The organism is Hahella sp. CR1 (genome assembly GCF_029813005.1).
Taxonomy (GTDB): domain Bacteria; phylum Pseudomonadota; class Gammaproteobacteria; order Pseudomonadales; family Oleiphilaceae; genus Hahella.
In genome coordinates this window covers 1-56887 of record NZ_JAPELK010000015.1, presented here as the reverse complement: position 1 = coordinate 56887, position 56887 = coordinate 1, and the positions used below count along the sequence as shown (strand labels likewise).

The following is a 56887-nucleotide window of genomic DNA, read 5'->3' as shown; positions in this document are numbered from 1 at the left end:
GAGCCTGGATCGCCATGGCCGGCGCCAGCCTTTCCGTCACGCTGGTGTTATTGATCGCCGGCAGCGGAGGCTTGGCCGGTTTGCCTGTCGTGCTGGCGGGCATGGCCGTTAATATTCTGTTGGGCGCAGCGGCTTCCGCTATCGTTTTGCTCAACGATCAGTATGCGCGCAACCTGTTCATCTGGGGTGCGGGGGACTTGACGCAAACAGACTGGAACTGGGTGGTCTGGCTCGCGCCCAAACTAAGCATCGCCCTGCTGATTCTGCTCTTCGCGCACCGCCCCCTGACCTTGCTGCGCCTCGGAGAGGCCGGCGCACGAGGACGCGGCATGGGCGTTTTCGCCACACTGGCGTTACTGCTTCCCGCCGCGCTTTGGCTGGTGGCGTGTTCTATCACTGCCGTAGGAGTTATCAGTTTTATTGGCCTGCTAACGCCTAATCTTGCTCGCGCACTGGGAGCGCGCCGCGCCGGCGATGAGTTGGCGTACAGCCTGCTGCTGGGCGGACTGTTACTGCTGGCGACTGACGCCATCGCCGTGCTGGCCAGCCAATGGACAACCGATCTGGTGCCCAGCGGCGCCGCGGCGGCGTTAATCGGCGCGCCTGGATTAATCTGGTTCACCCGCCGCAAGTTAACCGCCGCCGATCACAGCTCTCTACAGCTGCCCGCCGGCGTGATGAAACTATCCAAAACCGCTCTGATCATGCTGGCGCTGGCCGTACCTGCAACAGCGGCGATAGCGTTGTTGTGGTCTCCAGAAGGGGCCGGTTCCGTCAGTTGGCGCTTTGGCTGGCCGTCCGACCTGGTTTTCTCTCTGCGCTGGCCGCGTATTGTCACCGCGGCGGCGGCGGGAGGCGGTATAGCGCTGGCGGGCGTCATCCTTCAGCGATTGATTCGCAACCCCCTGGCGAGCCCGGATATTCTGGGCATGTCCGCCGGCGCATCGCTGACATTAGTGCTTTCCGTGTTGGCGTTTGGCGGCTCGATCTATCAAGCTGGCCCTTTGATCGCTTTCGCCGGCAGCCTGGGAGTACTTTTGCTGCTATTGCTGCTGGGACGCCGCCATCACTACGCCCCCGGCGTTATGGTGCTGACCGGCATCTCCCTGGCGGCGTTGATCGACGCTCTCGTGCGTTTCGCCCTGGCCAAGGGCAGCGACAGCGCCTATTCGATTCTGAGCTGGATGGCTGGCTCTACTTACCAAACCACCGACGGTAAAGCCTGGCTTCTGCTGACCGGCGTTATCGTCCTCGCCACGTTATGCGCGCTTTGCTCCCGCTGGCTGACACTGATTTCCGCTGGCGATCAGGTCGCACTGGCCCGTGGTCTGAATGTCAAACGCGCCCGCCTGGCACTACTGTTTCTGGCTTCCCTCGCCTGCGCGCTGGTCACAGCGGTGATGGGCCCCGTCGCCTTCGTAGGCCTGCTTGCGCCACACATGGCCGCCATGCTCGGCGCCCGCAAAGCGCCGCAGCAACTGCTTCTCGCCATTCTGTTGGGGGCGTTGCTGATGATTCTCTCCGATTGGCTGGGACGCACGCTTTTATACCCGGCGCAAATGCCCGCTGGCGCAATCGCGTCTTTGCTTGGCGGCGGTTACTTCATTTACCTGCTGACGCGTCGACGCGCAGCGTAAAACGATTTTTGCTTGCCTGTTGGCGAAATACCGGTAGACTAACAAACAAATGTTAGACATACGGACATTTGTTTGTGATAACCGAACGCGAACAGGAGATCCTGGATTTAATCCGCCAGGACCCGCTCATCTCTCAACAGGCCCTGGCCGACCGTCTGGGCGTCAGTCGCTCCGCCGTGGCGGGTCATATTATGAACCTCTCCAACAAGGGCGCGATTCGCGGTAAGGGCTATATCCTCGCGGACAATCCTTACGTGGTGGTGATTGGCGGCGCCAACATGGATATTCTCGGGCAGCCCAGCGACAAACTGCTGCCCCGCGACTCCAATCCGGGGCATGTCAGCTGCTCTCCCGGCGGCGTCGCCCGCAACATTGCGGAAAACCTGGCGCGCCTAGGCGTAGACGTGCGCTTGATCGCCCCCCTAGGCAAAGACGTATACGGACAGACGCTGCTGGAGCAAGGGTTGCAATGCGGCATCGACATGCGCCATTGCCTGCAACTGGACGACGCCGTCACCTCCACCTATCTGTCAGTGCTGGACGCCTGCGGCGACATGTCCGTCGCCATCAATGACATGCAGATTCTGGATCGTCTCAGCGTCGAATACCTGCGCAGCCATGCCGACATGATCCGGCGCGCCAGCCTGCTGATTGTCGACGCCAACCTGTCGGCGGGGGTATTAGAGTACCTGCTCAGCCAGTTCCCTGATCTGCCGATATTCGCCGACCCGGTATCTGGCCCCAAGTCGGACAAGTTACGCGGGCTGCTCGACGCCATCCACACATTCAAGCCCAATCTGGCGGAAGCGAAGCGCCTCTCCGGGCTGGACGCTCAGGATGACGGACAGTTATCCCAGCTGGCCTCCTGGTTTCATCAGAAAGGCGTGCAGCGTGTTTGCATCAGCCTCGGCGCTCAGGGCGTTTACGTCAGCGAAGCCGGCCGTCACCAACTATATCCGCCGCCGCCCATCCAGCCGGTCAACGCCAATGGCGCCGGCGATGCGTTTCTCGCTGGCCTCGCTTATGGCTGGCTGGCGCAATGGCCCACGCCCAAATCCGTTAACTTCGCCATCGCCGCCTCGGCGGTGGCCATGTCGCACCAGGCGACTATCAATCCGAATATGTCCCTGGCGACCGTGAACCGTTTACTAGAGGAAACTTTTTTATGAATACTTATCTGGACGTATCTCCCGAAGTACAAGCCGCTCTGGCGGCCGGCAAACCGGTCGTGGCGCTGGAGTCCACTATCATTTCCCATGGCATGCCCTGGCCGCAAAACGCGGAAACCGCATTGCAGGTGGAACAGATCGTACGCGACAACGGCGCGGTTCCCGCCACTATCGCCATCATCAAAGGCCGTCTGAAAGTCGGTTTGAGCAAGGAAGAGATCGAATACCTGGGTCAGGCCGGTTTGAGCGTCACCAAAGCCAGCCGCCGCGACATTCCCTTTATCGTCGCCCGTGGCGGCGACGGCGCCACCACTGTCGCTTCAACAATGATCCTGGCGGCCATGGCGGGAGTCAAAGTCTTCGCCACCGGCGGTATCGGCGGCGTGCATCGCGGCGCGCAGGAAACCTTTGATATCTCCGCCGACCTGCAGGAACTGGCGCACACCGACGTGGCGGTCATCTGCGCCGGCGCCAAATCCATTCTCGACCTGGGCCTGACCCGGGAATATCTGGAAACTCATGGCGTGCCACTGGTGGGCTATCAGACTTCCACCCTGCCTGCGTTCTACACCCGCGACAGCGATTTCGATGTGGATTATCAATTGGATACGCCAGAGCAGATCGCTTCGGCGCTGCAAGCCAAATGGGCAATGGGTCTGCACGGCGGCGTGGTGATCGCCAATCCGATCCCGGAAGCCTACGCTATGGACCGCGCCAAGATTGACCAGGCCATCAACGTCGCGTTGACGGAAATGGAAGAGAATGGCGTCAGCGGTAAAGACTCCACGCCATTCCTGTTGGCGAAAGTGGCGGAAATTACTGGCGGCGACAGCCTGAAAGCCAATATCCAGCTGGTGTTCAATAACGCAGCCCTGGCGGCGCGCATCGCTGCGTCCTACTACGCTTAAATTCTTTGTCTACTGAGTGGTTTGACGGCGTTCGCCAAACCACTCCGTTCGATCATTTTCAGCCTGCCGAACTAAGCCATTCTGGGTGCGACAATTTGCCGTCTTCCCGACAGTGACCGACTCCTTCTAAACTTCCTCTCACAGCAAGGTACAGAGCGTTCGGCGCAAACTCCCCTTTGCGCAGTTCCGAACGCATTCCTTCCCAGGGTCGTCGTTTGTCCGGCTTCACGGCGGGCATTCAGCGTCCCGAAACTCTGCGGAAACTTTATCGCCCGGCCATCAACGCCGGGCGGGTTTTTTTTGTAGTTTCCGCTGCAAAGTACGGCGATGCATGTTCAGCGCTCTCGCCGTCGCCGAGATATTGCCTTCATTCTCCTGCAACACCCGTTGAATATGCTCCCACTCCAGACGCCGCACGGACAGGGTCGCATCCGTATCCACTTCAGATTCAACCGGCGCTTCTTCGCGGGGCTCGCCAAAAGCCGCCAGCAGCTCCGTCGCCGTCACCGGTTTACAGAGATAATTCAGGGCGCCGCGTTTGATCGCCTCCACCGCAGTGGCGATGCTGGAGTAGCCCGTCAACATCACGACCTGTAATTGCGGCTGGCGTTGCAGCATCTCGCTGAGCAGTTGCAATCCGCTGTCCCCCGCCAGATTCAGATCCAGCACCGCCCGACTCGGACTACTGTCTTCCAAATGAGCCAGCGCCTCGTCGCCGCAACTGGCGGTGATCACAGACTCGCCACGCCGACTTAGAGAGCGGGCGAGAGTTTGCAGAAAAACCTGATTGTCATCGATTAGTAGCAGCGGCGTATTCACCGTTTGGATTTCCTTGTGAAAGGGTCGCATTCTCCCCGTCGCAGCGTGCGCCCTGGGGCATCGGCAACAGGATTTCCGTAATAGTTCCATCAGCGACGTCGAGCAGACTCAAACTGCCGCCCAGGCGTTCAATGGTGGAGTGGGACAAAAACAGCCCCAGGCCATTGCCGCCTTCACGCATTGAAACAAATGATTTGCCCAGATTCTGCCTTACCAGCGACGGCAGTCCCGGTCCTTTGTCATGGATGCGCAACAACAGTTCGCCGTTGCTTAAACGCGCTTCCATTACCGGGTCCTCCGCGCTGGCTTTAGCGGCGTTATCGAGCAGATTCAGGATCGCCATATCGAGCATTTCTTCCGAACGCACTTCCGCCTGCGGATTTTCAATGCTCGCCAAACGCAATGACCCAGCAGGATGCAGCAGGGAGAATTCCTCACGCAGACGCTGCACGAAGCCTTCCAACGACTCACTGCGCACCACGCCAGTACGAATGTCCTCCGCCTGGCGCATCATCGACGACAGGGTCTGCTTGCACAAATCGATCTGTGTCGCCATGGAGCGCAAATCGTCCTGCGCCTGAGCGTCAGCTACATCATGACGCAGATCATCCACCAACAGCGCCAGGGTTCCCAGCGGCGCGCCAAGTTTATGAGCGGCGCCAGCGGCGAAAATAGCGGTCGCCACCAGCCGCTCGTCACGCAGCATCTGTTCCCGTTGCGCGGCGATCTGTTCACGCTGACGCCGGATAGCCAGAGTCAGCGGCGCCACCACAATCAGCAGCAAGGCGACGGACAACAAAAACGTCAGCCACATCCCCGCCAGATGCAAGCGCATGAAGTTCTGCAAACCGTCCGGGCGGCTACTGGTGAGCGCGACGAAATCCTGCGTCAGCGCAAAATAGATGCTCACGCAGACTGTCGCCAGAATCAGGCTGGACTGCCATCCCAACAGCGCAGCGCCCATGGCCACCGGCATAAGCAGTAATGAAATGAATGGGTTTGTATGTCCGCCGGTGTCGTGGAGAAACCAGCCCAGCAACAAAGTGGACGCCAACAGCACCGCCAAATAGCGCCCGGTGGTCAACTCCCTTATCCGTATGGAAGCCAGACAGGTCAACGCAGTAATCGCCAACTGCGCCGGCATGACCGCCCAAGGCAAACGCGACGGCAGCTCCAACCGCCAATGGCCGCTGAACAACGCCAGCAACGCCACCAGGGAGATGGACTGCATAACCAGGTAATAAGCCAGATAACGCAAGCTGTCCCGCTGCAAGGGCGTCGCCAGCCAAGCGAAATATTTTGTAGTGTTCATAACGATCAAACCCCAGAGTTGAGGGCATCATACCACTTGCCAAGCCATCAGCGCCCCATGTGACATTTTGCCGCACTCCGCTTAAATTCACCTCCGTCATTCGCTCCTGCGTTTTTTGGTCGTTTCGATCGATAAGCTACAACATAGCCCTCTCTAAGAAGGGTGCGCGAAGAACGCAAACGAAGAAGGAATTTCGATCATCAATGCAAGTCATCGATACGCCAATACACCTCAGGAGGAGAACATGGACACCTCAAAAGCCCAACTCATGGTGAGCCTCGCCCGGGACGAACTGGATGCGCTGCTGGACTGCGCTGCGGAGAAAGGAGCCCGACGGGCGCTGCTCGATTTAGGTCTGACAGGAGAAGACGCTTTTTCCGATATCCGTGAACTACGAGCGCTGCTGCAAGCGCTGCGACACGCCAAGCAGACCGCCTGGCATACGCTAATCCGGCTCGGCACTACCGGCCTGATTCTAACGCTGATGGGAGGGCTGGCGGTGAAGTTTCAACTGCTGTAGCCCGCCAGCGTTGCAGTAAAGACGTCCCCTAACCGCTAACGGTGCGGGCGACCCATGTCGTTCAGGCCGCCCGCCTCTCAGATTGAACATTGTGAACCCGCTTCCGCTGGGGTATCCTGCCTCCGCTTTTTTAAAGCGCACATTTAATCAACTTATTCTCAGGGCAGGGTGAAATTCCCTACCGGCGGTATGTCTCCAGTGGACGAGCCCGCGAGCGCCTGCTGTCGTTCAGCAGGGTCAGCAGATCCGGTGAGAAGCCGGAGCCGACGGTTACAGTCCGGATGGGAGAGAATAAGGCCAATGTCGCAGCGGGACCGCGGAATTCGCCACGGCCTGTTGCGGTCGTACGCCTGTTGACCGGTGTAAGTCGGTCGTATTCCCACAGCCCTGATTCTGGTAACTCAAATGGAGATCCCATGAATCAGCCACACACTTCTTTATTAACGCCGTTCGGCGATGCGATCACCCGGGTGGAAAAAGCCCTGGAAGCCATTCGCAATGGCCAGGGCGTCCTGCTGGTGGACGATGAAGACCGCGAAAACGAAGGCGATCTGATTTACGCCGCAGAAACATTGACCGAGCAGCAAATGGCGCTGTTGATCCGCGAGTGCAGCGGCATTGTTTGCCTGTGCCTCACTGACGACGTTATCCGTCGCCTGCAGTTGCCGATGATGGTGTCGGAAAACTCCAGTAAAAACGGCACCGCGTTTACGGTCACCATTGAAGCCCGCGAAGGCGTCAGCACCGGCGTCTCCGCCGCGGACCGGGTCACCACCATCCGCACCGCTATTGCTGACGACGCCAAACCGGAAGATCTCGCCCGCCCGGGTCACGTTTTCCCCTTGCGCGCGCAACCCGGCGGCGTACTATCCCGTCGAGGACATACAGAAGGCACCGTTGACCTGATGCGCCTGGCGGGCTTGAAGCCCACCGGCGTGCTCTGTGAACTGACCAATCCCGATGGCACGATGGCGCGGCTGCCGGAAATCGTCGCATTCGCAGAGAAACACGCTATGCCGGTCTTAACCATTGAAGATTTGGTGAAATATCGGACAGAGACGATGGATCAAGCGGTTTAATTACCCGACGCCGCGAACCTGTCTCAGACGGAGCCGAACGGCTCCGTCTACTCCATCTCCCGCTCAGCCAGATACACCACTGGATTATCACAGCAATCCAGCACCTTGCGTACATCCTCAATACTGATCTCCACCGTCTTCTCAGGCGGCCCGGGAGAAAACACCAGCCTTTCACTGGCGAATATGCACTCATCAATTACCAGCGTGATATCAGCAGGATGCCCAAAAGGACAGGCGCACATCGGCTCACACCCGGTCATTTCCTTTAACTCCTCATCACTGCAAAAAGACGCTTTACCGCCTAGCGCATTCTTTAACTGCTTCCAATCCAAACGCTGATGCTGCAGCGTCACCAACATGCAAAAGCGCCCGTCTTTCAGTTTCATGAACAGACTTTTGCTTTCCGCGCCGGTGAAGCCAAAACGCCTGGCCACCTCTTCCGCCTTTTCATAGGTGAACACAGGCTCGTGAGTTTCCTCGCGATAATTCACATTGGCCTTCTGCAACAAAACCATCGTATCCCGATATAAGTCGTCAAGCGTTCTCATTGTCTGCTTGAATCAATTCTTTGGTAAGGAAATGCTTGGCCTGATTGTGCTTGGGGTACGACTCCAATGTAAATTGCAGCGTGTATCCTTTCTTTTCATAAAAAGGCAATGCCTGAAAGCTGAACGTATCCAGGACGGCAAAACGACAACCACGCTTAATCGCCTCCGCCTCAGCACGGGCCAACAACTCCCCGCCAATCCCTTTCCCCCGCAACGATTCGGACACCCACAAATATTTAACCTTAAGCCAATTCCCAAGCGTCTCTCCAACCACCCCCGCCAACTTACCGCCTTGATCATCAGAATAAAAAACCGCCAAATCCTTCATCTCCCGCATATCCATATAGTTCAGATTATAGGCAATCAAACCATTATGAATAACGTCAATATCTTCTTGTGTGGGGGAATCTGTTAATACGAAGTTCATATTTTTCCTTTTAAATAATATTGCATCAGCATTCCATAATTATTGGAATTAAACCTATCTGACAACTACAGGTTTTTCGTCCAGCATATTGCCGTCACCTTTCACTGTAGAGAGTTAAAAACGCACAAAAATAAGACATATATTGGGGTGGTTTTCAGCTAGCTAATACACCCCCCCGAGATTTCCCTAAGTTAGGGACTATCTGAAAATTCGGGCTAAAGTATATAGTTAATTGTGATTAAGGGCATACGGTCATCAAGAAGCCTCCATCACATCTCAATAACGCCAATTCTTGAACCACTGGCCCTTGATCTATACACTCCACAGCGACCTCGGAAACCGTCAGCCTTGCAATACGGGTATCGCTGGTTAAGCTACAGCCCTTCTTTTCACAGTCTCTAAACAGAATGAAAATCCATCAACTGATCATACATTTTATCGCCTTTACTATTAGCATCGGCCAAGCGACTTCACTTTACGCTAAAGAGCACAAAGTAGATAAAAATAACTTTAGCGCCCATCTGTATGAGTTACTAGATCGTGCAGAGAACGGAGATATGATCGTATTACCTCCCGGAAATTTTTTCCTCGACCGAGAGCTTAGAGTATCCACAAAGGGTCTGACGATTACTGGAGCAGGCCCTCGCGAAACAATTCTGGATTTCTCCAATCAGAAGCAAGGAGCGCAGGCCTTGTTTGTAAGAGGCTGGAATATTACGCTTAAAAACTTTGCTATCGCTCATCCTGGTGGTGATGGTGTAGTCATTAGAAATAGCTCAAAAGTACTGATATCAAACCTCAGAATAAATATGGGAGAAGCGCCAGACTCCAGCAATGGGGGGTACGGTATTTATCCCGTAAGCAGTCGACACATAACCATAGAAAACACTGAGGTTTCTGGCGCTTCGGATGCCGGCATTTATATCGGACAGTCTATATACACATCAATCCAAAATAATCATTCGCACCACAATGTCACTGGAATAAATGCCGAAAATAGTCAACATGTTTACATAAAAAACAATAGGCTTCAAAACAATACAGTTGGAGCGTTAATTGTATCTTTGCCAGACATGCTTTACCCCAAGTCAGACAATATTATCTTCGAAGATAATATTATAGATGACAACAATCTAAAAAACTTCGCACTGGAAGGAAATGTTGTTTCTCAGTTTTCTCCCGGCATAGGTATCGCTTTAATTGCAACCAGCAATGTATTTATAGACAGTACTGTCTTATCAAAGAATGACAATGCAGACATTCTGATTGCCGGTTATCATTTCCTAAATCGGCCACCCTATGGAGCAGCATTTACGCCTTGGGTCAAAAGCACTTCAATCAGTAATCCATTTGGGGCAGTAAATATTCTATGGGATGGTGAAACCACAGAAGAAGACCCACTCCCTTTGTGTGTAAGTGGCGAGGCTGTTATAAGCACTCTCGGGCAGGACAAAAAAGTTATAACAAGCAATAAGCTTCACTGCAGCTTGTCTAAACCGGAACAGATTGAGGTAATGTCTCCAGATGTTTGACAAAAACCTCTATCGGCTACTGTTTCAAAGATTAATTATTCTTGTCCTCATTTCCTTGGCTGGGCCAGTAAAGGCTGAACAGGGTGAGTCGTGGCCGCCAGCAAAGCTCTCAAGCTGGGAAATATTTACAATCACAGAAAATAAGCTGTCATTAAACCGGGAGTATCTTCCCTACAACGTCAAGCTGGAGTTATTTGCGGACTATGCAAAAAAATATCGCGCAATAAAAGTTCCTGTCGGTAAAAAAATTCGAGCCGATGCAAGCGGTGTTTTAAGCTATCCGGAAGGCACTGTGCTCGTCAAAACTTTTTACTACCCCTCGGCCGGTACAAGCCCTCCCAACACTTCTCCTGCTCTAGTCCAAACTCTAACGCGGGACATTGCTCGGGACAATTCTCTGATAGAAACCAGAGTTCTGATAAAAAAGGAAAGTGTTTGGCAGCCTCTGGTCTATCGTTGGAATAAGTCGAAAAGCGACGCAGAATTGTTAAACGGCGGAGGCTTGGAAACCATCTCTGTTGACAGTCAATTCGAACTCCAAAACTTTACATATCTTATCCCTTCTCGACACCAATGTATTGACTGCCATGGAGGCTACAATCTATCGGGAGAACTAGCCCCACTAGGGCCGGTAATCGAACAACTCAACATTGAAGTTAAGTATGCATCGAAAGCAGTGAATCAATTAGAGCTCTGGTTTCTGTCGGGATTGTTGGCGCTAGATACCATTCCCCAAAATAACACCGTGTTGGACACCAACAGCGCAAGGGATTATTTGCATGTGCATTGCGGGCATTGCCATAACGCTAATGGCCTCGCGTCCAGTTCCCGCCTTTACCTGACCAAGGACATTCAAGACCTTTATCGCCTGGGGGTATGCAAGCCGCCAATTGCAGCAGGCAATGCTTCCCTGGGCCTGAAATACGATATTGTTCCAGGACAGCCGGAGAAATCACTGCTACTTAGACGCCTTTCGTCGGTGACGCCTGAGGTTATGATGCCTGAGCTAGGGCGTTCACGGATCGATCAAGAGGGAGTTGATTTAGTGTCAGCCTGGATCAGGCAGTTATCTGGAATCTGCGAGAAATAACGTTAAGAATTCGTTGCTAAATAATTAATTCTTGATAAGATTCGCGCCTCGTCACATCGACTCGTTATCACAGGGGAAAGGATAACGCCTCTTTTTCCCTCGCCATTCAGGAATGCTCTGAACATGACAAAAGGATTAAGCGGCTGGACGATCGCCATAGCCATGGCGGCAAGCGTATCTACTTTTTCTTGGGCGGGGAACACCGCTGACACCTGGACCGGAGCCAACAATGGCCCTCCGGGTGGTGGTGGATGCGGTGGAGGCCCTCCCCCTGGTTGTACTGGCGGCCCTGGCAGCTTTGTTGGGAACGAAGGGGTTGGCGATCCTATTCACGTTGGCACCGGAAACGTCTACTTCCCACATGAGGTATACCAAAGTGGCGGCCGCTTCCCACTCACATTTTCGTTCTTCTACAACAGCCGCGTCAGACCCAGCTCCTCATTCACCTATTTCCATGGCGAGTGGACATACTCCTACGGACAACGGCTGAGCTTTGTTAATAGTTCTGTAATGGTGATTACTGCTGAAGGCCAGCAGATTATTTTCGAGGACGCAGGCGCAGGTAAATTCAAACCCACCTTACGCAACCAGTCCGTCGCCAAGTGGGGCTCGCTCAGTCGCGAGGATGGCGTCTATATCTACAAAGCGCCTAACGAGTTGAGCTACTACTTCGACGATTCCGGCGCGCTGGTGAAGGTCCAGAACAAGCAAGGCGAATATCATCAGCTTCGCTGGGAGCTTGTTGGCAACCAAAAGCAAGCCACCGTGACCCATTCCAGCGGGCAAGAGATCGTCATCAAATATTCAGAAGCGAATCTTCCAATACAACTGACGGACCCAGAAGGTAAAACGTACTCCTTTAACTGGCGCAATAGTGCGGAGGTGAATCTGCTTAAAGACATCATCTACCCGAGCTACACTGCCGCCAATGACTCCGTAGTGAACTTCCATTACCTTGACTCCTACGGTAATCCCTCATCGGACTGGCTGTACCAAACCGCACTGGAATCGGTGACGGACGAGGAAAACTGGCAAAAGGCTCACTGGAGCTATAACGAATACGGACACGCGATTCAAAATTATCTGGGCGATGAGTCGGAAAAATCCAAGGTTGTTGACGTGACGCCAGTGGAAATGGAAGGGACCAAACAGCACACTGCATATGTCAAAAACGCCTATGGCTGCAAAATTAAGTACGTCCACCACAGCTATATTCGCGGCAAAAATTATCCGGTAAACCCCTGGCTGAACTACGTCCAGGGCGCAGATGATCGTCCGGGCTGCGACATGATTGGCGTACTCGAACACTATAGCAAGTACCCAGGTCAGGATGACTATAAAGCGGGAGGATTACTGGAAGGCGGCATGCCAAACGAGTTCGTAGACAACATCTACGAGTACCGCGACAACTGGGACAGCGACCTAAAGAAGCATAAAACCCGTCGCCGTTCCTCTCTGAACGCCGATGGAAAGACGGAAAGAACTATTGCACTGGATCAGTATACGTACAACGAACTGGGGAGTGTCACCCACATTGATCGGTACAGCGGACCAATAAACAGCCTCTGGCGCACCGTCGATTATGATTACGCCCTCGCAGGCTCCGGCGCATATCTTCATGGCCGCATACAATCCCAAACCATTACAGACAGGAAACCCTTGCAAGGCTTACCATTTGAAACAACCGGCCGGCAGCGCACCTGGAATCACGAATACAGCTACTATGACGCGGAAGGGCGAGCACTACAGCGACATATCATCACAAACCCGAATGATAGCAGCGAGGCCTATGAGTATACGCCAGAGGGTTTTTTGCGCTCGTTCAAGAATGCAGCGGGACACCAAGTACAATACTTGAGTCATACTCCCCAAGGACTCCCTCAGACGATAATCGACGCTAACGGCGTGACAACGACGCTGACTTACAGTGACCGTGGTTGGTTGTTGAGCACCACGACTGAGGGGCGGATGACAAGTTACGACTATTATAAAAATGGACTAGAGAAACGCGTCACGCTACCTGGAGGGTACTGGACAGAATACGAGTATAACAGCGCCAGAATGCTAACCAGAATCACTCAAAGTAACGGCGACTACCAGACTATTCAGGAAGAAACCGACCGAGAAACGACGCACCAGAAAACAGTCTCCACCGCCTGGTTCAAATCCGGTGAACAGACACCCGTACGCACCGAAATCGCCGTCTATGACGCGTTGGACCGGCTGGTCAAAACCGAGACCGGCGCAGGAACCCAGACGCTTTACTATTACGAAGACGCCCGCTTCAACTACCGCATGACGCGCAAGGTCATTAAAGGCGACTCAACCACGCCAGACCGCGCCTATCGCTACGACTATCACCAAAACGGCTGGATGGAGATAAGCTACGCTGCGGACAATAGCGGCGACGAGCCAAGCGTCTCTTACGAGTATGAAGATCAAGGCAACCTTACTCTGGTGAAGGACGGCAACGGGCTTTCAACTCAGTATCTGTACGACGGCTTTAATCAACTAGTCAAGCAAATAAGTCCGGATACAGGAACCACACTGTATGAATATGACGACAATGGCAACCTGATCCGCCAGACCAACGCACAAGGCGTCACGGCTTATTACGCTTACGATAAACTGGACCGGCTAACGTCCGTCGTTTACCCCTATAGCCTTGAGGAAAATATCACTTACATCTATGACCAGACTGACTATGGCAGCGCCGGAGTTGGTCGCCTGTCCGAGGTTCAGGATCAGTCAGGACAAACCAACTACTACTACGATAACCTGGGACGCGTTACGAACAAGCTAACCCTGATAGGAGATCGGCACTATCTCTGGGAATACGATTACGACTCAGCAGGACGCCTGGAGACGCTACGATATCCAAGCGGTCGTCAAGTCCGCTACGAGTGGGACAACCTTAGCGGCCGCCTGAAAGCCATATACACGCGCGCCTGGAAAGGTGCGAAGGAAGCTGCTGTCGCTTACGATTTCAGCTACCTGCCCTTTGGCGGCGTCACCGCCTATACCTCCGGAAACGGCGTAGTCAACCAGCTGGGGTATGATAAGGGATACCGTATCAGCTCAATCGAAAGCCAGGGCGACTCGTCAATCATGAACCGGAGCTTGGAATGGAACTCCGCCAACAATATTGTGGGCATTGCCGACCATAATCAAAGCTCAGCCAGTCAGTCCTTCAATTATGATCTGGTTGATCGCCTCATTAGCGCCCAGGGCGCCTACGGGGCGTTAAGTTACAGCTATGACAACAACGGCAATCGTCAGACCAGAGAGCTCAGTCTTGATGGAGACCCAACTCCAGAAATCACGGAAAGTTACGGTTACATCAATCCACAGACCTCACAACAAGACAGCAACCGCCTATGGAGTCTGGAGAAAACCGGGGAAGCAGCCCGCTCGTTCCAGTATGACGCCAATGGCAGCATGCTCTCCAGAGGCATTGCTGGCGAGTCCTTCGCCTACAACAAGGCTGGCCGGTTGGAAAGTTACACTCATAATGGCGTAACGGTTAACTACCTGTATAACGCCATGGGGCAACGAGTAGTTAAACACTCCAATTCCGCCGGCTATACCGATACTCACTTCCTCTATGGCGATGACGGCCAGCTGTTGGCTGAACACGACAGCACAGGACGACTCATACGCGAATATATCTACGCCAATGGCGTCCCGATATCCGTGGCTCAGCCCGGCGCAGACGATGATAGCGACGCCGATGGCATGTCCGACGACTGGGAGCGCCAATACTTCGGAAATCTGGACCGGGATGGCAACGGCGACTCCGACTCGGACGGCGTCTTGGACAGAGAAGAGTTTATTCTCGGATTAAACCCGGTGGAAGATAGCCGCCCTGGGGACGCCGCAGAGGACTCCGACAAGGATGGACTGCCAGATGAGTGGGAGCTGAGCCAGTTTGGCAATCTTGATCAAACTGCCACCGACGACTTTGATGGCGACGGCTACAACAACCTGCGTGAATACCTGGACCATAGCAACCCAACTGATAAGCGTAACGCAGGCAAGCTGGGCGAGGATGAAGACGGCGACGGCATGTTGGACCAATGGGAGTTCTATTACTTCGCCACCATGAGCCGCAATGGCGCCGAGGACTTTGATGGCGATGGGTTCACTGACGTTCAGGAGTTCCAACATTGGACAAATCCAACGAATAAGCATAACGGAGGGCGACTTGGGGCTGACGACGACAACGACGGGCTACTTGATCGCTGGGAAGTTCTGTATTTCGCGACTATTGAACGAGATGGTACGGAAGACTTTGATGGCGATAAAGCAACAGACTCGAAAGAATTCCAGGATCATACCGACCCTACTGACCCAGCGGATTACATTCCGGATTTGCAGATCCTGATACCTGCACTCAAAGTTTACCCCATGATTTATTAATGAAAGGAGATAAAAATGAATAAGTTCTGGACCGCATTAGTTTTGCTTTTCTCTTCATATAGCGTTGGAGCTGCAACATTAGAATGCGAAGGAAAGTTAGAGTTAGTTCAAATTGGCTCTTGGCAAGGTGTCTACATAAAGGGAGAGTGGAATGCCAACCCGCAAAGAATTTGCGATCTTAACGGCGCATTTAAAAGCGTCCCTGGCGATGTTTGCAAACTATGGACCTCTACTTTACAAACTGCCTTGTACACTGGAAAACCTGTAAGGCTTTGGTACAAAGATGTAGCGTCGGAGAACTGTGCAAGCCTTCCAGCTCACACCGAGGCTCCAGCGCCAGCAGCCATATATTTGCTGAAGTAAATATCTACAGGAATTAAAAGGAGTAAAACCATGGATAGATGCTTCGCGTGGGCCTCTGCGTTGATTGCACTGCTATTAACCACCGTTGTCTCTGCGGAGAATCTTTATTTCGTCCATAGTGACCATCTAGGTATCCCGCAGGCAGTCACCGATGCACAACAAAAAGTAGTATGGGAGGCTAAAGCCTCTCCCTTTGGCTCAAGAAAGCCAAACACTTACGCACTTGAGTTTCACCTGCGGTTTCCTGGCCAATACTATGATTCGGAAAGCCAGCTCCACTACAACTACTTCAGGGATTATGATCCAGAGATTGGGAGATATATCCAGAGTGACCCGATAGGGATTCTACAACACGGCAAAGACCCAAAACTAAAAGAAATACCGCTTTCAGCCTCACAGTCACTACTTCTAGATGACAATTTAAATCATATATATGCTTACGCAAAATCCTCTCCAGTAGCCCTAATTGATCCATTTGGGCTATCGCCAAGGCACAGGCCCAAAATTACGAAAGATATGTGCAAAATGGACTGCACCACCCTTAATTCAACTTTAGATAAGGTTTGCAAGGCGACAGGCCCATTTTATTTAGCTTGCAAGGCAGAGGTAAACCAGCTCGTAGTTAATTGCATGGAAACTGGTGGGCTCGATATACCAGAGTGTAAAGATAAAGAACCATGCGAGGAAAACGAAAGTGATCAATAAGCAGAAACATCTGATATTAACATTCATATTACTATGTTTTTTATCATTTTTAGCTGGATACTACTTCTCTTCTAGCGAAATAAACAAGAGTGCTTACATTGAATATGGTTCCGACAGCTTTACAAGGGCTTTTATTGAGCACACGACTTTGTACTCTATACAAAAAAAAGATGACATGAAAAAGCTAGACTTAATGCTTTCTAATTTAATTTTAAGCGATGTCATGGCCATAAATTTCACGCAAATTCAGACTACAAGCAATGGCGAAGCGATATGTTCAGCTATCAACGAGATATACAAACTAAATAATATTAGTGACGCTCTCACCACTGAAATAATAAAATCCCTAGAAAGCTGTAAAAAATAGCCATGTCGAAATATGTTCAAGCTAACTATATTCATTCAGGAATCAATAGGGTCAGAGTCATTGATCCTTACATGCTTAAGAGTTAACCTAACAACCTCAATTTCAGAAACGGATTATTCTGATGGCTCGTTTACCTCGCCTTTAACTCTCGGGCTGTGCTCACCACATCATTCAGCGGGGCAACAATCGTGAACCCTGCTTTTACGATGAGGCGGACTACAAGGCTTATCTCTCTTTTCTAAAGGATGCGGCAGACAAATATCAGGTCGACATCCATGCTTTTGTCTTGATGACCAACCATGTTCATATGCTTGCCACCCCTGTAAACGACCAGGGAATAGGTCGAATGATGCAGGCGCAAGGACGCAAGTATGTTCAGTACTTTAACTACACCCATAGCCCTCTGTGGGAAGGACGTTACAAGTCCACCTTAGTTGATTCTGAGACATACCTGTTAACAGTTTATCGCTATATTGAGCTAAACCCTGTCAGAGCGGAGATGGTGGAGCATGCTTCTGAGTATCCATGGTCAAGCTATCGGCACAATGCCCTTGGAAGAATGATTCCGTTGATCAGGCCGCATTCGATTTACCAGCAACTGGGTAAAACGGCGGAAGCATTACCGACTATTATTTCGTGGTCAGATGCCAGAACAAGATTTATCTGCGATCCGGGAAGCGACTAACAGGGCTTGGGTGTTGGGTGATGATCGTTTTAAGGCTGAGATAGAAGCCAAAACTGGAAGACGGGCAAGGCCATTGGGACGAGGAGGAGATAGGAAGTCTGCGAAATTTCACGTGATGAAATATCAATGACTCTGACCCTATTGATATTGACAGGCACTGATCCTATTGATAGGCAGCATTGTTCACTCCGATTTTGTACATATCTAACACTATGATTTAGGTTAAACATGAGTATAGAAAGTGTAGTTTGGTTAGCTGCACCAATTATTTTATTCTCTACGTGCGGCTTTTTTATGCCCAGGTTAATTAACAGACAGCGACTCGGATTTGTTTTTATTGGAGTAATTTTAGGCTTTACCGGATTGCTAATGGGGCCCCGATGCCTATGCATGAAATTAGAGGAAAAAATATATGGGGCGTTAATTTATTCTATTAGCCTTTCCCTAATAATTATATTAGCTTTATATTTCCTTCTAATTTTCAGGAAGAAAGGGGATAAAAAATGACAGTTGGAATACGAGAAAAGCCATTTATCAGCATACATTTAATCGAAGTGATATTTTTATGAATTGGTATGCAGTTAGAAATATATATCATTTTGGAGTAAAAAAGTCAGGCGCCAACGTATTTGAAGAAAGAATCGTTTGCATTTATGCAAAAGACTTTGAAGAAGCTCATAAAAAAGGAAAAGAAGAGTCTGAAGCCTATGCATTAGAAAATGAATTTGAAGCACACAATGAACAGCATGCGTACAAACAAGATGGAAAAAAATTAATTGATGGATATGAGTTATGGTCAGAGTTATACGAATCGGACCTGAGTTTAGATGAGTTCTACAAAGAGCACTATTTAAAGTACATGTATGCGCCAGATGAGTAGAAACGCCCCACACACTACAACTCAAAAGGGGCCTCCTTCATTACCTATTTATCACACTCCACTTCTCCAATAATCAATCAGCAGGAGCTTTATGTCGTGGTACATAGCAGTATGTTCCTAGGCCACCTCAAACAACCCCACTCTCCCCCTCAAAACTCATCTCCACGAAGTTGCGTACGGTGACGCCTTCTGGGAGTTCAGGCACTCTAAGGGTGTCCAGGTCCCAGACTTTTTCTCCGTCGATGGTGACTTTCAGGCTGCTGCCGCACCAGGCGTAAATGGTGTAGGTGTCGTCTTTGATCCGCACTTCGAATTGGCCTGCCGTTTCGCTGTCGGCAGTGAATAAGGCGGTTTTTCCCGGGGGGACTTCCACTTCAAGAGCCCAGGGCTCTATCCATATGGTCATTGATTTGCCTGTGGGATTCAGGATTCGCTTTTCGTCTGTGTATATCATCGGGCGCTGTCAGGATTTCGTCTGAAAACGAGCCGCAATAATACATCATTTTTCGTATTTTGGGACACCCGCTACATTACAGACGGTTTTTTCTCTTTGATTCAATAGGTTGAAGTCAAATAAAGCAGTACTCCCGCCCTCTTCGCTTCTGCCGCAATGTTATAAACGGTCACTCTGTAGGCGCCAAAAAATCTAAAGGCAACCTTTTGAAAAAATGACGTTTTTTCAGCGCGAGCCACCGCCCGGGAAAAACCGGTTACCCCTGGTGTTATACTGATTTGGCTTCCCTAACGGGGGAGCAAGGGGGTGTCACATGACAATTCAAGAAACCTATCGAGAAATCGAGCAAACCTTGGGACTGGTTCCGGAATGGATAAGACAGATGCCCGAAGGCGGTGTGAACGGCTTTTGGACAATGGCCCGGGATTTCTGGCTGTCGGAAACCAAAGTCCCTAATAAATACAAAGAGCTGATTGGTCTTGCGGTGTCCGGCGCGACCCGCTGTAAATACTGCGCGTTATTCCATACCGAAGCCGCCCGGCTTTTTGGAGCCACTGACGATGAGATCGCCGAAGCCAGCCTGATGGGCGCGCTTTCCATGATGGGCAGCACCTTTATCAACGCCCAGCAAATTGACTACGACACATTCAAACAGGAAACGCTTGATATTGTCCGCCATGTTAAAAGCCAGCAAACCTCTCAAGCGGCATGAAGCGTTAAAGGACCCTACGTTATTGCGATTGGAGCAGGATAAATTGATTCAACACACCGCCGGAGGTCCCAAGACCTCCGCCCGGTGGCAGGCCGCTGTGATGCGGGCGACCGGCGAACTGATGCAAAACCCGGAGTACGCACAGCCAACCAGCCAGGATCTGCGCATCGCCTACGCCAAAGCGTTGTTCAGTATTTACGGCGATACCGTGACGGATCTGGAGCTGACTGAAATGCTCCTGGTTTTGTGGCGCATCGAAATGGATAGCCTCTCCCCTGTTCAGCATTCGCAGAGCTAAAGAAATCCGCTGAGAATTAACGCTCTCCCAGCCATTTCTGGGTAATGCGCTGCATGCGCCCGTCCCGCTTCATTTCATCCAGAGCATCCTGCCAAGTCTGAATCACGCTATCTGGAACCTCTTTGGAGAAGGCGATATATTTGGGCTGTTCCTGGATGACATAAACGATTTTCATCAGTCCGGGATCTATGCCCTGCAACCTGGCGGTAAATACGCCCACCACATCCACCGTCACCCAGAGATCGAGATAACCCCGCACCAAATTACCCGGATTAAACTGCTCACTCCCCGGGCTGCTGACCAGATTGGCGAAGCCTTGTCGTTGCAACAGCTTTTCAGCGGAGTACCCCTGTACCGTACCGATGCGAGACACAACACGGGCGTCGTCCATGTTGTTGATCTGAACATTGGAGTCTTTAGCGGCGAAAAACACCAAGTTAGAAATCGCCACCGGCCCCACCCACTTATATAACGACTCTCGTTGTTCTGTGCGAGTGACTGTGAATAACGCCGCGTTGGGTCTGTTGGCAAGATAATACAGACCCCGTTTCCAGGGCGTGGATTGAATCGGATAGGACTCGCCTACCGTTCGCATGATTTCCTCAACGGTTTCAACCGCCATGCCTTTGGCGACGCCATTTTCCGTGTAGCAGAAGGGAGGATATTCAGAGATGTAGACGTCCAACGCCGCTGTCGCGCTTCCCGCCGTTTCAGCATGAGTTGGCAGAGCGCGACATAGCATCAACACGAAGAAACAGCACCAGCGTGAGACCAGCATGACTTCCCGCCGCAAAATTCATGGGGGTGGCTATAAGTCTAGCCCTTGTCATATCACTGTAAAGTCTTCGAGGCGTTCGGAGCCCTTTAAACGAGGCTCTCCACGCGCTGCAAAAACGCGCTCGCCTCCGGTTCAGGGCCGTCTCCCATATTAGCGTGAGAATCGCCGCGCCACTCACACATAACGGTACGCAGTCCACCTTCCGTGCTTACGCCAAGCTCTAAGGTAAAATAGCGGAATGGAGGCGTTCCATCTTCTACGTTCATCTCCGGTCCCGCCGTCAGCACTATCGCCACCAGCATCGCCTCCGCGACAGCTTTGGCCTCAGGCATCTTCATTAGAATCGTCGGATACTCCTTCACCCGCAAGGTGGCGAATTCGATGTCACCGGGATCAAAATCCGCTTTGCCCTCCACATCGCAGTTTTCGCACACTTTGGACCAGAGAAAATCCACCAGGTGCGATCTCTCTTCGGTAGGGATCAAAGCGAATAACTGTAATGGATCGCTTTCGCAAAACTTACGCATGGCGATGTGGGCGAACATGTAATGATGCGGCCTAGGGCCGCTCAACAGTTCGACTTCATTCTGACCCTTGTTTTGCTTTTTCCAGAACATAAACGACTACTCCAGTTTTCGATTTCCGGTCTTTGTTCGCGCGCTGTTGTTGTTGCGAACTATTGTTGTTGCGAACTGTTGCTTGTTGCGAACTACGGTTTGTCGCGCACGACGGCATGCCGCCTTTCCACATGAACGCCCAGCCGCTTGGCCAGCCTGATAAGGTTGGCGCGATCCAGAGACAGAGCGCGGGCGGCGGCGGCCCAATTGCCCTGCTCTTCGGTTAAAGTGCGATGAATCAGTTCGCGCTGAAACCGTTCCGTTTCTTCTTTCAGGTTAACAGGCTTATACGATGAAGCCAGCTCAGAGGAGACAGTGTGATCTGACTGCGACATAGTTGAGGAGGAAAGCGGAACGGAAAGATCACAGTGCTCCGGTAAGATCGTCACAATCCGCTTCCCCGCCTGCTCGCTTCTGGCGCGCAGGGCCGCACGGCTGATGGTGTGCTCCAGCTCGCGCACATTTCCCGGCCAGGAGTAAGCCAGCAACGCCTCATTCACCGCCGGCGCCAGACGAATCTGCTCCATACCCAGCTTGCGCCGCGTCGCAGCGATAAAATAACCCGCCAGCAGCAAGACGTCCTGGTCCCGTTCGCGCAACGGCGGAACCTGAATGGGATAGACGCTCAGACGATGATATAGGTCTGCGCGAAACGTTTCCGCTTTCACTTCTCGCGCAAGATCCCGATTAGTGGCTGCGATCACCCGCACATTCACTTTCTCCGGTTTATCCCGCCCCACTTTTTGCACTTCTCCGCTTTGCAGCGCTCGCAGCAGTTTGCTCTGCACCGCCAATGACAACTCGCCGATTTCATCGAGAAACAGGGTGCCTCCATCCGCCAGCATGAACTTGCCCATACGATCGCTGTTGGCGCCAGTGAAGGCGCCGCGCACATGACCAAACAGCTCGCTTTCCGCCAGGGCGTCCGGCACGGCGGCGCAGTTGACGTATACCAGCGGCTCATTGCAGCGGGACGACTGCATGTGCAAAGTGCGGGCGACCAGCTCTTTCCCCACGCCAGTTTCCCCGGTCACCAACACATTGAAGTCCGAGGACGCCACTAGCCGGATTTCCCGCCGCAACTGCGCCATGGCGGCGCTTTCGCCTATCAGCTCGCCGCCATCGCGGCTCAGTGCCTCCTGGGTCAGCGCCAACGCGACTTCATGAGCGTGACTGGCCTTGTACTCCAGCATGTTCAGCAATTCGGCGGATCGTAGCGTCGCAGCTGCGAGAGCATTAAGAATGAATAGCGTCTTCTGGGAAATATCGTCAAACACGCCAGCGCTCAGGCTGTCCAGCGTCAGCAGGCCGATCAGGCGATGGTCCGAGTACAAGGGAAAGCCCATGCAAGCGTGCACCGGCAGATCTCCTTGCGTCGCCAGCAGTAGGCCGTCATAAGGGTCCGGCAACTGGCAGTCAGCGGCGAAGCGCACCGGTTGGCGCGACTGGGTCAGACGTTCGAAACGCGGGTGTTCATCCGCCTTGAAGCGCCGCCCCAAAATATCCGGAGACAACCCCTGCGCCGCCAATGGGACCAATACATCCTCACGCAAAGCGAGCAGCGCCACCGCATCACAGGGTATGGCGTGGCGCACGGCGCTCAATAAGCGATCAAAGCGGTCTTCATTGGTCAGGCTATTGGCGAGATCCACAGCGATCTCCACTAACACGGAGAGAGGCGCATCGGTCATATCAAATAAACTCTTATATGTCTTTTATACTCGATTTATCAGGGTCATTTTAACCCTCCCGCCGCTTAAATCCAGCGCTTTTCCCTTTAATTTCAGGGCATTCCAAACTGGCAAAGCAATTGCAAATACAGAATCAACATTTCCGGTTAATACGCATCTTGAGGAGGAATGCTATGAATCAGGCCAACGCAACCCTCGACGGTTTCGCCGCCAGACTGATGAAGATTGGCGACAGAACGCTGGTGACGTCCATTTTCGTTATCGTCGCCACCGCGCTGATTTGCTACCCCTACGCGGACAACTTCAGCATCGGACAACAAGTCGCCGCCCATATCACCATGGTGGTGTCAGCCGGCGCTCTGAAACTGGGCTATGTTTTACGTCTGATCGGCAATCGCCGCATCGCTTTGAATAGAGGCTGATTAAAATCTCATGACCTCAATCGCCAGCGACCGCAACCCGCGCACAACCCTGCCATTACTGGGTTTGGCGTTCCGCCCCTTTTTTCTGTTTGGCGCACTGTTCTCCATTGTCGCCATCGCCTACTGGATATTGCTGCTGAATGGATCAGCGCCCTGGCTCACTGCCATGTCGCCGGTTGTCTGGCACGGCCATGAAATGCTGTTTGGGTTCGGCGGAGCGATAGTCGTGGGCTTTCTACTGACGGCGGTGCAGACCTGGACCGGCTTGCCCAGCGTGAAAAACAAAGCGCTGGCGACATTGGTTCTGCTCTGGCTGACAGCCCGCGTCGCCTTCTTTCTCGGCGACGACGCGCTACGCCTGGCGATTGTCGCGGAGATATTGTGGTGGGCCCTGTCGGCGCTGGCGTTCATCAACTTACTGGTTCGCTCAGGCAATCACCGCAATCTGATCATCGCGCCGGTTTTGATATTGATGGCGACACTGGACATCGCTTCCATCGCCGCCAGTGATGCGGGACTGGCTCTGCATCTCCTTAATACCGGCGTCCTGATGATGGGTGTCTTGATCACCCTTTTAGGTGGCCGGGTCATTCCATTTTTCACACAACGGGGACTGGGCGTTGACGCCATCACAACACCCGGCTGGCTGGAAAAAGCCCTGGCGCTGCTGACGCCTCTGACGGCGCTGGCTTTTTTCAGCGAACGCTTTCTCCCTTCACTGACGCCGACCGTCGCAGTGCTGTTGCTGGCGACAGGCGCGCTGCAGCTCTTGCGGATCGCGCACTGGCGCAGCCTGAAAACATTCGGCGCGCCGCTGCTGTGGTCGCTGCATCTCTCTTATCTGACCCTGGCTCTCGGGCAGGCATGCATGGGCCTGAGTCTGTTGTCACAAGGGGCGCACTTCGCGGACGCCCTGCATCTGGTGACCGTCGGCGCCATCGGCGGCATGATTCTGGCGATGATGTCCCGAGTCTCATTGGGACACACCGGCCGACCTTTACAGCCGCCAGCACTGATGTCCTGGGCGTTTGCGTTGATCCTGGCGGCGGCTGTGGTGCGCGCAGGGCTACCGCTGCTTATGTCGGCTCCCGCCGCCTGGCGCATTTCCGCAGCGCTTTGGGCGCTGGCTTATTTACTGTTTGTCATTCATTACGCCGGCATTCTCAATGCCCCGCGCACAGATGGAAAACCCGGTTGAACGCCACTGTCCGCCGCCCACTGTGGACAAACATGAGACGTATTGATTGGCCTGATTTTCACCTAAGCGCGCCGCGGTTTTCTGTAGCGCGCTTAGTTACACCACTGAACGCGTCATGACTCATGACGCAACACTACATCCATAACGCTATTTACCATCCAAGAAGGAGTTAGAGTGTTAGATTCCAACACTATCGCAACCATCAAAGCCACCATCCCGGTATTGGAAAGCGGGGGCGTGGCGATCACTGAGCATTTTTACCGCAGATTGTTCAGCCACAATCCCGAGCTGCTGAATATTTTCAACAGCAGCCACCAACATTCAGGCGGGCAACAGGTCGCCCTGTTCAACGCCATCGCCGCGTACGCCAAGCACATTGAAACGCCGGAAGCGCTGCAAAGCGCCGTCGAGCGCATCGCTCACAAGCACACGAGCTTCAATATCCAACCCGCGCAGTACGACATCGTCGGCCATCACCTGCTGGAAACGCTGCAGGAACTGCTTGGCGACGCATTCACTCCAGAAATCAGAGACGCCTGGACCAAGGCCTATCAGTTTCTCGCCAGCATTTTTATTGCGAAGGAAGGCGAGCTATATCAGACGCGCGCCAGCGCCCAAGGGGGCTGGAAAGGAACCCGGACGTTTATCGTGCAGTCAAAACAAAAGGAATCCGAGCTGGTGACCAGTTTTGTGTTGGCGCCCAAGGATGGCGGCCCCGTCATCGACTTTCAACCGGGTCAGTACATCGGCGTCAAGGTCAAACCCACCACTGAGGGTTATGCGCAGATTCGTCAGTATTCTCTGTCGGCAGCGCCTAACGGCGCCACATATCGCATATCCGTAAAACGGGAGTCCGGAGAGCAGCCCGGCCTGGTGTCCAACCATCTGCATGATCATGTTCAAGAGGGAGACGCGCTGGAACTCATGGCCCCGGCAGGCGACTTTGTATTACATGAGGAGCGTAGCCGCCCCACCGTCCTGATTTCCGCCGGCGTCGGCCTGACGCCTATGATGTCCATGCTGGAGCGTTTGAGCGCTGCAGACGACGATGCGCCGATTCACTATCTGCACGCCTGCGAAAACGGCGCACAGCACAGCTTCAAACATCGCCTGGGCGACTTGTTGAGCATGAAGAAAAACTTGTCCGCGCATGTCTGGTATCGCGAGCCCCGCAGCGAGGATCAACTGGATCACGACTATCAGGCGCAGGGTCTGATGGATATTCCCAGTGTTGCGGCAACGCTTCCATTGGCGCAGGCGCGCTTCTATCTGTGTGGCCCCACGCCATTCATGGCCATGGCGAAAAAGCAGTTACTGTCATGCGGCGTGGATGCGGAACGCATCCACTATGAGGTATTTGGTCCGCATAGCGATCTGTAAGCCAGGAATAGGTAAACCATTAATAGGTAAACCATTAATAGGTAAACCAGTAACAGGCAAACAAGCACAGATCACCAGCGGATCAGGACATCATCCATCTGAATGTTCAAACGGGTGGGGTCAATATTCAGACGGCCAATGGAAAACTCAGGCTGCACCTGATCCACCTGCAAGGCCAGTTTGACATCGCGCAGCTCGGTTCCCTGGAACCGGGTTGCGTCAAACAACTGCCGTGAACGATAGACCTGGAAAGTATCCCCTGGACGGATGCCTGCATTGGCGCCCGCCTCAAACATGATCTGACGCCCTTCCACCCGCGAGATGCGAGTCATAAACGGCTGGCAAGACACATTCTCTTCAATGTCGCCCGCCATGCTCATGAGCGCCCGTTTCACCGCCCGGCCATATTCCATTTCGTTAAACCCGGCGGACAGCAGACCGTAGTGCTCATCCGCTCGCGCCTCCCAATCGGCGCCGGTGCGATAGCGCTTCTGAAACAGAATGGCTCCGCTGAAACCATCGTGGATAAACATCTCCACATCAAATACCCGGTAGGTATCCTTCAAACCCACGAAACGCAGCGTATTGTTGAGAACAGAGCGTTTCAGCCCTTCCGGGTCGCGCAGAGTAATGTTCCTGACCACCCCGGACACCACAAACTGCACGCCAAGATCCCGTGACGCCGACACCGCTTTGGTCAACGTGCGCTGCTCCGTCTCATGGGTCGGCGCATTAGCGAGTTCATCGTACAGATGCAACTGACTGGCTTCATGCACCGCCAGTCGCGGAGAAGACTGCAAAAGCTGATTGAGGTAACTGGGAATATCCCGCTCCACGCCATACAAGCCGCCGACTGACGCTTGTCGTGGGTCTTGCAGAGAGAAAGACAACAGCGCCAGCTTGCGCCGATAGGCATTCACGGAGGCGCCATCACACAACGGCTGCTCGTACATATCCGCATCTACGGTTAGCACTAATGTGTCGTCTTCCACCTCTTCACTAACCGGAACGACTCGCTTGGCTTTAGCGCGGCTGCTCACGCTCACGCTGGATTGGGTTAAACGCCCCAACTCCATCTGATCCGTGCTGGAGACCTCCGCCCCAAACATCAGCGCCGCCTGCCGCAAAGCGTCTTCCTGCGCTGTCTTGCGCGCCTGTTGGTAATCGCCCCCGTATATCAACGCCCGCCCCGTGACTCGCACCCACTCTGCATGCGCCGCTCCAGCGCCTAAAGTGAGCAGCAGCCCGAGCACGCCGGACAACGACAGCATCGACAGTCTTTGGTTGAATAACCGCGTCATGATAGGCCCCCGGGTTTCACTTCTTCACATCGCCATCCAGAAAGTACAGACCGGTTCCGGTGCTGCTCCCCGCTGCGCCCGCCGGAGAGTCCATACTGGCGCGCAAGTCCGGGTCGCTATGGGGCAACGGCATGCGGCATTCTTCGGTATAGCGGAAGTAGTTGACGTTAGTCAGGCAGCGGCGAAATCTTGCCTCCAGCACCACCTCCAGAACCGTCTCAAAACCACCGCCCTGCAATTCCGACACGCTCATCACCCTGGCGCCGCGAATCACGCTGTCTACCATGGTTTTGAAGCCGTCATTCTGCATCACCAGCGCTTCCACCGTGGAAGAGCCATAGATCACCGTTCCGTAGATGCGTTCCGCCAGAGCGCGATAGGCGTCCAGCTTCGAAGCGCGCATCGCCAGCAGGCGGTGACGCTGGGATGTGGCGTGGCGGGGGTCCTCGTAGGTGGCGTACCCTGACACTCTCACCACGATGGGGTCTTTGCCGATGTTATCGTCAATGGGCTCTTGTTTCTGACCATACAGCCCACAGGCCGACAACAGGCTGGCGAGCGCCGCCAATACAACTGCTTGAATCTGCTTACTCACGCTGGAAGCCCTCAGTACCAATACAATTCCTGCGGCGACGTCCGATGACGCCCGCGTTGTATAGAGTCTTATAGAAAAGTTCGTGCCAAGACGGTCTGGGGAGAGGAGAAAGAAATAAAATTGCATTAACAATCAAACTATTAGACAAGCTCATGGTGACTTCTTCTGCGCCCCTGGGTGATCTCATGCGCCCCTATAGCGGAACGATCTTGCCTCACCGGTCTAACGACCTTGTGACCCCTGGTCATTCCAAGTAACCTACCCTTTCAACCATTACCTATTCGAAACCCTATGCAACGATATTTAGTGGGCGGAGCCGTACGTGACGCCTTACTCGGCCTGCCTGTCAAAGACCGCGACTGGGTCATGGTCGGCTCTACCCCTGAGCAGATGCTGGAACAGGGGTATCAGCAGGTCGGCGCGGACTTTCCTGTGTTTCTACACCCCGAAAGCAAAGAAGAACACGCCCTCGCCCGCACGGAACGTAAAAGCGGCAAAGGCTACACAGGCTTTATCTGCGACTTTTCCCCGGATATTTCTCTGGAAGAAGATCTGTTGCGTCGCGATCTGACGATCAACGCCATAGCCATGGACGACGACGGCAATCTGGTGGACCCCTTCAACGGACGCCGGGATCTCGAAGCGCGCATTCTGCGCCACGTTTCTCCCGCCTTTACCGAAGACCCACTGCGCGTGTTGCGGGTCGCCCGTTTCGCCTCCCGTTACGCCGATCTCGGCTTCACTGTCGCGCCTGAAACCCTGCAACTCATGCAGGACATTCAGGCGTCAGGAGAACTGAAAGCGCTGACTGCGGAGCGTGTATGGCAGGAAACCGTGCGCGCCCTGGGACAAAAGCAGCCCCAGGTTTACTTTCAGGTGCTGAAAGACGCCCACGCGTTGCAGGATATTTTCCCCGAATTAAACGCCTTGTTCGGCGTGCCGCAAGCCCCGCAATACCACCCGGAAGTGGATACCGGTCTGCACAGCCTGATGGCGTTGGAGCAAGCCTGCCTGTTGAGCGAACGGGAAGAAGTGCGTTTCGCCGCCTTGATTCATGATCTGGGCAAAGGCGTCACGCCACAGGAAGCATGGCCCAAACATCATAACCATGAAGCGGCCGGGGTCGATTTGGTAAAAGCGCTGACGGAGCGGGTCAAAGCGCCCAAGCTGTTCAAAGAACTGCCGCTGATGGCCTGCCAGTACCACACCCATTGCCATCGCGCTCTGGAGTTGCGCGCCAACACCTTGGTGAAGCTGCTGCAATCCTGCGACGCCTGGCGCCGGCCGGATCGTTTCGAACTGTTCTTGCTCGCCTGCGAGGCGGACGCCCGCGGCCGTACAGGATGGGAGCAAAAGCCTTATCCTCAGGCGGACTATCTGCGCGGCGTCCTGGAGGCGTGTCAGCAGATCCAGCCGCAGGAGCTGGTGGCCCAGGGTTATACCGGCGCCAGGCTGGGAGAGGAAATTCAGCGTCGCCGCATCAGCGCGGTTAAACGCTTCAAGCGCGACTATGCGCCAGAGACCTACGAGGATGACGACGAAGACGACAGCTTGACCTGACTCAAGCCGGCGGACGATTGCCTGCATCTTCGACCAAAGCGTTATTATAAAAAACAACATCAATAAGTATGCTCATCCTCCAGGCCCGGAAACGTCAACGCCTTGAGGATGACAAAGCATCAGTTCACACACTGACGGATTGAAAGGAGATTTCATATGAAGAAGGTCGTCATTGTCGCCGCCACCCGCACCCCAGTGGGCGCATTCGGCGGTTCTCTCGCCACGCTCAGCGCCGACCAACTGGGATCGGCGGTGATTAAAAAGTTACTGGAGCAAACCGGCGTCGATCCCGCTAAAGTCGATGAAGTGCTGCTCGGCCAGGTGCTTACCGCAGGCTGCGGTCAAAACCCCGCACGTCAGGCTTCCATTAATGCCGGCCTGCCCAATTCCACCCCCGCCATGACGATCAATAAGGTCTGCGGCTCAGGTTTGAAAGCCATACATCTGGCGGCTCAATCCATCATGCTCGGCGACGCCGATATCGTGATCGCCGGCGGACAGGAAAATATGAGTCAGGCGCCGCATGTGCTGCCAAAATCCCGTGACGGCCAGCGCATGGGTAACTGGACGCTGGAAGACTCCATGATCAAAGACGGTCTGTGGGACGCCTTCAACGACTACCACATGGGCGTCACCGCAGAAAACATCGTCGAGAAATACGGCATCGCCCGCGAAGAGCAAGACGTTTTTGCCGCGCAGTCGCAGCAGAAAGCGGAAGCTGCGCAGAAAACAGATCGCTTCAAAGAGGAAATCTGCGCCATCAGCGTACCGCAACGCAAAGGCGACGCTATTGTCGTCGACAAAGATGAAAATCCAAGACATGGAACCACCGCAGAGTCACTGGGCAAATTGAGAGCCGCCTTCAAAAAAGACGGAAGCGTTACGGCAGGCAACGCCTCTTCCCTGAACGACGGCGCCGCGGCCGTCATGCTGTGCAGTGAAGAAAAAGCCAAAGAGCTTGGCCTGACGCCTATCGCCACTATCGCCGCTTACGCTAACGCGGGGGTTGATCCCAGCATCATGGGCGTCGGCCCGGTCACCGCCACCCGTCGCTGCTTGAATAAAGCCGGCTGGAGTGTGGACGATCTGGATCTGGTCGAAGCCAACGAAGCCTTCGCCGCCCAGGCCATTGCAGTGAATCGCGATATGGAATGGGACACCGCCAAGGTGAACGTTAACGGCGGCGCCATCGCCCTGGGCCATCCCATTGGCGCATCCGGCTGCCGCATTCTGGTCACCCTGCTGCACGAAATGATCAAACGTGACGCCAAGAAAGGCCTGGCGACGCTTTGTATCGGCGGCGGCATGGGCGTAGCGCTGGCGGTAGAGAGATAATCATCTCATCTCGCACTCACTATAAACCTCCTCTTTCATAGGGGAGGTTTCACCTCAGCCTTTACGGCCAAGACATCCAATATAGACACTGCTAAATAGGGACAAACGGCAAGCGCGCTCGCCAGCTTATGAGCGGAATAAGTGCGGAATAAAAGAAAGAGAAAAGAGAAAAGAGAAGAAAAATAAAGCCTGTGGTCGAGAAGCCCGCATGACTACGCAGCTTCTCCGTCTGACCACAGACGCCGGTTCAGAACTTACTTGGCCGCAGCGCGAGCCTGCTCCAACCAGCCGTCAAACTTCTTCTGATTAGCCTTGATCCAACCATCCGCATGACGCTCGATTTCCGCAGCGCTGTCTTCACCATCGCGCATACGCAGGTTTTGCGCACTGATATCGTTGGCGCTGATTTTCATAATGGAGAACAGCTTGGCCGCCGCAGGATTGCTCTTAGCGAACTCCAGGTTGGCGACGATGCGCTGATTGTTCGCCTGGAAGCCATAGTTGCTGCCATCTGGCAGGCTGGTGTCGATGTCTTTGCGCTCTCCTGGCAGAGAAGAGAACGGCACTTGCAACCAGACTACGTCTTTACCGGGAACCATCACGCCGCTGACCCAGTATGGCGTCCAAGTGTAGTACAACACCGGCTGCCCCTGCTTGTAGCGAGCAATGGTGTCCGCAATGATGGCGGAATAGCTGCCTTGATTATGGGCGACGGTTTTACGCAGGCCGTATGCGTCCAGGTGATGCTCGATGACCTTTTCGCAGCCCCATCCAGGGTTACAGCCAGCCAGATCCGCCTTGCCGTCGCCATCTGCGTCAAACAACTTGGCGAGCTTTGGATCTTGCAGCTGCTTGATGTTCTTGATGCCGTATTTGTCCGCCGTGGCCTTGTCGATCAGATAACCCTGCAACGCGCCAGAGGAATAGACGCCTTCACGGTACAGCTTTTCGTCGCCGCCGGCTTTAGTGAAGAAATCCACGTGCAGCGGGTCCCAGTGGTCCGCCATAAATGTACCGTCGCCGTTGGCCAGTGCGACATGGCCGGTCGCGTATTCCACTTCTTTAATAGGTTTGACGTCATAGCCCAGTTTTTCCAGGGCTTTCATGACCAACAAGGTCTGAAACGTCTCTTCCGCAATGGAGCTTTTCAGAGGCTGCACCTCTACGCCCTTGCCCGGCATGCTCTCCGCATGCGCTGTGAATGAAACCGCGCCCATAACCAGCGCAGCGAAACAGCTCTTAATACTCTTCAAGCTCATCAATTTCTCCTGTTTGTTATCAGTAATTTCGATGACTTATTTATCGAGGGATGAATCAAGGCGACGCCAGTCAATAGGCGCCGCCCGATATAGGTTGCGACGTCAGGAGGCCTCTACGGTTTTCCCCATCCAGCGACGCACCAGCCCAACCGGGCCGGCGTCATACCAGTGACGGGTCGGACGACTACGGGCGTCTCGACCCAATGCCTGTGTCATACGGTCCAGCATGATGGCGAGCAGAACAATGCCAACGCCGCCGACCGTCGCCAGCCCCATATCGAGCCGGCCGATTCCGCGTAATACCATTTGTCCCAGACCGCCTACCGCGATCATGGACGCGATAACCACCATGGACAGCGCCAGCATCAGCGTCTGATTGACTCCCGCCATAATCGTCGGGGTCGCCAATGGCAGTTGCACCTTGAACAGAAGCTGCCGTGGACTGGCGCCAAAAGAGCGCGCCGCTTCCACCAGATCCTCCGGCACTTGTCGAATACCAAGGCTGGTCAAACGAATTAACGGCGGCAAGGCGAAAATAATCGTCACCGCTACGCCCGGCACATTACCAATGCCAAATAGCATAACGATGGGCACCAGATAGACGAACGCAGGGGTGGTCTGCATGGCGTCGAGCAATGGCCTCACTGCAGAGGCGGCGCGCTCGCTGCGCGCCAGCCAGATGCCCGTGGGCAAGCCTATAAGCAAGCAGAACAGAACGGAAGTGAGTACTAACGCCAGGGTCACCATCGCCTCATTCCAGGCGCCTATCAGCCCCACCAGCGTCAAACTGATCAATGACCCGATCGCCAATTTACGACCGGATAACTGCCACGCCAAGAGCGCGAAAAACAGAATCACAAATGTGGCCGGGATTGCCTGCAACCCCGCTTCAATAGAACTGAGAGTAATGTCGATAGGCCAGCGAACGGCCTGAAAGACCGGACGAAAATGGTTGACCACCCAGTCGAGCCCCTGCTCGACCCAGCTGTCGAGAGGAATCAACGCATCCTGAAAAGGATCGAAAATATCAAATGGGGTATCTTGTTGCGGCGCATCCGCCGGCGTGTCCAGCCATCCCGCCGCCGTATCTGGGGCCGGTTCATTCGCCGTCGCGCCATCGCCCGCCGAAGCGCCCCATGGATTGGCGGAAGGTTCCGGCGCATCTTCCGCCGGAGTGGACCAGGGATTGGAAGCTTGTTTATCGTCAGCCATGAATACCTCTAAATAACTATTTCCGGCTTATGCCCGGCTATGACCGTTTGCATTGCTGCGATCCAACGCTTCAAGCAGCGTGGCTTTATTAATGACGCCGGCGTAGCGGCCATCGGTGTCCACCACAGGGAGTGCGCAAGGCGCCTGCGCAACCGCGCCAATCAAATCGCCCAATGAAACATTCGACGTCACCGGCTCCACTTCGGACAAGTAGGCGCTGGTAATTTTCTGCGCCTCCGCCTGGCTGCTGGCGCGCAGTGAATCCACGGACACCACGCCGTGAAACTTCCGGTCCGGACCGACCACATAACCAAAATCCCGGTCATGTTCTTTCAAGCGCTGCAGCGCTGAACGTACTCCCATCCCTTCTCTTTCGATCAGAGTAACCTGAGTTTTACGGGCGATATCGCCAGCGCTCAACACGGAGGTGACATCCACGCCGCGGAAGAAGGATTTCACATAGTCATCCGCCGGGTTATTGAGGATTTCCTCCGGCGTGCCCACTTGCACCACGCGTCCGCCTTCCATAATGGCGATGCGGTCGCCAATACGCATGGCTTCGTCAAGGTCATGAGAGATGAATATGATGGTGCGTTTGTCATTTTCCTGCAGTTGCAGCAACTGGTCCTGCATTTCCGTCCGAATCAGCGGGTCCAATGCGGAAAATGCTTCATCCATCAGCAGGATATGAGGGTCGTTGGCGAGAGCGCGGGCCAGGCCGACCCGTTGCTGCATGCCTCCGGACAACTCGTCAGGATAGCTGTTGGCGTAGGCGCTCAAGCCGACTTTTTCCAGCGCTTCCATGGCTCGGGACTCCCGTTCAGCCAAAGGAACGCTGGATAGCTCAAGGCCAAAAGCGGTGTTCTGCACAACATTGAGATGAGGCATGAGCGCGAAGGACTGAAACACCATGCTCATTTTGGTGCGGCGGACATTGAGAAGCGCCTCGTCATTCATGGCGATAATGTCTTCATCGTCCACCAGAATATTGCCGGAAGAAGGCTCAATCAATCGATTAAGCAAACGCACCAGCGTTGATTTACCGGAGCCGGACAACCCCATCACAACAAAAATTTCGCCTTCCCTGACTTCGAAGTTGGCGTTGCAGACTCCTACCGTCTGCCCGGTTCGGGAAAATATCTCCGACTTATCTACGCCCTGGTTAAGGAGTTTCAGCGCAGCGTCCGGTTCAGCGCCGAATATCTTGTACAAATTCTTAACAACTAACTTATTTTTCATCAGTGGCTTCTGTTGCTTGTCTATGCCGCCGCGCCATCCCGGACGCCTTCTGCGACAAGGGCTTGGCGGCATTTGCAGAAACGCCTCCAATGGGGGTGCGGCTACGCATTATAGTTAGACTCAATTAAAAAACAGCTTTCAATTCTAACTAATATTTAAGCATTTAACCAATCCGCACCAATTAGACACGTTTGGCAAACAGAAACAAAAAGCCTACAGACAGCATAAAATACAGACGATTACGAGATAAATTTAAGTAGTTTTTGCGATAGGATTGATCAGAAATACGTCTATCAGGCAAAGAAACATTACATTACGCAGAGAAAGTAGTTATACAACTAAAATTATTAATACAAACTACTTAAAGCAAGGAGAGAGGCATTAGCAGAAGAATACGCAGATTCGATCTTCAAATGATTGCAGAAAGACCCAGTAAGAGAAAAAATAGACGCCTTTCGGCGCGCCCAGCCCGCCACGACGAGATAAACGCATTACTCAAACGCCCGGACGCTTCCGGAACGCCTAATCAAAAAGAGCCTGAACGTGCTGAATATTGTTTTATTCCAACCGGAAATCCCGCCCAACACCGGCAACATCATAAGACTCTGCGCCAACTGCGGATTCGCCCTGCATCTTATCGAGCCCCTTGGATTCACCTGGGACGACAAGAGATTGCAACGCGCCGGCCTGGACTACCATGAGTACGCGCCAGTAAAACGACATGGGGATTTTCAACAGTTTCTGGATGACGTGCGTCCCAATAAGGTTTACGCGCTATCCACTCGCGGCAAATCCTACTATCACGAAGTGTCCTTCTCCGCCGGGGACGCCTTGGTATTCGGGCCGGAGACTCGCGGCCTGCCGCAGCAGATGCTGGACGATCTGGGTCCCGAGTCCTGCTTACGCGTTCCCATGCGACAAGACAGTCGCAGCCTCAATCTGTCCAACACCGTCGCGCTGGTATCCTATGAAGCCTGGCGTCAGTTGGGATTCGAGGGCGGACTTTAAACGCAGAAAAGCCTCCCAAGGAGGCTTTATCCCTGGCGCCGCATCGCTGCTGAGAGCATAGCGGCGCCCATTCTGATTTAGTTCGCGACATGCAGACGCACGTCCACATTGCCTCTTGTCGCATTGGAGTATGGGCAAACTTGGTGAGCCTTATCGACCAGCGCTTGCGCTGCTTCCAGCTCCAAACCGGGCAGTTCAATGAACAGGTCGATGTCCAGACCAAAACCGCCAGGAATCTGCCCTATTCCCACCTCAGCGCGAACATTCACGTCCGCAGGAAGCGCGGCTTTTTGCTGACTCGCCACAAACTTCAACGCGCCGATAAAACATGCGGAATAGCCCGCTGCGAACAGTTGTTCCGGGTTCGTTGCTTCTCCGCCTGCGCCGCCCAACTCTTTAGGCGTCGTCAATCGCACATCCAGTACGCCGTCGGAAGATTTCGCATGACCATCACGGCCGCCAGTGGAAGTAACTGCTGCTTTATATAGTACGTTCATTGGGGTTTCCTTTTTCGTGCTCTGATAATTTTGGGGTTAACCGGATCATCCAGGAACAAGGAAATATTATCGTAACAACAGTTATCGCGATAAGTTTAATTTCCTATCAGAACCATAGCGATTCACTATCCCTGAAACACAGCCCCGTCCTGAATAGAGTTGGCGCCTATTTCAGGACTGGATACCCAAATAAAAGACGAAAAAAAAGCCGGATAACCGGCTTCTTATAAAAGGAAACGCTCAGCTTAGTGCTTGGCTTCTTCCGCAGGAGCGGCTTGCTGCGCCTGTTGACGCTTCACGGCTTCCGCATAGATAGCGTCGAAGTTGACAGGTTGCAGCATCAATGCTGGGAAGCTGCCTTTAACCGCCAACATGTCGATGGTTTCACGAGCGTACGGGAACAGGATGTTCGGGCAGAAAGCGCCCAGAGTTTGCGCCAGTTGCTGCGGGCTCAAACCGTCGATCATGAATACGCCGGCTTGCTGCACTTCGATAACGAACGCAGTCTTATCAGCCAGTTTGGCGGTGATGGTCAGGGTCAAAACGACTTCCCACTGGTTGTCGCTGACTTTTTTGTTCTCGGTGTTCAGGTCCATATTGACCTGGGGCTTCCACTCAGACTGGAATACCGCCGGAGAGTTTGGCGATTCGAAAGAAAGGTCTTTCAGATAAATACGTTGCAGCGCGAATACTGGCTGCTTGGGAGCTTCTGCATTCTCAGACATGACTCTACCTTGATCTCTTTATATTGGTTTGCGGCTCGCAGCAGCGAACCCCCCTTGGTTAACTCGCGTCGGCGTGCGTCCGCAAACGCAGTAGCCATAGAAGCCGACACTTGTCGTTATTTTTCAATTATTCAGGAAGGGGAGACTGATTAGTCCGACGCTCCCGATTGCAGCAGCGCATCCAGCATGCCGGCGCGCTCCAGACCGTAGAGTTCGTCGCAGCCCCCCACATGTTCCTCACCGATCCAAATCTGCGGCACCGTGCGGCGACCGCTTTTCTGCATCATTTCCTGCCTCAGGGCGGCATTGAAATCAACTTTAATTTCTTCGAAAGACGCCCCTTTGGCCTCCAGGAGACGCTTAGCCCGGATACAATACGGGCAGAATTCCGTGGTGTAAATGGTCACGGGCTTGAACTGGGCCATAAAGGATACCGCTTAAAACGTCACTTCTATTACATATGGGCTTTTATTTTTTTGACAATGGCAAATTTGCATTACGCCATTCGACAATGCCGCCTGACAGACGCTGAACGCCTTTAACGCCAGCCGCCGCGAGCGCTCTGACCGCCATGCCGGAATGCTGCCCCATCTTGTCGGCGATGACGATGGTCTTGCCTTCGTGCTTCTTCAGTTCGCCGGCGCGTTCTTTCAGACTGGTGACGGGCATATGAATGGAGCCTTTAATCACGCCTTCCGCCAGATCCTTCTTCTCACGTACATCCACAATGACGGCTTCATCATTATTCATCAGTCTGACCACTTGCTGCGGAGACAGAGATTTACCACCGCGCAAGCGCTCAGTAAGAAGCAGAGCAACGGCCAAACCGACGAATAATGAGCTTAAAATCCAGTGATCGAGAGCAAATAAAAGATACTTCTCCATAACTCCGCCTTTTCTTTAGTAATCTTCTGGGGAAGCGTCGCCGCCCTGCTCCGCTTCGATGTCACAGCCCCCACATCGCGCGTCGGCGATGTCGATGACTTAAAATCTGTTCGCAATCGGCGCCTGTCTCCGCCTGAAAAGCCCGGGCATTATACACAGCCGCCATAGGTTTCAGAAGACAAAGCCCCGGCCGTGTGGCCGATTCCCAACGACAACTCACGAATAAACAATAACTATCAACTGCAAAGCAGTTTTAAATTTAAACTATCCATGCGAAACACAGTATGCTGGACCTAACGAAAATCCCAACCCCGCGCCCGAGCTGAAGCTAGGTGCCGTCTAGGCGGACAACGGATTCAGCCGTTTCTCCGATTGACGGCTTTCAAGACATGGGCGCTAATTACAAGTAGAATACTCGTAAAATTACTAATGGCGGACAGAAAATGACTGCAAAACGCAAACCTACAGCTTTACTCATTTTAGACGGTTGGGGATATCGCGAAGGCAAAGATTCGAACGCTATCGCCAACGCCAACACCCCATTCTGGGACCAGATATCCAGCCAAAACCCACATGTACTGATACACACTTCCGGCATGGCCGTGGGTCTTCCTGACGGTCAGATGGGCAACTCTGAAGTTGGCCACATGAACCTCGGCGCCGGACGTATTGTTTATCAGAATTTCACCCGTATCACCAAAGACATCGAAGATGGCGTGTTCGCTCAGAATCCCGTCATCAGCTCCGCCATTGATAAAGCGGTCAGCAAAGGCAAAGCGATCCATCTGCTTGGTCTGCTCTCTCCCGGTGGCGTGCACAGCCATGAAGATCACATTTTGGCGGCCTGCAAAGTCGCCAAAGAGCGCGGCGCGGACAAAGTCTTCGTGCACGCGTTTCTGGACGGCCGCGATACGCCGCCCCGCAGCGCGCAGCCTTCGCTGGAGCGCACCGATAAACTGCTGAAAGAACTGGGCTGCGGCCGAGTCGCCTCCATTATCGGACGCTACTACGCCATGGACCGTGACAACCGCTGGGATCGTGTGCAGTCCGCTTACGACCTGCTGACCCTGGGCGAAGCGCCTTATCACGCAGAAAGCGCAGTGCAGGCGTTGTCCGCCGCCTATGAGCGGGGCGAAGACGACGAATTCGTAAAAGCCACCCTTATAAAAGGAAGCGGCGATAACGACGCGGTTATCAATGATGGCGACGCCGTCATCTTCATGAACTTCCGCGCCGACCGCGCCCGCGAGCTGACCCGCTGCTTTGTCGAGCAGGATTTCGATGGCTTCGCACGCAGCAAGCTGCCCAAGCTGGCGGACTTTGTCATGCTGACGGAATACGCCGCCACCATTCACACCGCTTGCGCCTACCCCGCCACGGAGCTGACCAACAGCATCGGCGAGTACATGGCCAACCTGCATAAAACTCAATTGCGCATTGCGGAAACGGAAAAATACGCCCACGTCACTTTCTTCTTCAGCGGCGGCAAAGAAGCCATGTTCGAAGGCGAAGAGCGTATCTTGATTCCGTCTCCCGATGTGGCGACCTACGACCTGAAACCGGAGATGAGCGCGCCGGAAGTTACCGACAAACTGGTGGAAGCGATTAAGTCAGGCAAATTCGATTTGATCGTTTGCAACTACGCTAACGGCGATATGGTTGGCCATTCCGGCGTCTACGACGCAGCGATGAAAGCGGCGGAATGTATCGACCAGTGTCTGAAGCGCATCGCCGAAGCCCTGGATGAAGTTGGCGGCCAATGCCTGATTACCGCCGACCACGGCAACGCGGAGCAGATGGTGGACGAAAACGGCCAGCCGCATACGCAACACACCACTGGCCCAGTGCCGCTGATCTACATCGGACCAAAAGACATTTCCCTGAAAAAAGATGGCAGACTGTGCGATATCGCGCCCTCCCTGCTGGATCTGATGCAGCTGGAAAAACCGCAGGAAATGACCGGGGAATCCCTGATCGTTCCGAACTGATTGTCGAAATAATCCAGAGAGGGAGAACCGTTGAACGGCTCTCCCTCTTTTTCTTTAGACCGCTGACCTCTCTTTACCTTACCACCGGGTTTTGCGCCGCAGACCGAAACTCCTCTATACTTGCCGGGGCCAAATCCCGGAGCCTCCCCTTACAGAGGCGTACATAATTATTAATAAAAGAATTTTCATACCGATCGCATGCAGCTTAGCCGTATCGTCCTCTACGTTATCGCAGTTCTGATGCTTGCGCCCGCGGCCGCCGAGAATGTCAGGGCTGACAGCGGCTGGCAGGACCAGGGCGACCATGAAAAGAAGCTGAAGGAACTCAAGCGCGATATCAGCAAATTAAAAGACTGGATTCATGACGCCCAGGGTGAGCAAAGCGATCTTGAAAAAGAGCTGCGCGCCACCGAGGAAAAAATCCAGGATAAGGTCCGGGAAATCAACAAACTCCAAACCTCTATCAACGACACTGAAAAGCAGGTCGATGAGCTGGAGGACAAGGAGAAAGAGCATCTGGCCTCCCTTTCCCAACAGAAAGGCCTGCTCGCAAGACAGATTCAAGCCGCTTATGGCATGGGCCGCGAGCAAGGCGTCAAATTGCTGCTCAACGCGGAAGACCCCACCACCCTGCAAAGAATGCTGGCCTATTACGATTACCTGAATGTGGCCCGTGGCGAGCATATCGAAAAATATCGCCAGACTATCGAGGAACTGAAGCAGACCCGCGCGGAAATTCTCAAGCGCAACCAAGCGTTGTTGGAATCCCGCAATGCGCTGGCACTCAGCAAAGAAACGCTTGAGTCCAAACGCAAAGAGCGGGAAACGACGCTGGCCAAGCTCAACTCCAGCCTTAATTACAAGCAGAACGAATTGACCCGCATGCAGAAAAACCAGAAGCAACTGGAAACGCTGGTCAAGGAAGTGGAAAAGGCCATATCTAACTTAGAGTTAACCCAAGACTCTGTGCCTTTCTCCAAACTCCGTGCTAAATTACCCAAACCTACGAAGGGCGCATTGCAGCAGCTTCAAGGACAATCCGGCGGTGGTTTCAGACCGTCCGGGGTATTTTTCCAAACCCCACTGAACACCCCTGTTTCCGCCGTGCATCACGGACGCGTCGTGTTTGCGGATTGGCTGCGGGGCTTCGGCCTGTTGATGATCATTGATCACGGCGATGGCTATATGAGCCTGTATGGCTACAATCAAGCTTTACTCAAGGATACCGGCGATTGGGTTCGCAGCGGCGAGACCGTCGCCAGCGCCGGCAGCAGCGGAGGCCAGTCCGAAACCGGGCTATACTTTGAAATAAGGCATAACGGCAAGCCTGACGACCCTCTCCGATGGTTCAAGAAATAAAGGTGAATGCAGGGAATTTAATATGTTGTCAAAATTTACTCGAAATGCGCTATCCGGAATCATTCTCTCTCTCACCGTTGCCCCACATGGTTGGGCTGACGAGCCCCTGCAGGAACCCGAGACTCCCATCGACGACGTCAGCGTAACAGACGCGGCCACTGCCGAACGCGGCAATCTGCCTCTGGACGATCTGCGCAAATTTGCGGAAGTGTTTGACCGCATCAAACGCGCCTATGTGGAAGACGTCGACGACACCACCCTGTTGAATAACGCCATTCGCGGCATGTTGTCCGGACTTGATCCCCACTCCGCCTACCTGGAGCCCAGCGCTTTTGAAGACCTGCAGGAATCCACTTCCGGCGAGTTCGGCGGCCTCGGCATTGAAGTCGGACTGGAAGATGGCTTCATCAAAGTCATCACCCCTATCGACGATACCCCCGCGCAGAAGGCGGGCATCGGCGCCGGCGACCTGATTATCAAACTCGACAACAAAACTGTTAAAGGCATGACGCTGGAAGACGCCGTCAATATGATGCGCGGCAAGCCCGGCACCCCGATCAAACTGACCTTGGTGAAAAAAGGCGAAAACAGCCCCGTTGAGCTGGAAGTGTTGCGCGACGTCATTCGCGTCGCCAGCGTGAAAACCATGAACCTGGATAAGGGATACGGCTACATCCGCATCACTCAGTTCCAGGCGCAAACCGGCTCTGATTTCACTAAAGCGATCAACAAACTGAAAGAAGCTTCGCCGCAAGGTCTGAAAGGCGTGATTCTGGATCTGCGCAACAACCCCGGCGGCGTTCTGCAGGCGGCGGTCGACGTAGCAGACTCTCTGCTGGATGAAGGCCTGATTGTTTACACCGATGGCCGCATTAAAAGCTCCAAGCTGCGCTTTACGGCTACCCCTGGCGATGAGATCGCCGGCGCGCCGATGGTCGTGCTGATCAACGGCGGTTCCGCGTCCGCCTCGGAAATTGTCGCAGGGGCCTTACAGGACCACCACCGCGCTATCATCCTGGGCACGGAAAGTTTTGGTAAAGGCAGCGTTCAGACCGTGTTGCCGCTGGACGAAGAATACGGCCTCAAGTTGACCACTGCGCGTTACTACACCCCCAGCGGCCGCTCGATTCAGGCCCTTGGCATCGTGCCGGATATTCAGGTGCAGCGCGCCCAGATCACTGAAGAAGAATCACAACCGTTCTTCAAAGAGGCGGACCTGTCCGGTCACTTGGTCAACGAGAATGGCGAAAACGACGGCAAAACCGCCAAGCGGGATAGCAGCGTACAGGAAATCATCGCCAAGGACTTCCAGTTGCGTGAAGCGCTAAATCTGCTGAAAGGCCTCACTATCATGAAGGCGTCCGCGAAAGGCTGAACTGTTTGAGGTCTTCGCTAATCAACCTACTCCGCGCCGGCGTCAGGGCCGGCCTTCTCTTGCTCTTGACGCATTCCGCGGCGAAAGCGGAGGAAGCCGCTGACGCCACGCCGCCCCAAGCGGCGGTGACGCCTGCGATCATGCGTTCAGCCCCTCTGGAAGATCATCCGCCCACCATCGCCATCATCATCGACGATATGGGCAACTATCAGCACATGGGGGAGCGCGCCATACGCATTCCTGCTCCGCTGACGCTGTCATTTCTACCCTTCCGTCCTCATACCATTTCTCAAGCCAGGCTGGCTTACGCCGCCGGCAAGGAAATCATGCTGCACATTCCCATGGAGAACGTGAAGCGGATTCCCCTCGGAGCCAGCGGGCTGACCAGCGACATGAGCAATCAGGATATGGTGGTGACGTTCCGGCAGGCGATCAAGGCGATTCCATACGTGAGCGGCGTCAATAACCATATGGGCAGCGCCCTGACGCAAAACCGCGCCGCCATGAATCTGGTGATGGGAGAGCTGCAGGGCTATCCTCTGTACTTTGTCGACAGTCGCACCACGGCGTCCTCCATCGCGCACTCCGTTGCCGTCAGTCATTCGATCCCTACTCTGGACCGGGATGTTTTCCTGGACCATGTCATCAGCACCAAGGCCATCGACTTTCAGTTCAAACGCCTGCTGGACATCGCCCGCAAAAAAGGCACGGCCATCGCAATCGGCCATCCTCACAAAGAAACCATCGAATATCTGGAAAAAGTGCTTCCCTCACTGGGAGAGCAAGGCGTCGCCATCGCCACTATTAAAGGTTTATGGGCGATTCGCAATAACGCCCAGGACATGTTCCAGACCACGCCCCCGACGATTCTGGCGGAACGCCATCACGACAGCGAACCCAAGAAAAGCGTCAACTGAATCAGTTTGCTGGTTGATAGTGTTCGCTTAAGGCCGGATATCTATTTCAGTGATATAGATGCTGATAATGCGCCACCAATGAACGCAAGGTGGCGATCAGAGCTTTTCTATCGCCGTCCGCCAGCCAGGCGCCCACTTCCACTTCCTCGCCTTTACAGACGAACACCACACAGAGATGCCCATTGCGGCCGCCTTCCACCAGCACGATGCGCGTGTACCAACGGGGAAATGTCCAGGTGCGTTCCGGCTGCGCCATGCCTTTTTCAATGCAGACTTCCAGAGGAGTGATAAGGATCACTTCCTGCGAGGCGCAACGTTTACTGACCGCCCGCAGCATACCCGCCAAAAGCGCGAGTTCCAGACCGCAGAACGCCAGCACAGGCAGTGCGCCAAAGAAAGAAAAAGCGATGGATATAGTCAAGGCGACGCCGCCGACAGCAAAGAGGAAGACGCGGTTGCCTTTCCAGCCAGCGGAGTTATTGGGTTGCAGGATCAGCCGGGCGCAAGCGGCATTTTCTCCGGGGACGACGTCGAGCATATACAAACCTGTTCAGGAAATGCCGAAGCAGGGCCTGTTCACACATCAACTTCAACAAGCCAGGAGCTGTTCCTAAAAAAGTATATACCCGCTATTCAAAGCGCGACACTTTACCTTTGCAGTTCAGTGGTCGCGCAGGAATACGTCAGCGAAAATCAAATGCGCACTTCAACGCCCTGCTTGGCCATAAACGCTTTGGCCTCAGGGATGCTGTATTCGCCGAAGTGGAAAATGCTGGCGGCCAGCACGGCGTCGGCGCCGCCGTCTTTAACGCCATCGACCAGATGCTGCAGGTTACCTACGCCTCCGGAGGCGATCACAGGCACAGACACAGCGTCGCTCACCGCACGGGTCAGCGCCAGGTCAAAACCGTTTTTGGCGCCGTCGCGATCCATGCTGGTCAACAGGATTTCTCCCGCGCCGAACTCCACCATTTTTCTGGCCCAGACAATAGCGTCCAACCCGGTTGGCTTGCGACCACCGTGGGTGAATATCTCCCAGCGCTCAGCTTCGCCGGGCGCGGAGACTTTCTTGGCGTCGATCGCCACGACAATGCACTGACTGCCGAACTTGGCGGCCGCTTCACCGACAAATTCAGGAGTGAATACAGCGGCGGTATTAATGCTGACTTTATCCGCGCCGGCATTCAGCATGGTGCGGATATCCTCCAACTTACGAATGCCGCCGCCGACAGTCAGGGGAATAAACACTTGGCTGGCCATGCGCTCCACGGTATGCACAGTGGTGTCGCGGCCCTCATGGCTGGCGGTGATGTCCAGAAAAGTGATTTCATCCGCGCCCTGCTCGTCGTAGCGCTTCGCCACTTCCACTGGGTCGCCTGCGTCGCGGATGTCCACAAACTGAACGCCTTTGACCACTCTTCCTTTATCTACGTCCAAGCAAGGAATAATGCGTTTCGCCAAGCCCATGTTGTTACCTATGTGTCTGTCTGATACGGGTGTTCGTGTGCTGCGTTAGCCAATGGAGTCGCAGTACGTTTGCGCTTCGCGCAGATCCAGCGCGCCTTCATAAATGGCTCGTCCGGTAATTGCGCCGATAACGCCGCTGTCCGCCACTGTCGCCAGGCGACGAATGTCGTCCATGTTGGTGACGCCGCCAGATGCGATAACCGGTAAACCTGACTCCCGCGCCAGCGCCGCAGTAGCTTCCACGTTCACACCTTGCATCATGCCGTCGCGGGCGATGTCCGTGTAAACGATGGAGGAAACGCCCGCGTCGCGGAACTGTTTCGCCAGATCCACAGCGCTGACGGAACTGACTTCCGCCCAACCTTCCGTCGCGACCATGCCGTCTTTGGCGTCAATGCCGACGATGACGGCGCCCGGGAAAGCGCGACAGGCTTCTTCGACGAAAGCCGGCTCTTTCACCGCTTTGGTGCCGATGATGACGTACTTCACGCCCGCATCCAGATACTGTTCGATGATGTCCAATTCGCGAATGCCGCCGCCGATCTGAATGGGCAGATCCGGGTACGCTTTGGCGATGGCGGAGACGATTTCACCGTTCACTGGTTTGCCGGCGAAAGCGCCGTTCAGGTCCACCAGATGCAGTCTGCGAGCGCCTGCGTCGACCCATTGCGCGGCCATGGCCACGGGATCATCGGAGAATACGGTGGAGTCGTCCATGCGGCCCTGCTTCAGGCGCACGCACTTACCATCTTTCAAGTCTATCGCGGGGATTATAAGCATTGTGGTTCTCAGTCGTTCGGATGTCTGGCTGTAGGGAATGTTGCAGCCGCCACGATCAAGGACGGCCGTTCCAACGGGTGAAGTTCTTCAGTAACTGCAGCCCGGCGTGCTGGCTTTTTTCCGGGTGGAATTGCGCGGCGAAGATATTGTCGCGCGCGATGGCGGCGGCGAAATCCACGCCATAACGGCAGGTTCCCGCCACGACTTCCGGGTGGTCGCCCGCCGCATAATAGGAATGCACAAAATAGAAACGATCATTGTCGGCGATGCCGTCCCACATGGGGTGGTCAACGGTTTGTTTGACCTCGTTCCAGCCCATGTGCGGCACTTTCAGACGCTCGCCATTTTCAGTCAAACCGTAGCCGAAAAATTTTACGTCGCCGGGAAAGACTTTAAGGCAGTCGACGCCGTTGTTTTCCTCGCTGCGTTGCAGCAACACCTGCATGCCCACGCATACGCCCAGCATAGGGCGGCCGGAGGCGACTGCGTCGAGGATAATCCTGTCGAAGCCAAGGCGCACGATTTCGCCCATGCAGTCACGCATTGCGCCCACGCCGGGCACCAGTACGCGATCCGCCTCAGCGATGATCTTCGGGTCGGCGGTCACCAACACCCTCGCATCCGGCGCCACATGCTGCAACGCCTTCGACACCGAGTGCAGGTTACCCATTCCATAATCAATGACCGCGATCGTATTCATGCTTGGTATGACCGTTCCTGTTTTATTCGCTAAACGTAAAAAAGGCCGCTTTCATAGACGGCCCCTGGTTACGGAATTACAGCGCGCCCTTGGTGGACGGCATAATGCCGGCCATGCGAGGGTCCAGCTCCAGCGCCATGCGCAGTGCGCGACCGAAAGCTTTGAACACTGTTTCAATCTGGTGGTGAGAATTGCGTCCACGCAGGTTATCGATATGCAGGGTTACCTGAGCGTGATTCACAAAGCCCTGGAAGAATTCGTAGAACAGATCGACATCGAACTGGCCAATCATGGAGCGGGTGAACTCGACGTGCATTTCCAGGCCGGGGCGACCGGAGAAGTCGATCACTACGCGGGACAGGGCTTCGTCCAGAGGCACATAGGAGTGACCATAACGACGGATGCCTTTTTTATCGCCAAGGGCTTTGGCGACGGCTTGTCCTAAAGTGATGCCGATGTCTTCCACTGTGTGGTGGGCGTCGATATGCAGATCGCCTTTGGCGACGATATCCATATCAATCAGGCCGTGTCTGGCGACCTGATCCAGCATATGGTCGAGAAACGGCACGCCGGTTTCGAAACGGGCCTGACCGCTGCCGTCGAGGTTAATCTTGCAGGTGATTTGGGTTTCCAGCGTATTGCGGGTGACTTCCGCCTTGCGCTCCGCCATGCGTTACTCCAGCCAATGCAGAAAACGCGCATTATAGCGTGTAATCTCCGCTTAGCCTACAGCGCCGGGGACCGTCGCGGATAATCCGTCCGGTCCCACCGCATACACGCAGGTATCAGGAGGCGAATTCTTTTTGCAGGTTGTCCATATAGACGTCGACCAGAGAGTTAAACTCGTGTTTAACCACGGGGCTGATGGCCAGTTTCAGCAGACTTGGCAGAGGCAAAGTCAGTGAGCCTTTGGTCTGGAAGCGCGCTTCCACGCGACCGCCTTTATCCACCACGGTCCAGGAACCCTGCACTTCGCTGTTCCCTTCTCCTTTTATAGGCGCCCAGGTGATGCTGCCGCGTTCTTTATCTGCGCTGTACTGGCAGGCGTAAACAGTCTGGATAGCATGCTTGTCGACGCCGATCTTTTTCATTTCCCAGCGATAGGCGTTATCGCCCAGGTCCACCAACTGCTCCACTTTCGGAAAGTGGGATACGGAAGCCGGCACGTCGGCCAGCAAATCGAACACCCTGTCGTAACTGGCGGGTGTTTCGAAGGTTCGGCTGATTTCAATTGTGATGTTTACAGACACAAGCTATCTCCTTAAGACTGCACACTTTATTATCGGCGGGTTTTCATTGGTGTGGTTTATCAGGCGTAATCCTGTACACTCCGCGAAGTACTGTTCTATATATACGGATACGTCTTTATATACGGACACGTCTTTTATATACGGACGCGCTATCTAAGCGGCCGCTGCAACAGCGGGCGGGACGCGCTATCCGCCGGAGTACGCCCGACAAATCGATCCTTCAGGGCCCATAGTTTGCTACGCTAATTGCCACAAGTCTATCTACTTACATGAACAATCCGTCGAATCCCCAAAAAAAACAGCCTGTTACTCTATCCCATGATTCCGCCGGCGAGCAGGACGCCGCCACGGCGACAAACAGCTTCGCCGCGCGCCTGCTGACATGGTTCGACCAACATGGGCGCCATGACCTGCCCTGGCAAGATCCACGCACGCCTTATCACGTGTGGATATCGGAGATCATGCTGCAGCAAACCCAAGTCAGCACAGTGATTCCCTACTTCATCAAATTCATGGAGAGCTTTCCCACTGTCGCGACGTTAGCAGAGGCGGATCAGGATACGGTGCTGTCTCACTGGGCCGGTCTGGGGTATTACGCCCGGGCGCGCAACTTACATAAAGCCGCCAAGACTATAGTGGAGAAATTCAACGGAGAGTTTCCCCACACGCTGGAAACAATTCAGGAATTACCTGGCATCGGGCGCTCCACCGCCGGCGCGATTCTGTCCATGGGCTTCGGCATTCGTGCGCCGATTCTGGACGGCAACGTCAAACGCGTACTCTGTCGTCATGACGCCGTAGAAGGCTGGCCGGGGAAACGGGAAATTGAAGTCCGCCTGTGGGAGTTAGCGGACGCTTACACACCTGTCGAGCGAGTCACCGATTACACTCAGGCGATCATGGACCTCGGCGCCACCCTTTGCACCCGCAGCAAACCCGCCTGTAGTCGATGCCCCATGGAGGACACCTGCCAAGGGCTGGCGCAGGACTTGACGGACCAATTGCCAACTCCCAAAGCTGGTAAGAAGATCCCCACTCATGAGCGCTTTGTCCTGGTGCTGCAAAATGAGGACGGACACATTCTATTGGAGCGCAGACCGCCGACAGGCATTTGGGGTGGACTCTGGTCTCTGCCGGAAAGCGATAAGAACATGGACCTGCCGGACGCCCTGCAAAGCTGGAAAGAACAGAAGCATCTACAGTTGAAGCAATATGAGCTGGCGTCGCCGTTCCGCCACACCTTTTCTCACTATCATCTGATATTGAAGCCCATTATCGCTTCTACAGCCGACCTTGAGCGGCGGGAGGACGTTGCGTCCATCGTCGGCGAATCCGACAGCCAGTGGTTCGATCCGGAGCAGGAATTACCCGGCCTGCCCGCTCCTATAGAGAAGTGGCTCAGCCAGAAGTCGCTGGACAGGCAAAAGCGCCTGCTCTGACAGCTTTGTTATAATCGAACCTAATCACACTCAGATAATTGAAACTACACGAAACCCAATAAAGGATAAGCAACATGGCGCGAATGGTATTCTGCAAAAAGTATCAGCAAGAACTCGAAGGCCTCGCCCTGCCCCCCATGCCGGGCGCCCGCGGCAAGGAATTGTTCGAGACTGTTTCCAAGAAAGCATGGCAGGAGTGGCTGCAACACCAGACCATGCTCATCAACGAAAAGCGTTTAAACCTGATGGACCCGGACGCTCGCACCTACCTCACCGAGCAGATGGAGAAGTTCCTCAACAACGAAAATTTCGACGCAGCGGAAGGCTTTGTTCCTAAAGACTAAAAAATTAAAAAAATATGCTTGACCTTTTTTCTCCCAGAGGTTTAAATACGCGCCGTCGCCCAGATAGCTCAGTCGGTAGAGCAGGGGATTGAAAATCCCCGTGTCGGTGGTTCGATTCCGCCTCTGGGCACCACCATTCTAAAAGCCTGCATTTATATGCGGGCTTTTTTCGTTTCTAGCCCAAGAAAATCCACGCCAATAAAGAGCTTAGCAATTCAGACACCCGGCAAGCTCAACACACCCCCTGCCCTTTCAAAACCCCAAAAAAGTAAAAGAAACTAGCCCTTCTTCTTTTATTGTCACGGGTCGATGTGTCAACAAAGTGTCAACGCAAATTCACTATCGATACTCAAAAGCGCCTGATCGCCTCAATGTCTCATTTTTTAGCACCATTCCTACCCTCCTCTATTTAGGCTTTATAACAACCTAATAGACGCACTCATTCAGCCAACCGAAAGACTGCCTATCCATCTCCGGGAACTGGCATGGTGTGACCCCGAGTGAGCAGTACGGATAGGAGCTTTATCTGCAGTACATGCAGATGCTGTTGTCTCGCAGGAAAAGGTATTTGGTGATCAATGACTGCGTGTCTATTACGCCCCTCCTCAGAAGCGATGATGGTTGAGATCTCAGGGGTAGGCCGTCCCCTTTTTATCCTCACGAAACAACGACGCTACCACTGGCACTCCAGAGCATGCTGTTGTTGCAGATCAGCGTAGCCACTTTTTCTCGGAGATGGCTGGATAGGGACGATGTAGCCAACATTTGCTGAGTCCACCTACGTGCACTTAACGCCTCTGTAGCAGGCATTTTTTGTGCAGCGGAGTTTTGCAGTAAAGTGGCGCTAAGCAAAAAATGTCCTGTTGACAGACTTTTTAGGCTTTTGACTTTATGTACTCATTTACAAAACCTGAAAGCACGATCTTTTTTGCTTTTGAGAGATACCTCGAAACTAAATCAAATGGGTTAACTTCAAAGCTTGTACAAGAACCAACTTTCTCAGTAGAGATTTGTGATGGCGTTATTTTATACACCCAACCATCTTGTCCAGCCCGACCACCACTACTGAGTGGTCGTTAGTGTGCTTCAGTATCCAGAGTAGGTTTGATTAATATATTCGTCCCAAAACACATCTAAATAGAATTTCGTTTTTTAAATATATTCGCCAACTTGAAGATTAATTAAATACTCTTCAACCCCAGGCATGTACGACTGTGTATCGTAGATCATTGATACAGGATAAGTTCCTTCTAGACCTGATAGGGAATTAACTAGACTCTGCCAAACTCTCTCATTCGTCATGCGATAACTTTTGACGCCTAGCACCGACGATACGGACAAGAGTGGAATTCCAGCCCCGAAGGGGCTAACGTGCTTGTGATTGTTATAGCCTTTACTTGCATGAAAATACCACACTAAGCTGAACTGAAGTAGGATTTACAATATTTTTCTTTGCTGGATGAACTATTGATAAATGGACAATAGAACCGTTGACATCAATGAACAGGAACTGCCCAGATTTAGTCAGAGTATTCGCATCAGGATGCTTTATTCCATAGATACTACTGCTGTCTTGATACGCAATATCATAGGTTGAGTATTGCGTTTCAAATTCAGTATTTCCCCCAGAGCGAGAATATTCCTTCAATTCTACTTTCTCCTTTGAAATACGAAGATCAAGTAACCAGTCGGAATCCCCCTTCTCGGAAACAGCTGATAGTTTTGCAACCTGATCATTAAAGGTTACAACGTTAGTGCTTCCTCCAAGTGATTCACACTCTTTTAACTCAAGCGCCGACACACATCGAGCGGTCAGTAAAAATAAATATATAAAGTGTAATTTTTTCATCGATTATTTTGGCCACCCCCTGCATCTTCTTGTTAAACGCGAGCACATGATTTTAATTTTTTCCAGGTATAGCCTGAAGCATACCTTCAATAACTTTACTTAAGGGCGCTGTAAAAACTCCAGCCTTACCGGAACTGTATGCCTCAAACCACATTCCATAACCTTCACCAAAATGATCATCCTCACGCTCCCAATCTTGTTTCACATCCAATTTCGATGTCACGCAATCCAGTAAAGCATTAACATCATAAGGAAGATGAGATATAAATATCAAACTACCATCTGGAGCTTGGACTCCTGAAACTGAAATATGCACAATCACTCTTCCATCATCACTAGGCTCAATCAACTTGATCCATATTGTAGAAGAATCATCGCAATCTCGGGTTTTGTATTTCCAAACTTGACCTTCCTCCAGCGGCGATGCCAGATGCTGTTTTCCTTTTGGCTTACCGAGATGACTCCAGTCTATGTATGGAGATTTATCAGGCCAATGATGAAGCAAATACTGAGCACAAGCGGAGGATAAATTCTTTGCGCCTGTTTCTTCATAACACTTCACCAAGTAAACGAATGCGAGTGGACTATTAGGCTCAGCCACCGAAGATTGTTCAAAGAAAGGAATTGCCTCTGAGAATTTAAGCTCTTCAACAAGGCCTATGGCATAGTTGTCAAGGGCTTCTATATGTGTTGGCAAATATTCAAATGCTTGTTGATAGTGCTTACGAGAAATAGAAATTTCCCCAGCTCTATCCGCGGATATTGCGCGTCGGTATGATGCCTGGGCTTTAGAGATTAGCTCACCTAACTCATCCTCTGTCATTGCTTGAAATGGGCTACGATCAAGATTCACTTTATTTGAAAGTTGGTTCCAAAATTCGTTTGGATCACCAGGCTTTGACTTTCTAAACTTATCAAAAAACTTCATATAGATTCTTCCTAAAAACTATCTTTCTAGACTACGGTTGTAGATACGTTTAACAGCACCCTCATGATAGTCTGTTTACAATTAACCATCACATAACAGTGAAATAAGAAAGCGCCTGATTTAACTGTTCTGCTGACATTAAACTACCCGACTGATCATCGATAGCTACGCCATTATATTTAGTTATTAGAATTACTGCTGTAGTAAATGCTGATTGAGCCTCAATAGGATTCACGCCGAAACGAAGTTGATAAACAGTACCTTCACTAAATTTGAGAGGTACTACTGTTTTGAATGGTTCGGATAATTCTGAGACAGGAAACGAGTAAACTTCCACGCCAGCCTCCTGGCCATTCAGTTTCGCCGGAAGAAAGCCTGAACGTTCATTTAAAAATGTGTTTTTAGCGTATTCAATATTATACTCATTCTCCTTCGCGAATTGGTTTAGCTCATTCGTATTTGGTTCTACTCCAAGAGCCAGAACCACAAGTAAGCTCATTGACATGAAGAGCTCCTTTTAGAGAAGACATCTACAATGTATTACAGTGTGCTCGAGAGCAAGCCTGAACAAAGCGTAGGTTTTTCCCTAGGGCAGTTTTTTATGCATTAATCCAGTATTTCTCCACATTTCCAATAAACAGCTTTGCGCTTTCTTCGTTCCAGTAACGACCTTCCAGTTGCTTTTCTAGTCGCAGTACCATTGAAGGAGAATAAATAAGTTTAACACGCCAGCTAGTTAGGTATTTATTGTCTACGACAGTGCGAATAAACTTTCCTGATCTCTTACAAATACCTAAAACTTCGTACTTTCCCCAGCCTGGATCCCAGGCGCATGGTAATAGGTACACCTTTGTTCCCGGCGAAAATAGCGTTGTGCCTTTTATTACACCCTTTCCTCCAGGTCCGTAAGAAGTTTCTTTCCTTACATTCGCCATGACAGACCACAAAGGAGGATAAATTGGAGTTACATTATCATTCATGCTCTAAACATAAAGCCTTTAGGTGTGACTGGTACTGCGAGAGTGGGGCTTTGGTTTGGAATTTCGTGGCCATACCAAAACGGAGCGCAGAAGTAAAAGTAACTACGGTAAACTTCTTAGATTCATTAAGGTTTGTAATTTTAGTTACTTTTGTATTCACCCGTTAAATCTCCGTGCTCATCAATCTTCCACGCCCCTTTGATCCCTTCTGGCGGCACATCAACATCAGGGTCAAATTTCGGATCGGTTTCGTATATCCATCCATTGGGATGTTTTTTCTTCTTCTATCATTGCTTGTGAAAAATTTGGTTTTTCGTTCTGCTTATCCAAAACGCCCTCCATATCTTTTCCCAATAAAATATTTATTTAATGTTTTGGGATATGAATATAACGCCTGCAGCAGGAGTATATTTTTCATGCAGGGGAAGATGAACGAAAAATGGCTCGATCTGCCTGCACTTGTTAACCTATCAAACTTAGTAGTGAAGAAGCAGCCCAGGCTCCCAAAACTATTAATATAAAAAAACCACCCAGCTTAAAGGTCATTTCTCCCCACTTAGAACTTAATTCCTTTTCCTCTATAAATCTTGCGACCACTCTTGTCGTTCCCTCTGGTATATCAAGTGCTTCCGATATAGAGCGAGGCTCGTTTGTGACACTTCTCCTCTTTACAGAGTGCGTTTCTGTAAGCCCTAGGAATTTATTTTCTGCGTCAGAATAAGATAGCTCACAATCAAATGAAGAATAATTAGACTTTTCATCAATTCTTATTCGAGCTTGAAAGTGTGGTATTGATTGAGGCCCTACATGCGGATTAGAAGAACAAACGATATCACGAATAACATATTCCACCACTTCAAGACTTTGGATATCGCCACCTATTTCTACTTTCACAATACGAACCCATTTAAGTTAACATTTGTATATCACGTATACGCGCTTTTCCATTCCAACTATTTGAAGATAGTTCCTCAAACCCACTTATTCCAGAGTAAAGGTACTGAAAAGTCAAACCATCTCATTTACGAAATACCGTGCGTCCGCACATACACTTTACTTAGGGGCTCGTTATCACAACAAGCAAGAACTCAAGTTATTGAATAGAAGCACTTTTCAGGACAACATCATTTGAAAAACAAGCCATTCGGCACGACAAAACGAGCGAGCATCTTGACTGCAAGCGCAAGTCGCCCCCCCCCTACGAGAGGCGACTTTTTCTCTCACTTACAATTCAAAACGCCTCAAAAATTTTCAATAGATGAATTTCAGCACTTAGGAGCCTGCCCGCCCAGCATGAGGGCTGCCCTGTTTTCCGACTTTCCCTACACTAAGTTTTTTGCAAAACCCGCAGGCGTGAGGAGGAGTGAATTTTCGTTCCACAAAAGCTTGCGGACTGTAGCGAGACGACAGCATGGCTTTTGGGCGGATGAAAATTTGGGGGCTGTACAGTTAGAGAAGGGCACAGTACTTGCCCGAAAGCAGACGTCAGAGAGAAATGCTACCTTTTTATTTAACATTAAATGGCAATAGACCGCTTTCGGCCATAAGCGGATATTAATAGTTTTTTACTCTGACCTAAAATTTTCCTGCCTACCAACCCCCAGGAACGGGCACTCCTTTCATCACATTCAATGCGAGGCTTAATACTGGTTGAAATTTCAGCATATCTCTGAATTCTCTAGAAGCATGCTAATTTTACCGATACCACTGGCTCGATTTGTCATCTTGTTCTATTAGAAAAATTTAGGAATTCAATAATCTAGATACAGGCCCATTTAAATAACGGGACCAAGTGGGTAAGATATATGCGCATGCTCGTTTTTCCAGTGAGCCACAAGAGCCGATTTCAATGAATTTCCAATGGAATCATGGAACTGGCGAAAGTATCTTTAAAAACCAAAATTGAGAAACGCGCATGCACGTTATACAAATATTAGATTTTTCCAGTAGTAAAAAAATGGAGTTATAAAATGAAAGTAGTAAAAAGCACATTTGCTGTATTATTAGTTTTATTATCAACGTCAGCATACAGCCTGACCATCAATGAAAATGATGCAATTAATATAAATGGTAGTGAATCAATGGTTTACACACATGACCAATCTACCCTGACTGCAATGCCAGATTCTGATATTAGCTGGCTTTATGCGTATGACAACTCCACCATAAATATAAATGGTGGAGAAACTAGCTGGCTCTTTGGTTATCATAATTCAACTATCAATATCTCGGCTGGCGATATTTCTTGGCTTAAAGTTTTTAATAACAGTGAAACCAATATCACCTATCTTGATAATCTAAGCTGGCTTGAGGTTTATAACGATGCGGTAGTAAATATTTATGGCTCTAACTTTTCGTATTCCAACAGTCATCTTTCAGGCAACTGGGCAAATGGAAATTCATTTTCTTTTTGGGCTTTAGGTAATATAGATAACATCGTTCTGCATGCTGTTCCTGAGCCATCGACTTTTGCTTTGCTTGTCTTGGGGATGGGGTTATTGGTCCGAAATAGAAAAATCTAACAAGTGCAGCTTGCCGGACTTGGGTAAACTGTCACCTTTTCGCGCTGCGCGGCAAAAAGCCGCCAGTTTACTCAAGCCGCAACTGCAGACGTTAACGGTACAAAAGCGGATTCAACCAATAATTGCAACAGGAACAATGGCCGCTTTGGGTCGGCGGCGGCCAGGTTCAGGTTATCCGCCGCTGACAGATTGGTGCACACTGCGCCGGATTGCTGCTACATGAAAATGGACTGCATTGACAGCTTGGAAGTGGGGAGTCTTCGACGGGATTAGTTTGCTCAGCTTAGCTGCTGAGTACAAAGGGACTGAAAACACCCGAGCGTTAGCTCAAAGGTGTTTTCAGTATTGATCCGATAGCTGATTTAACTCTTTTTACCTTGGCTAGAGTGTTTAGCCTCCATCTCAGCAGCCTGCTCCATTAACTTAAGCATTTCTTCTTCGGTCGTGGCTGCGTTCATTTTATTGTGGTGTTTATCTTGCTCGGATTTAGGAACTTGTTGGTCTGAGTAACTAAGCCTGCGTAGCTCAACCAGGTTCTTGCAATATTCCTCCCACTCCGCGTCTTGCTCTGGTATCGTCCACTTCAAAGGATTGAGTGTTTTAGAGATTTTTGCGCTGGAGTGAGTGCACTTAATGTGCTCCAACTCATTAAGTGCGGAAGGCGATAGCTCGATCTTAACGCTGGATATGATGTTTTCTACAAGCTCGTAGAGCGGTTTGGGCGACACCATTGCGTCTTTCTTCGAGAGCTCTCCCGGCTCATATTGCAAAAGATGAAAATATATAAAGACGCAGACTTCATGATCAACCGGGAAAGCATATATAACCTTTCGGTCATCGCCACTGGTCACAGGCGTCACTTCAAATGTCACAGCATGTATTGGATGGCGACTATCTGGTTTCCAGTGAACCGGCGCATCAAATTTGCTGCGTCCATTCGAAACCAAGTGACCATATTCAGTAGTTAAAGCATCCGTTATGAACTGCTGAAAATGGTCAGGCCTTAATAGCGAAAAGTCTTTGCTTGACGGGGTAATTCTCTGAACCGAGACAGTAGCGTCCACTTGGGCGGCATAGCCGGTAAACGCCTGTCCTCGAAAAGCCCAGCAACGCCGTAAAGGAACTATATATCTTAGTTCTTTATAGCAGGCTTCCTCACCAATCTTTCTACGGTCAGTTTCGTATAGGTTACTGTCAAATAAGTTATATTCGCCAGAAGGAGAAATATATTCTTCATAGAAGCCATCAGGAAGATGGCGGTTCATTAAAAAGCTGACTTTAGTTCCTGACAAGGAAACCTGAATAGCTTCAGCCTTTGAAAAATCTGGTCCTATTGGGATACAAGGACGCTTTTTTCGGAGCT

At 52.4% G+C, this 56887-nt stretch carries 57 protein-coding genes, 1 tRNA gene and 1 riboswitch (1 of these 59 cut by a window edge); of the genes, 29 read left to right on the top strand and 29 right to left on the bottom strand.

Annotated features, from left to right (window positions below; translation table 11 throughout):
- The 3 genes from fhuB to ONV78_RS27035 form a co-directional block, all read left to right on the top strand.
- A protein-coding gene (gene fhuB / locus ONV78_RS27045; protein ID WP_279507638.1) for a Fe(3+)-hydroxamate ABC transporter permease FhuB crosses the window boundary here: on the top strand, nucleotides 1-1637 show its 3' portion. Its footprint begins 331 nt before the window's first position; the window shows 1637 of its 1968 coding nt (coding positions 332-1968); its start codon lies beyond the left edge, outside the window; it ends in the stop codon at nucleotides 1635-1637.
- A 74-nt stretch (nucleotides 1638-1711) separates the two neighbouring features.
- Nucleotides 1712-2806: a PfkB family carbohydrate kinase gene (locus ONV78_RS27040; protein ID WP_216738576.1), complete on the top strand. Its 1095-nt coding sequence runs from the start codon at nucleotides 1712-1714 to the stop codon at nucleotides 2804-2806.
- Complete coding sequence (locus ONV78_RS27035; protein ID WP_279507634.1) at nucleotides 2803-3714, top strand: pseudouridine-5'-phosphate glycosidase; 912 nt, start codon at nucleotides 2803-2805, stop codon at nucleotides 3712-3714. The genes ONV78_RS27040 and ONV78_RS27035 overlap by 4 nt, the downstream gene beginning before the upstream one ends.
- Before the next feature lie 279 nt (nucleotides 3715-3993).
- Here ONV78_RS27035 and ONV78_RS27030 read toward each other — a convergent pair whose 3' ends face one another.
- Nucleotides 3994-4563 (bottom strand): response regulator, encoded by a 570-nt coding sequence (locus ONV78_RS27030; protein WP_216738578.1) that lies wholly within the window; start codon nucleotides 4561-4563, stop codon nucleotides 3994-3996.
- A complete protein-coding gene (locus ONV78_RS27025; RefSeq protein ID WP_279507632.1) occupies nucleotides 4505-5845 on the bottom strand; it encodes an ATP-binding protein in 1341 nt (446 codons plus the stop codon). Before ONV78_RS27025 ends, ONV78_RS27030 begins: the two co-directional genes overlap by 59 nt.
- A gap of 244 nt (nucleotides 5846-6089) precedes the next feature.
- Between ONV78_RS27025 and ONV78_RS27020 the strand changes: the two genes are divergently transcribed.
- Nucleotides 6090-6365, top strand: a complete 276-nt coding sequence (locus ONV78_RS27020) for a DUF6127 family protein (protein ID WP_127973072.1) — start codon at nucleotides 6090-6092, stop codon at nucleotides 6363-6365.
- Between the two features lie 150 nt (nucleotides 6366-6515).
- Nucleotides 6516-6662: riboswitch (FMN riboswitch) on the top strand.
- Between the two features lie 119 nt (nucleotides 6663-6781).
- A complete protein-coding gene (gene ribB, locus ONV78_RS27015) occupies nucleotides 6782-7444 on the top strand; it encodes a 3,4-dihydroxy-2-butanone-4-phosphate synthase (protein WP_216738580.1) in 663 nt (220 codons plus the stop codon).
- 47 nt (nucleotides 7445-7491) lie between these two features.
- Here ribB and ONV78_RS27010 read toward each other — a convergent pair whose 3' ends face one another.
- Both ONV78_RS27010 and ONV78_RS27005 read right to left on the bottom strand, forming a co-directional pair.
- The gene (locus ONV78_RS27010) at nucleotides 7492-7992 is read right to left on the bottom strand and encodes a YbaK/EbsC family protein (protein WP_279507628.1); all 501 of its coding nucleotides are present in this window, start codon (nucleotides 7990-7992) and stop codon (nucleotides 7492-7494) included.
- Nucleotides 7979-8419 carry a GNAT family N-acetyltransferase gene (locus ONV78_RS27005; protein ID WP_279507626.1) on the bottom strand — a complete coding sequence of 147 codons (441 nt, stop codon included), beginning with the start codon at nucleotides 8417-8419 and terminating at the stop codon, nucleotides 7979-7981. The genes ONV78_RS27010 and ONV78_RS27005 overlap by 14 nt, the downstream gene beginning before the upstream one ends.
- Nucleotides 8420-8826: 407 nt before the next feature.
- Between ONV78_RS27005 and ONV78_RS27000 the strand changes: the two genes are divergently transcribed.
- The 8 genes from ONV78_RS27000 to ONV78_RS26965 all read left to right on the top strand — a co-directional run bounded on the left by ONV78_RS27000 (nucleotide 8827) and on the right by ONV78_RS26965 (nucleotide 18460).
- Entirely contained in the window at nucleotides 8827-9951 is a 1125-nt protein-coding gene (locus ONV78_RS27000) for a parallel beta-helix domain-containing protein (protein WP_279507624.1), read from the top strand.
- Nucleotides 9944-11041, top strand: a complete 1098-nt coding sequence (locus ONV78_RS26995; RefSeq protein ID WP_279507622.1) for an SO2930 family diheme c-type cytochrome — start codon at nucleotides 9944-9946, stop codon at nucleotides 11039-11041. The genes ONV78_RS27000 and ONV78_RS26995 overlap by 8 nt, the downstream gene beginning before the upstream one ends.
- A 123-nt stretch (nucleotides 11042-11164) precedes the next feature.
- Nucleotides 11165-15460, top strand: coding sequence for a DUF6531 domain-containing protein (locus tag ONV78_RS26990; protein ID WP_279507620.1), 4296 nt, complete (start codon nucleotides 11165-11167; stop codon nucleotides 15458-15460).
- Nucleotides 15461-15475: 15 nt separating this feature from the next.
- Complete coding sequence (locus tag ONV78_RS26985; RefSeq protein ID WP_279507618.1) at nucleotides 15476-15823, top strand: hypothetical protein; 348 nt, start codon at nucleotides 15476-15478, stop codon at nucleotides 15821-15823.
- 30 nt (nucleotides 15824-15853) lie between these two features.
- Nucleotides 15854-16528: an RHS repeat-associated core domain-containing protein gene (locus tag ONV78_RS26980; protein WP_279507617.1), complete on the top strand. Its 675-nt coding sequence runs from the start codon at nucleotides 15854-15856 to the stop codon at nucleotides 16526-16528.
- Nucleotides 16518-16895: a hypothetical protein gene (locus ONV78_RS26975; RefSeq protein ID WP_279507615.1), complete on the top strand. Its 378-nt coding sequence runs from the start codon at nucleotides 16518-16520 to the stop codon at nucleotides 16893-16895. Before ONV78_RS26980 ends, ONV78_RS26975 begins: the two co-directional genes overlap by 11 nt.
- Before the next feature lie 166 nt (nucleotides 16896-17061).
- Nucleotides 17062-17580, top strand: a complete 519-nt coding sequence (locus ONV78_RS26970; RefSeq protein WP_347815434.1) for a transposase — start codon at nucleotides 17062-17064, stop codon at nucleotides 17578-17580.
- A gap of 565 nt (nucleotides 17581-18145) precedes the next feature.
- Nucleotides 18146-18460 carry a DUF4288 domain-containing protein gene (locus tag ONV78_RS26965; RefSeq protein WP_279507614.1) on the top strand — a complete coding sequence of 105 codons (315 nt, stop codon included), beginning with the start codon at nucleotides 18146-18148 and terminating at the stop codon, nucleotides 18458-18460.
- Nucleotides 18461-18587: 127 nt separating this feature from the next.
- Here ONV78_RS26965 and ONV78_RS26960 read toward each other — a convergent pair whose 3' ends face one another.
- Complete coding sequence (locus tag ONV78_RS26960; RefSeq protein ID WP_127973091.1) at nucleotides 18588-18866, bottom strand: hypothetical protein; 279 nt, start codon at nucleotides 18864-18866, stop codon at nucleotides 18588-18590.
- Nucleotides 18867-19227: 361 nt separating this feature from the next.
- On the opposite strand from ONV78_RS26960, the gene ONV78_RS26955 reads away from it, so the two are divergent.
- Nucleotides 19228-19626, top strand: a complete 399-nt coding sequence (locus tag ONV78_RS26955; RefSeq protein ID WP_216738589.1) for a carboxymuconolactone decarboxylase family protein — start codon at nucleotides 19228-19230, stop codon at nucleotides 19624-19626.
- Entirely contained in the window at nucleotides 19592-19924 is a 333-nt protein-coding gene (locus ONV78_RS26950; protein WP_279507734.1) for a hypothetical protein, read from the top strand. Before ONV78_RS26955 ends, ONV78_RS26950 begins: the two co-directional genes overlap by 35 nt.
- A 16-nt stretch (nucleotides 19925-19940) precedes the next feature.
- On the opposite strand, the gene ONV78_RS26945 is transcribed toward ONV78_RS26950, so the two are convergent.
- The 3 genes from ONV78_RS26945 to norR form a co-directional block, all read right to left on the bottom strand.
- Nucleotides 19941-20702, bottom strand: a complete 762-nt coding sequence (locus ONV78_RS26945; protein ID WP_279507610.1) for an ABC transporter substrate-binding protein — start codon at nucleotides 20700-20702, stop codon at nucleotides 19941-19943.
- Between the two features lie 86 nt (nucleotides 20703-20788).
- The gene (locus tag ONV78_RS26940; protein ID WP_279507607.1) at nucleotides 20789-21319 is read right to left on the bottom strand and encodes a hypothetical protein; all 531 of its coding nucleotides are present in this window, start codon (nucleotides 21317-21319) and stop codon (nucleotides 20789-20791) included.
- 92 nt (nucleotides 21320-21411) lie between these two features.
- Nucleotides 21412-23010, bottom strand: coding sequence for a nitric oxide reductase transcriptional regulator NorR (gene norR, locus ONV78_RS26935; protein WP_279507605.1), 1599 nt, complete (start codon nucleotides 23008-23010; stop codon nucleotides 21412-21414).
- Nucleotides 23011-23183: 173 nt separating this feature from the next.
- On the opposite strand from norR, the gene ONV78_RS26930 reads away from it, so the two are divergent.
- The 3 genes from ONV78_RS26930 to hmpA all read left to right on the top strand — a co-directional run bounded on the left by ONV78_RS26930 (nucleotide 23184) and on the right by hmpA (nucleotide 26010).
- A complete protein-coding gene (locus ONV78_RS26930; protein WP_279507603.1) occupies nucleotides 23184-23432 on the top strand; it encodes a hypothetical protein in 249 nt (82 codons plus the stop codon).
- Between the two features lie 10 nt (nucleotides 23433-23442).
- Nucleotides 23443-24630, top strand: coding sequence for an NnrS family protein (locus tag ONV78_RS26925; RefSeq protein ID WP_279507602.1), 1188 nt, complete (start codon nucleotides 23443-23445; stop codon nucleotides 24628-24630).
- A 174-nt stretch (nucleotides 24631-24804) separates the two neighbouring features.
- Nucleotides 24805-26010 (top strand): NO-inducible flavohemoprotein, encoded by a 1206-nt coding sequence (gene hmpA / locus ONV78_RS26920; protein ID WP_279507601.1) that lies wholly within the window; start codon nucleotides 24805-24807, stop codon nucleotides 26008-26010.
- Nucleotides 26011-26081: 71 nt separating this feature from the next.
- On the opposite strand, the gene ONV78_RS26915 is transcribed toward hmpA, so the two are convergent.
- Nucleotides 26082-27311: a flagellar assembly protein FlgT gene (locus tag ONV78_RS26915; RefSeq protein ID WP_279507599.1), complete on the bottom strand. Its 1230-nt coding sequence runs from the start codon at nucleotides 27309-27311 to the stop codon at nucleotides 26082-26084.
- 16 nt (nucleotides 27312-27327) lie between these two features.
- Complete coding sequence (locus ONV78_RS26910; RefSeq protein ID WP_127973098.1) at nucleotides 27328-27906, bottom strand: LPP20 family lipoprotein; 579 nt, start codon at nucleotides 27904-27906, stop codon at nucleotides 27328-27330.
- 291 nt (nucleotides 27907-28197) lie between these two features.
- Here ONV78_RS26910 and ONV78_RS26905 point away from each other — a divergent pair, with 291 nt between their 5' ends.
- Nucleotides 28198-29466 (top strand): multifunctional CCA addition/repair protein, encoded by a 1269-nt coding sequence (locus ONV78_RS26905; RefSeq protein ID WP_279507597.1) that lies wholly within the window; start codon nucleotides 28198-28200, stop codon nucleotides 29464-29466.
- A gap of 156 nt (nucleotides 29467-29622) precedes the next feature.
- A complete protein-coding gene (locus tag ONV78_RS26900; protein WP_279507595.1) occupies nucleotides 29623-30801 on the top strand; it encodes an acetyl-CoA C-acetyltransferase in 1179 nt (392 codons plus the stop codon).
- 254 nt (nucleotides 30802-31055) lie between these two features.
- On the opposite strand, the gene proX is transcribed toward ONV78_RS26900, so the two are convergent.
- From proX to proV, 3 genes are all read right to left on the bottom strand, one after another.
- Nucleotides 31056-32060: a glycine betaine/L-proline ABC transporter substrate-binding protein ProX gene (gene proX / locus ONV78_RS26895; protein WP_279507593.1), complete on the bottom strand. Its 1005-nt coding sequence runs from the start codon at nucleotides 32058-32060 to the stop codon at nucleotides 31056-31058.
- Between the two features lie 102 nt (nucleotides 32061-32162).
- Nucleotides 32163-33272 carry a glycine betaine/L-proline ABC transporter permease ProW gene (gene proW, locus ONV78_RS26890; RefSeq protein WP_279507591.1) on the bottom strand — a complete coding sequence of 370 codons (1110 nt, stop codon included), beginning with the start codon at nucleotides 33270-33272 and terminating at the stop codon, nucleotides 32163-32165.
- A gap of 27 nt (nucleotides 33273-33299) precedes the next feature.
- Nucleotides 33300-34511 carry a glycine betaine/L-proline ABC transporter ATP-binding protein ProV gene (gene proV, locus ONV78_RS26885; RefSeq protein ID WP_216738601.1) on the bottom strand — a complete coding sequence of 404 codons (1212 nt, stop codon included), beginning with the start codon at nucleotides 34509-34511 and terminating at the stop codon, nucleotides 33300-33302.
- Nucleotides 34512-35054: 543 nt separating this feature from the next.
- Here proV and trmL point away from each other — a divergent pair.
- The gene (gene trmL, locus ONV78_RS26880; protein ID WP_279507589.1) at nucleotides 35055-35519 is read left to right on the top strand and encodes a tRNA (uridine(34)/cytosine(34)/5-carboxymethylaminomethyluridine(34)-2'-O)-methyltransferase TrmL; all 465 of its coding nucleotides are present in this window, start codon (nucleotides 35055-35057) and stop codon (nucleotides 35517-35519) included.
- A 77-nt stretch (nucleotides 35520-35596) separates the two neighbouring features.
- On the opposite strand, the gene ONV78_RS26875 is transcribed toward trmL, so the two are convergent.
- From ONV78_RS26875 to ONV78_RS26860, 4 genes are all read right to left on the bottom strand, one after another.
- Complete coding sequence (locus tag ONV78_RS26875; RefSeq protein ID WP_127973105.1) at nucleotides 35597-36016, bottom strand: organic hydroperoxide resistance protein; 420 nt, start codon at nucleotides 36014-36016, stop codon at nucleotides 35597-35599.
- Between the two features lie 245 nt (nucleotides 36017-36261).
- Complete coding sequence (gene secB, locus ONV78_RS26870; protein WP_011395294.1) at nucleotides 36262-36741, bottom strand: protein-export chaperone SecB; 480 nt, start codon at nucleotides 36739-36741, stop codon at nucleotides 36262-36264.
- A 149-nt stretch (nucleotides 36742-36890) separates the two neighbouring features.
- Nucleotides 36891-37166 carry a glutaredoxin 3 gene (grxC, locus tag ONV78_RS26865; RefSeq protein WP_127973106.1) on the bottom strand — a complete coding sequence of 92 codons (276 nt, stop codon included), beginning with the start codon at nucleotides 37164-37166 and terminating at the stop codon, nucleotides 36891-36893.
- Between the two features lie 43 nt (nucleotides 37167-37209).
- A complete protein-coding gene (locus ONV78_RS26860) occupies nucleotides 37210-37626 on the bottom strand; it encodes a rhodanese-like domain-containing protein (RefSeq protein ID WP_279507586.1) in 417 nt (138 codons plus the stop codon).
- A 443-nt stretch (nucleotides 37627-38069) separates the two neighbouring features.
- On the opposite strand from ONV78_RS26860, the gene gpmI reads away from it, so the two are divergent.
- The 4 genes from gpmI (at nucleotide 38070) to ONV78_RS26840 (ending at nucleotide 43265) form a co-directional block, all read left to right on the top strand.
- Nucleotides 38070-39614, top strand: a complete 1545-nt coding sequence (gpmI, locus tag ONV78_RS26855) for a 2,3-bisphosphoglycerate-independent phosphoglycerate mutase (RefSeq protein ID WP_279507584.1) — start codon at nucleotides 38070-38072, stop codon at nucleotides 39612-39614.
- 240 nt (nucleotides 39615-39854) lie between these two features.
- Nucleotides 39855-40973 (top strand): peptidoglycan DD-metalloendopeptidase family protein, encoded by a 1119-nt coding sequence (locus ONV78_RS26850; RefSeq protein ID WP_241566869.1) that lies wholly within the window; start codon nucleotides 39855-39857, stop codon nucleotides 40971-40973.
- Nucleotides 40974-40995: 22 nt separating this feature from the next.
- A complete protein-coding gene (locus tag ONV78_RS26845) occupies nucleotides 40996-42348 on the top strand; it encodes a S41 family peptidase (RefSeq protein ID WP_279507583.1) in 1353 nt (450 codons plus the stop codon).
- A gap of 59 nt (nucleotides 42349-42407) precedes the next feature.
- Nucleotides 42408-43265 (top strand): divergent polysaccharide deacetylase family protein, encoded by an 858-nt coding sequence (locus ONV78_RS26840; protein ID WP_279507582.1) that lies wholly within the window; start codon nucleotides 42408-42410, stop codon nucleotides 43263-43265.
- 46 nt (nucleotides 43266-43311) lie between these two features.
- Here the strand turns inward: ONV78_RS26840 and ONV78_RS26835 are convergent, their stop codons facing one another.
- The 6 genes from ONV78_RS26835 to ONV78_RS26810 form a co-directional block, all read right to left on the bottom strand.
- Nucleotides 43312-43803: a DUF2244 domain-containing protein gene (locus ONV78_RS26835; protein ID WP_279507581.1), complete on the bottom strand. Its 492-nt coding sequence runs from the start codon at nucleotides 43801-43803 to the stop codon at nucleotides 43312-43314.
- A gap of 155 nt (nucleotides 43804-43958) precedes the next feature.
- Nucleotides 43959-44732 carry an imidazole glycerol phosphate synthase subunit HisF gene (hisF, locus tag ONV78_RS26830; protein ID WP_216738610.1) on the bottom strand — a complete coding sequence of 258 codons (774 nt, stop codon included), beginning with the start codon at nucleotides 44730-44732 and terminating at the stop codon, nucleotides 43959-43961.
- Nucleotides 44733-44777: 45 nt separating this feature from the next.
- Nucleotides 44778-45512 carry a 1-(5-phosphoribosyl)-5-[(5-phosphoribosylamino)methylideneamino]imidazole-4-carboxamide isomerase gene (gene hisA / locus ONV78_RS26825; protein WP_127973113.1) on the bottom strand — a complete coding sequence of 245 codons (735 nt, stop codon included), beginning with the start codon at nucleotides 45510-45512 and terminating at the stop codon, nucleotides 44778-44780.
- 55 nt (nucleotides 45513-45567) lie between these two features.
- Nucleotides 45568-46212 carry an imidazole glycerol phosphate synthase subunit HisH gene (gene hisH, locus ONV78_RS26820; RefSeq protein WP_279507579.1) on the bottom strand — a complete coding sequence of 215 codons (645 nt, stop codon included), beginning with the start codon at nucleotides 46210-46212 and terminating at the stop codon, nucleotides 45568-45570.
- A gap of 76 nt (nucleotides 46213-46288) precedes the next feature.
- Nucleotides 46289-46882, bottom strand: a complete 594-nt coding sequence (gene hisB / locus ONV78_RS26815; protein ID WP_011395282.1) for an imidazoleglycerol-phosphate dehydratase HisB — start codon at nucleotides 46880-46882, stop codon at nucleotides 46289-46291.
- 115 nt (nucleotides 46883-46997) lie between these two features.
- A complete protein-coding gene (locus tag ONV78_RS26810; protein WP_279507575.1) occupies nucleotides 46998-47462 on the bottom strand; it encodes an SRPBCC family protein in 465 nt (154 codons plus the stop codon).
- 269 nt (nucleotides 47463-47731) lie between these two features.
- On the opposite strand from ONV78_RS26810, the gene mutY reads away from it, so the two are divergent.
- The 3 genes from mutY (at nucleotide 47732) to ONV78_RS26795 (ending at nucleotide 49378) form a co-directional block, all read left to right on the top strand.
- Entirely contained in the window at nucleotides 47732-48901 is a 1170-nt protein-coding gene (mutY, locus tag ONV78_RS26805) for an A/G-specific adenine glycosylase (RefSeq protein ID WP_279507573.1), read from the top strand.
- A gap of 74 nt (nucleotides 48902-48975) precedes the next feature.
- Entirely contained in the window at nucleotides 48976-49245 is a 270-nt protein-coding gene (locus ONV78_RS26800; RefSeq protein WP_011395279.1) for an oxidative damage protection protein, read from the top strand.
- A 57-nt stretch (nucleotides 49246-49302) separates the two neighbouring features.
- Nucleotides 49303-49378: transfer RNA gene (locus ONV78_RS26795), tRNA-Phe, on the top strand.
- Nucleotides 49379-50638: 1260 nt separating this feature from the next.
- On the opposite strand, the gene ONV78_RS26790 is transcribed toward ONV78_RS26795, so the two are convergent.
- From ONV78_RS26790 to ONV78_RS26770, 5 genes are all read right to left on the bottom strand, one after another.
- Nucleotides 50639-51094, bottom strand: coding sequence for a hypothetical protein (locus ONV78_RS26790; protein ID WP_279507571.1), 456 nt, complete (start codon nucleotides 51092-51094; stop codon nucleotides 50639-50641).
- Between the two features lie 52 nt (nucleotides 51095-51146).
- Nucleotides 51147-52022: a hypothetical protein gene (locus ONV78_RS26785; protein WP_279507568.1), complete on the bottom strand. Its 876-nt coding sequence runs from the start codon at nucleotides 52020-52022 to the stop codon at nucleotides 51147-51149.
- An 88-nt stretch (nucleotides 52023-52110) separates the two neighbouring features.
- Nucleotides 52111-52527 (bottom strand): hypothetical protein, encoded by a 417-nt coding sequence (locus ONV78_RS26780; RefSeq protein WP_279507566.1) that lies wholly within the window; start codon nucleotides 52525-52527, stop codon nucleotides 52111-52113.
- A 94-nt stretch (nucleotides 52528-52621) separates the two neighbouring features.
- The gene (locus ONV78_RS26775) at nucleotides 52622-53002 is read right to left on the bottom strand and encodes a hypothetical protein (protein WP_279507564.1); all 381 of its coding nucleotides are present in this window, start codon (nucleotides 53000-53002) and stop codon (nucleotides 52622-52624) included.
- A 462-nt stretch (nucleotides 53003-53464) separates the two neighbouring features.
- Nucleotides 53465-53896 carry a hypothetical protein gene (locus tag ONV78_RS26770; RefSeq protein WP_279507562.1) on the bottom strand — a complete coding sequence of 144 codons (432 nt, stop codon included), beginning with the start codon at nucleotides 53894-53896 and terminating at the stop codon, nucleotides 53465-53467.
- Between the two features lie 1076 nt (nucleotides 53897-54972).
- Between ONV78_RS26770 and ONV78_RS26765 the strand changes: the two genes are divergently transcribed.
- On the top strand, nucleotides 54973-55524 hold the full coding sequence (locus ONV78_RS26765) for a PEP-CTERM sorting domain-containing protein (protein ID WP_279507560.1): 552 nt from the start codon (nucleotides 54973-54975) through the stop codon (nucleotides 55522-55524).
- A gap of 362 nt (nucleotides 55525-55886) precedes the next feature.
- Here the strand turns inward: ONV78_RS26765 and ONV78_RS26760 are convergent.
- Nucleotides 55887-56887: hypothetical protein (locus ONV78_RS26760; RefSeq protein WP_279507559.1), on the bottom strand; the 1001-nt coding region annotated here is incomplete at its 5' end.

Excerpts from the sequence above, each read along its gene's own strand:
- ONV78_RS27035 (WP_279507634.1), top strand. The coding sequence starts at position 2,803 with ATGAATACTTATCTGGACGTATCTCCCGAAGTACAAGCCGCTCTGGCG.
- ONV78_RS27030 (WP_216738578.1), bottom strand. The coding sequence starts at position 4,563 with ATGCGACCCTTTCACAAGGAAATCCAAACGGTGAATACGCCGCTGCTA.
- ONV78_RS27025 (WP_279507632.1), bottom strand. The coding sequence starts at position 5,845 with ATGAACACTACAAAATATTTCGCTTGGCTGGCGACGCCCTTGCAGCGG.
- ONV78_RS27020 (WP_127973072.1), top strand. The coding sequence starts at position 6,090 with ATGGACACCTCAAAAGCCCAACTCATGGTGAGCCTCGCCCGGGACGAA.
- ribB (WP_216738580.1), top strand. The coding sequence starts at position 6,782 with ATGAATCAGCCACACACTTCTTTATTAACGCCGTTCGGCGATGCGATC.
- ONV78_RS27010 (WP_279507628.1), bottom strand. The coding sequence starts at position 7,992 with ATGAGAACGCTTGACGACTTATATCGGGATACGATGGTTTTGTTGCAG.
- ONV78_RS27005 (WP_279507626.1), bottom strand. The coding sequence starts at position 8,419 with ATGAACTTCGTATTAACAGATTCCCCCACACAAGAAGATATTGACGTT.
- ONV78_RS27000 (WP_279507624.1), top strand. The coding sequence starts at position 8,827 with ATGAAAATCCATCAACTGATCATACATTTTATCGCCTTTACTATTAGC.
- ONV78_RS26995 (WP_279507622.1), top strand. The coding sequence starts at position 9,944 with ATGTTTGACAAAAACCTCTATCGGCTACTGTTTCAAAGATTAATTATT.
- ONV78_RS26990 (WP_279507620.1), top strand. The coding sequence starts at position 11,165 with ATGACAAAAGGATTAAGCGGCTGGACGATCGCCATAGCCATGGCGGCA.
- ONV78_RS26985 (WP_279507618.1), top strand. The coding sequence starts at position 15,476 with ATGAATAAGTTCTGGACCGCATTAGTTTTGCTTTTCTCTTCATATAGC.
- ONV78_RS26980 (WP_279507617.1), top strand. The coding sequence starts at position 15,854 with ATGGATAGATGCTTCGCGTGGGCCTCTGCGTTGATTGCACTGCTATTA.
- ONV78_RS26965 (WP_279507614.1), top strand. The coding sequence starts at position 18,146 with ATGAATTGGTATGCAGTTAGAAATATATATCATTTTGGAGTAAAAAAG.
- ONV78_RS26960 (WP_127973091.1), bottom strand. The coding sequence starts at position 18,866 with ATGACCATATGGATAGAGCCCTGGGCTCTTGAAGTGGAAGTCCCCCCG.
- ONV78_RS26955 (WP_216738589.1), top strand. The coding sequence starts at position 19,228 with ATGACAATTCAAGAAACCTATCGAGAAATCGAGCAAACCTTGGGACTG.
- ONV78_RS26950 (WP_279507734.1), top strand. The coding sequence starts at position 19,592 with ATGTTAAAAGCCAGCAAACCTCTCAAGCGGCATGAAGCGTTAAAGGAC.
- ONV78_RS26945 (WP_279507610.1), bottom strand. The coding sequence starts at position 20,702 with ATGCTGGTCTCACGCTGGTGCTGTTTCTTCGTGTTGATGCTATGTCGC.
- ONV78_RS26940 (WP_279507607.1), bottom strand. The coding sequence starts at position 21,319 with ATGTTCTGGAAAAAGCAAAACAAGGGTCAGAATGAAGTCGAACTGTTG.
- norR (WP_279507605.1), bottom strand. The coding sequence starts at position 23,010 with ATGACCGATGCGCCTCTCTCCGTGTTAGTGGAGATCGCTGTGGATCTC.
- ONV78_RS26930 (WP_279507603.1), top strand. The coding sequence starts at position 23,184 with ATGAATCAGGCCAACGCAACCCTCGACGGTTTCGCCGCCAGACTGATG.
- ONV78_RS26925 (WP_279507602.1), top strand. The coding sequence starts at position 23,443 with ATGACCTCAATCGCCAGCGACCGCAACCCGCGCACAACCCTGCCATTA.
- ONV78_RS26915 (WP_279507599.1), bottom strand. The coding sequence starts at position 27,311 with ATGACGCGGTTATTCAACCAAAGACTGTCGATGCTGTCGTTGTCCGGC.
- ONV78_RS26905 (WP_279507597.1), top strand. The coding sequence starts at position 28,198 with ATGCAACGATATTTAGTGGGCGGAGCCGTACGTGACGCCTTACTCGGC.
- ONV78_RS26900 (WP_279507595.1), top strand. The coding sequence starts at position 29,623 with ATGAAGAAGGTCGTCATTGTCGCCGCCACCCGCACCCCAGTGGGCGCA.
- proX (WP_279507593.1), bottom strand. The coding sequence starts at position 32,060 with ATGAGCTTGAAGAGTATTAAGAGCTGTTTCGCTGCGCTGGTTATGGGC.
- proW (WP_279507591.1), bottom strand. The coding sequence starts at position 33,272 with ATGGCTGACGATAAACAAGCTTCCAATCCCTGGTCCACTCCGGCGGAA.
- proV (WP_216738601.1), bottom strand. The coding sequence starts at position 34,511 with ATGAAAAATAAGTTAGTTGTTAAGAATTTGTACAAGATATTCGGCGCT.
- ONV78_RS26875 (WP_127973105.1), bottom strand. The coding sequence starts at position 36,016 with ATGAACGTACTATATAAAGCAGCAGTTACTTCCACTGGCGGCCGTGAT.
- secB (WP_011395294.1), bottom strand. The coding sequence starts at position 36,741 with ATGTCTGAGAATGCAGAAGCTCCCAAGCAGCCAGTATTCGCGCTGCAA.
- grxC (WP_127973106.1), bottom strand. The coding sequence starts at position 37,166 with ATGGCCCAGTTCAAGCCCGTGACCATTTACACCACGGAATTCTGCCCG.
- ONV78_RS26860 (WP_279507586.1), bottom strand. The coding sequence starts at position 37,626 with ATGGAGAAGTATCTTTTATTTGCTCTCGATCACTGGATTTTAAGCTCA.
- gpmI (WP_279507584.1), top strand. The coding sequence starts at position 38,070 with ATGACTGCAAAACGCAAACCTACAGCTTTACTCATTTTAGACGGTTGG.
- ONV78_RS26850 (WP_241566869.1), top strand. The coding sequence starts at position 39,855 with ATGCTTGCGCCCGCGGCCGCCGAGAATGTCAGGGCTGACAGCGGCTGG.
- ONV78_RS26845 (WP_279507583.1), top strand. The coding sequence starts at position 40,996 with ATGTTGTCAAAATTTACTCGAAATGCGCTATCCGGAATCATTCTCTCT.
- ONV78_RS26835 (WP_279507581.1), bottom strand. The coding sequence starts at position 43,803 with ATGCTCGACGTCGTCCCCGGAGAAAATGCCGCTTGCGCCCGGCTGATC.
- hisF (WP_216738610.1), bottom strand. The coding sequence starts at position 44,732 with ATGGGCTTGGCGAAACGCATTATTCCTTGCTTGGACGTAGATAAAGGA.
- hisA (WP_127973113.1), bottom strand. The coding sequence starts at position 45,512 with ATGCTTATAATCCCCGCGATAGACTTGAAAGATGGTAAGTGCGTGCGC.
- hisH (WP_279507579.1), bottom strand. The coding sequence starts at position 46,212 with ATGAATACGATCGCGGTCATTGATTATGGAATGGGTAACCTGCACTCG.
- hisB (WP_011395282.1), bottom strand. The coding sequence starts at position 46,882 with ATGGCGGAGCGCAAGGCGGAAGTCACCCGCAATACGCTGGAAACCCAA.
- mutY (WP_279507573.1), top strand. The coding sequence starts at position 47,732 with ATGAACAATCCGTCGAATCCCCAAAAAAAACAGCCTGTTACTCTATCC.
- ONV78_RS26800 (WP_011395279.1), top strand. The coding sequence starts at position 48,976 with ATGGCGCGAATGGTATTCTGCAAAAAGTATCAGCAAGAACTCGAAGGC.
- ONV78_RS26790 (WP_279507571.1), bottom strand. The coding sequence starts at position 51,094 with ATGAAAAAATTACACTTTATATATTTATTTTTACTGACCGCTCGATGT.
- ONV78_RS26785 (WP_279507568.1), bottom strand. The coding sequence starts at position 52,022 with ATGAAGTTTTTTGATAAGTTTAGAAAGTCAAAGCCTGGTGATCCAAAC.
- ONV78_RS26780 (WP_279507566.1), bottom strand. The coding sequence starts at position 52,527 with ATGTCAATGAGCTTACTTGTGGTTCTGGCTCTTGGAGTAGAACCAAAT.
- ONV78_RS26775 (WP_279507564.1), bottom strand. The coding sequence starts at position 53,002 with ATGAATGATAATGTAACTCCAATTTATCCTCCTTTGTGGTCTGTCATG.
- ONV78_RS26765 (WP_279507560.1), top strand. The coding sequence starts at position 54,973 with ATGAAAGTAGTAAAAAGCACATTTGCTGTATTATTAGTTTTATTATCA.